The following is a 55,558-nucleotide window of genomic DNA, read 5'->3' as shown; positions in this document are numbered from 1 at the left end:
GGGCGCCCTCCGGAATGGCGTTGTAGGTGTTGACCCACATGCGCCCGGTCTCAATCCCGCGGGAGACCCGGATGGCCCGGTTGATGTCCCGGGTCCATACGGCGCCGCCCAGGCCGTAGTCGCTGTCGTTGGCCATGGCGATCACCTCGTCCTCGTCATGGAACTTGATGATACAGGCCACAGGCCCGAAGATCTCCTCCCGGGCCACCCGCATCTGGTTGGTCACGTTGGTGAGCAGAGTGGGCTTCATGAAGCAGCCCTTGGCCAGCTCGCCTTCCACGGCGCGCTCGCCGCCGCAGGCCACCGTGGCGCCCTCGTCCCGGCCGATTGCGATATACTTGAGAATCTTTTTGATCTGGCTTTCGTTGATCTGGGCGCCCATCTGGGTCTCACGGTCCCAGGGCAGGCCCACCTTGACGGCGTTGAAGCGCTTGACGGCCTCCTCCGCAAAGCGGTCATAGATGGTGTCCTGCACGAACACACGGGAGCCTGCGCAGCACACCTGACCCTGGTTGAACAGGATGCCCAGCTGCAGGCCGTCCATGGCCATATCCCACTTGCAGTCATCAAAGTAGATGTTGGCGCTTTTGCCGCCCAGCTCCAGGGTGGAGGGGATGAGCCGCTCGGCGGCGGCGCAGGCCACACAGCCGCCCACCTCGGTGGAGCCGGTGAAGGCCAGCTTGCGGAAGCCGGGATGATCCAGGATATACTGGCCTGCCTTGGAGCCGGAGCCAGTGATGACGTTGAATACGCCCGCAGGAATAACGCTCTGGGTCAGACGGGCCAGCTCCAGCACAGACAGGGAGGTGTCGCTGGAGGGCTTAAACACGGTGCAGCAGCCGGCGGCCAGCACGGGGGCCAGCTTCCAGGCGGCCATCAGGAAGGGGAAGTTCCAGGGGACAATCTGGCCCACCACACCGATGGGCTCCCGGAGGATCAGGCTCAGGGTGTTGTTGTCCAGCATCGTGGCGGAGCCCTCCTCCGCCATAATGCACCCGGCGAAGTAGCGGAAGTGGCGCGCGGAATAGGGGATGTCAATGGCCAGGGTCTCCCGGATGGGCTTGCCGTTGTCCAGGGATTCCACCATGGCCAGGTGCTCGGCATTGGCTTCAATGATATCGGCCACCTGATTCAAAATAGCGGCCCGCTCATTAACCGTAACGTTTTTCCAGCTCTGAAAAGCCTCCCAGGCGGCGGTGACGGCGGCGTCCACATCCGCCTGGGTGGCCGCGGCGCAGGTGGAGAGCACTTCCCCATTGGCGGGGCAACGGGTCTGAAAGGTGGCGCCGTCGCTGGCGTCTACCCACTTGCCGTTGATATAAAGCTGATAGCGGTCGAGAACAGTTTTCTCCATGGTAATACCTCCCTTATATATTGTGAAAATGGTAACAATATCGCTCTATTTTGCCTGAAATACACTTTAATCATACTCAATTGTTCGAAAAAAACAATGGGCAGAAAGACGAAAAAGAGAAGAAGGAAGTGTGCATGTTGACCATAAAAAGAAACGATAAATTGAAAACCTTTCGGTTCATTTAAACCGAAAGGTTTGAAGCTGAGGAGGTTACAGGGTTTCGATGCGGGTGCACAGTCGCTCCAGTAGGGGGCGGGCGTGACTGACAATCAGCAGGCCCAGGTTCCGCCGTTTCGCCTCGGCCAGAAGAAATTCCCAGAGCTGTGCCTGGCCAATCAGATCCAGCATGGCGGTGATCTCATCGCAGAGCAGATAGCGCAGACCGGGTTGGAGGGCGCGGGCGATGCAGAAGCGCTGCAGCTCGCCGCCGGAGAGCTCGGCCGGGTAGCGCTTAAGCCAGTCCTGCTCAATGTGCAGGGCGCGCAGCAGCTCCGGGTCCGCCGGGCCGGCCTCCCTCAGGGTATCCCCCAGGGGGAGAAGCGGGTCCACTGCAGCCGCCGGGTCCTGCCAGATCAGCTGCACCGGACAGAACCCGCGGTAGGTGCCCAGGGGCCTGCCGTCCAGCAGAACCTGCCCCCCGGCGGCACGCTCGTAGCCGGACATAAGCTTGCATAATGTTGTTTTGCCCCGGCCGCTGGAAGCGGTCAGGCCCACTCGTTCCCCGGGGGCAATGGAGAGGCTCACCGACCGGAGCACAGGCACATGCCCGCCGCGGGGGTAGTGAAAGGAGAGGCGTTGGGCCTCCAGACTCATACCGCAGTTCCTCCCTTTGGATACAGACAGCGCACCATTCCGCCCTGAAAGGGCCGCCAGGGGACGGCCCCCCCGCACTCTGGCCGGGCGTCGGGACAGCGGGGGGCAAAGGCGCAGCCCGGTGGCTGCGCGCCGGGGTAGGGCTGGCCGCCGGGAATGGATTGAAAGCCGTTTTGGGGCAGAGCATGCCACAGGGCGCGGGTATAGGGGTGGCGAAGGCGTTCCAGGCGGGCGAAATCCGCGGCGGCGGCCTCCTCCACCGTCTCCCCGGCGTAAAAGACCGCCACCCGGTCGGCGATGGTGAGGGCCAGCTCCAGATCGTGGGTGATGAGAAGCACGCCTGCCCCGCCGTCGGCAATCTCCCGGAAGTGGCCCAAGATGCGCCCGGCAGCCCGGGCGTCCAGGCCGGGGGTGGGCTCGTCCGCGATGACCAGGCGGGGGGACTCCGCCACGGCGGTGGAGATGAGCACCCGCCGGGCCATGCCGCCGGAAAGCTCAAAGGGGTAGAGGTCCTCAGTCTCCGGGCCCAGGCCGTAGCGGGCCAGCACCCCAAGGCTTCGGGACCGGGCAGCCTTGTCCCGGCGGCCCTTCCGGATCTGCGGCCCCACTTTCATCAGCGGGTCCAGATAGCCGGCGTTCTGAGGCACTAGGACGATCTCATGTCCCCGCAGCGCCTCCATGCGCCGGGGCGTGAGGGGTGCGCCCCGGTAGCGCAGCTGCCCTTCCAGATGGGCGTTGTAGGGGAGAATGCCTAAAATAGCGTGGGCCAGCAGGCTCTTGCCCGAGCCGCTGGACCCCACTACCGCCGCCACCTGCCCCGGCGCGATGGTCAGGGACAGGTCCCGGATGACGGGGAGCCGGCGCTGGTGCACGCCCCGGTCGTACTGGGTAAAGGAGATGGACAGGCGGGACACCTCCAGAATAGGTTCCATTTTGCTCCCTCCTTTATTCATGCAGGCTGGCCGGGTCCAGCAGCTGGCGCAGCCGCTCCCCCACCAGGGCGAAAAGCAGGACCATCAGCACCAGGGCAAAGCCGGGAAAGACCGCCAGCCACCACTTCCCAGTGGTGAGATAGCGCATGCTCTCGGACAGGATCACCCCGATGGCGGGCTGCTCCGGCGGCAGTCCGAAGCCCAGAAAGGTGATGCTGGCCTCGTGGAGAATGGCGTGGGGGAATTGGAGGATCAGCCCGATGAGAAACTGGGGCAGCAGGTGGGGGAACAGGTGAGTCCTGGCGATGCGCAGCCGGGAGACCCCCAGCCGTCCCGCCGAGCACACATAGGGGGCCTGCTGCAGCTGGAGCACCTCCCCGCGGATGACCCGGGCCAGGCTGGGCCAGTGGCTCAGGGCCACCCCGGCCACCACCCCGGCAAAGCCCCGGCCGAAGGCCAGGGAGATCAGCAGGACCAGCAGAATATGGGGTATCCCCATCACCAGGTCGATGCACCAGGAGATGACTGCGTCCGCCCACCGGCCCAGCACGGCGGCGGCCACGCCCAGGACCAGCGCTGCGGCCGCGCTCACCGCCGCGGTGAGCGCGCCGATGCGGATGCTCAGGGACAGCCCGGCCAGGGTGCGGGCGAGCATATCCCGCCCCATCCAGTCGGTGCCGAAGGGATGGCGGAGGCAGGGGGCCAGGTTCTTTTGGGAGAAGTCGGTCACCATGGCCCGGTCGGACAGCAGCAGCCCCACCAGGGCTGCCGCGAACAGCCCTCCGGCGGCGAAGAGGAGCAGCAGACGGGTGTCCTGCCGGCGGTTGCGGCGGCGCTTCATGTGCAGGCCACCCCTCTCCGTATGCGCGGGTCCACAATGCCGTAGAGCAGGTCGGCAATCAAATTGCCCCCAAAGACAATGGCCGCGCTGATTACCGTGATGCCCAGCAGCAGGGGCAGGTCGCCGCCCAGTCCGGCGGTCACGGCGGCCTGTCCCAGGCCGGGATAGGAGAACACCTGCTCCACCAGCACCGAGCCGCCGAAGATCTCGCTGATGGAGGCGAACTGTAGCGTCAGGGCGGGCAGCGCCACATTGCGCAGCCCGTGGCGCCAGATGATGGAGCCCTTGGGCTCCCCACGCGCCCGGGCGAAGAGCACATAGTCGGAGGTCATGATGTCGGCCATCTTCTCACGGGTGTGCAGGGCGATGTTGGCCATTCCGGTAATGCTCAGGGTCAGGGCGGGGAGCGCCGCGTGGCGCAGCCGGTCGGCCAGGGTGACACTGGCCGCGTCCGCCCCGATGGGGATGGACAGGCCGATGGGCAGCACCCCCAGCCACACGGCGAAGATCACAAGCAGCAGCAGTGCCAGCCAGAAGGCGGGAGTGCTGGAAATAGTGAGGCAGCAGCCCCGGATGATCCGGTCCGGCAGCCGGCCCCGGTTGGCCCCGGCCGTTACCCCCAAAACCAGGCCCAGGATGCCGGAAAAGATCCAGGCAAAGACCATCAGCCACAGGGAATTGGCCAGCCGCTCCCCCAGAACCTGGCGCACCGGCGCCCGGTAGAGCAGGGAGGTGCCCATGTCGCCCCGGAGAAAGTCGCCCAGCCAGCCCAGATACCGCTGGACCGGGGGCGTGTGCACCCCCCAGTACTCCTCCAGCCTGGCAACCTGCTCCGGGCTCATGGAGCCCAGGGCCGCCTGACCTACGTTGGTCTGCAGCGGATCCAGCGGGGAGGCAGACATGAGTAGAAAGGCGGCCAGACTCACACCCAGCAGCAGCAGAACCATGCGCAGCAGCTTTTTGCCCGCGAAACCCAGGCGGTGCCTCATGGAATCACTTCCTTATCTCTTGGTGGGATACGCCCGGCGGGCGGGGGCCTATTGCCAGCTCCACTGGTCCACATTGTTGACGATGGACCACCCGTGCCCGTGGGGGTGCACCTTCTGTTCGGCCACCTGAAGGCCGTCCCGCACCCAGTAGAGGTGGCTGACATTCACCAGCCACACCCAGGGTACGTCGCCCTGCTGGGTGACGCCGGTCTCGCCGTCCCACTGGGCTTTCTGCCACAGCTCATAGGAGGCCTGCAGGTCGCTGCTGGCCAGGGCTTCGTCCATATAGGCGTCCACGGCGAGGTTGGAATAGGGGGAGTACTGGGCGGAGCCCGTGTCCCCGATGGTGTGGTACAGATTATAGAGCTCCATGGGCGTGTGCGCCCCCCAGCCCCAGATCAGCGGCTCGGACAGGGCGCGGTCGTAGGCGGTGTCCCAGCCCACGCCCTCAATGGTACAGGCGATACCCAGCTCGCCCAGCTGGTTGGCGAAATCCGCGGCCAGGGCCTGGCGTACCGAGTCACTGCTGGGATAGAGCAGGTTCAGCTGGGCCTTCACACCGTTTCGCTCCCGCACGCCGTCGGCGCCCAACGTCCAGCCCGCCTGGTCCAGCAGGGCGGCGGCCCCCTCCGGGTCGTACTCCACTTCAGAGGCGGGATTGTACCAGGGCAGCTTGTCGCACACGCTGTAGGCGGGGGTGCCGTAGCCGTTGAGCACATGGTCGATCATCTCCTGTCGATCCACGCCGATATTGACGGCCCGGCGCACCAGCACGTCGCAGGTGAAATCATTGCCCGCGGCAGGGCCCTCTACCCCGTCATAGCCCTGGACGGGGACGGCGGGGAGGTTGAAGCCCCGGTTGTCCACACTTTCGCAGGCGAGGAGGGAATAGCCTGTCGGAGACTGGTCGGAGTAGGTGGCGGAGGTATAGGCCAGATCCGCCTGGCCCGCCTGGACCGCCAGATAGGCCGCGTCCTCCTCCATAAAAAGGATGGTCACCTTTTTCATTTTGGGAGCCTGTCCGTAGTAGTCGGGGTTGGCCTCCAGAATGACCTGCTGGCCCCGGTCCCACTGCCTGAGCACATAGCGGCCGGACCCCACGGGGGCGGAGCCGTAGGTGGCGCTGTCGTAGCAGTGCTCGGGCAGGATGCCCACAATGGCCATGGTGTAGGGCCAGATGGAATAGGGGCGGAGCATGTGGAAGCGCACTGTGGTTTTATCCACCGCCTCCGCACGGTCCAGCATGGTGAAATCGTTTACAGAGCTGGACTCCTTTACTGTATTATAAGTAAAGGCCACGTCGGCGGCGGTGAGAGGCTCCCCGTCGGTAAAATGCACGTCGTCCCGGATGGTCACGGTCCAGGTCAGGCCGTCCGGACTGGCCTCACAGCTTGTGGCCAGGTCATAGCCGATGGTCAGGTCGGTGTTGGTAATGGTGAGGGTGCTCTGGATCAAGGGCTCATGCACGTGCTCCCCCGCGCCCCAGCCGTAGGCGGGGTCGAAGCCGAACTCCGGCTCCGAGGTAATGCCCATGGCGACTACCACCTGATCCTTGGCGGAGGAGGGGGCGTCTGTGGAAGGTGCGGGGGAAGGGGCGTCTGTGCCGCAGCCGGAGAGCAGCCCCAGGCTCAGCGCGGCGGCGAGGAGCAGACAGGACAGTCGTTTCATTTCAGCAGCCTCCTTTGCTTAATTGCCGGCCAGACGGCGGAGCACTTCCTCCAACACACTTTGGTAGGGCAGGCCGTTGGCCCGGGCCAGGGCGGCCACATCGTCATATTCCGGCTTGGTGTGGGAAATGCCGAAACCCTCCGCCCGCTTGATCCGGAGAGGACCCCATGGGGTGTCCACGCTCCGGAGGACGGGGGTCAGGAAATACTTGCCGCAGCGGCGGACACGCACCCCGTTGGTGGCAGTCAGGGCAAGAATGTGGCGGGCCAGCCGGTCCTCCTGTCCGGGGCTGCACAGCACCGTGAGGACCTGGCCGGGGCGGCCCTTTTTCATGGTGCCCGGAACGGCGTACACATCCAGGGCGCCCAGCTCCAGCAGGCGGGCGCAGGCGAAGGACAGGGCCTCAGCGGTCATATCGTCGATGTTGCACACCAGCTCCACGATTTCTCCGTTGGGCCCGCCGGAGGAGGGGGCCTCCTCCCCCAGAAAGGCCCGAACGCAGTTGGCTTGCTCAAACGCCTTGCTCCCAACGCCATAGCCCACCTGCTCCACCGTCAGCGTGGGCATGGGACCGAAGGCCTCGGAGAAATGGGCCAGCAGGGCCGCGCCGGTAGGGGTACAAAGCTCCCCCTGTACCGCGCCGCCGTAGGTGGGGATACCGGTGAGCAGCGCCGCCGTGGCGGGGGCGGGGACAGGCACTACCCCGTGGGCGCAGCGCACGCTGCCGCTGCCCACATGGATGGGAGAGGCCACAATCCGGTCGGGCCGGAGCATGTGGAGGGCCAGACACACCCCCGTCACATCGGCCACCGCGTCCAGAGCGCCCACCTCATGGTAGTGTACGTCCCCCACGGGGCAGCCGTGGGCCCGGGCCTCCGCCTGGGCGATGGAGTCGTACACCGCCCGGGCGTGGAGGCACACCATGGTGGGCAGCGGCAGGCGGTCGATGAGGGAGGCGATGGAATCGGGGGTGGCGTGGTGGTGATGGCTGTGGCCGTGGTCATGGCCGTGGGCGCAGGGGGTGTCCTGCTCCTCCTCCGCGCCGTGGATTTTTACATGCATGTGGGTGCCCATGATGCCGCAGGTGGCCCGGTGCTCCGGCTCCAGATGGACCCCGGGCAGGCCCAGGCCGTTCATGGCGTCCAGAAACTTCTGCTTTCCGGCGTGGTCCAGCAGTTCGTACAGGGCGGACAGGAGCATGTCCCCGGCCGCCCCCATACGGCATTCAAGATAAAGCGTTTTCATGGCTCTTCCAACCCCTCCATTTGATTGATCCGGCTGGCCAGATAGCCGGCCCCGAAGCCGTTGTCGATGTTTACCACGCTGCACCCGCTGGCGCAGGAGTTGAGCATGGCCAACAGGGCGGACAGCCCACCGAAGCTGGCCCCATAGCCCACGCTGGTGGGCACGGCTATCACCGGGCAGTCCACCAGGCCGCCCACCACGGAGGCCAGCGCCCCCTCCATGCCCGCCACGGCGACCACGCACCGGGCGGACATGAGTACGTCCAGGCGGCTGAGCAGCCGGTGCAGCCCGGCCACCCCCACGTCGTACAGCCGGGTGACCCGGTTGCCCAGGACCTCGGCGGTCAGGGCAGCCTCCTCCGCCACGGCCATGTCGCTGGTGCCGCCGGAGGCCACCACAATATGCCCAAGGGCGGGGCGCTCCCCGGGAAAGGCGATCCCCAGGCGGGCAATGGGGTGGTAGTCCAGGGGGAGGGAGGCCCCCACAAATTCAGCGGCTTCCCGGTCCACACGGGTGACGAGGATGTTGCGGCACCCACGCTCCCCCATAGCGGCGGCAATGCCGCGGATCTGCTCCGGGGACTTGCCCGCCCCGTAGATGACCTCGGCCGCCCCCTGGCGGACACCCCGGTGGAGGTCCACCTTGGCGTAGCCCAGATCCGCAAAGGGCTGGGTTTTGAGCTCCAGCAGCGCGTCCTCCGGCGGGGTGCGCCCGTCGGCCACGGCGCGCAGCAGGTTGAGAATCTCGTGCTTGTTGTCCATGGCTTGTCCTCCTCAGTCCGAGCCCTTCCGGGGCTCTAAATCCAACAGTACGGCGTCAAAGAGCGGGGAGAGCGCGGCCGTGACCTCCGCACGCCGCGCCAGCAGCCCTGGGGTCTGCTCCTCCGGGATCTGGATGCGCGCCGCCCCGCCGTAGAGGCGTACTCGAAAATCGGTCAGGCCCAGGGCAAACAGGGCGTCCTCCGCCCGCTCCACCCTGGAGAGAGCCTCCGCCGTCAGGGCCGTGCCCGCTGGTACCCGGGTGGCCAGGCAGGCGTAGGCCGGCTTGTCCCAGGTGAAGAGTCCAGCCTCCCTTGACCACTGCCGAACCTGGGCCTTGGTCACGCCGCACTCCCGCAGGGGGGAGCGCACCTCCAGCTCTGCCAGGGCGCGCATGCCGGGGCGGTCCCCCGCGTCGTCCGAGGCGTTGGTGCCGTCCAGCAGTAGGCTGTACCCGTCGTCCAGGGCGGCCTGCCGCAGGCGGGAAAAAAGCGCCCGCTTGCAGTGGTAGCAGCGGTCGGGCGGGTTGGTACGCACTGCATCATCAGCCAGCACGTCGGCCTCCAGCACGGTCAGCGGAACGCCCAGCTGCTCCGCCAGGCGTTTGGCGTCGGCCTGTTCAAAGGCGGGCTGGAAAACCGTGTGGACGTAATAGGCGCGCACGTCACATCCATACTGCCTGGCGGCCCAGAGCAGATAGGCCGAGTCCGCCCCCCCGGAAAAGGCGAGCGCGGCCTTTGGATGGGCGGTAAAAAAGGCTTGGAGCGTCATAAAAGAGTCCCCTCTCACAAAAAAGCAGGCATACCGGTCCGGTATGCCTGCAGACATATGCCCAGCCTCCGCGGCCGGGAGATTCCTAGTGAAAAAATACACGCTGGGAACAGGGCCTTCTGGCCCTCAATCGGCTTCCTGCCGATACTAATGATACCAGATCTCGGAACGGGCTGTCAAGCAGAACGGACCGGGGTGGCAAGGGTGACCGCGTTGTTGGACAAGGTGGGGTCGGCCGTGGGAGAGGCCAAGGCGGCGGCGCATACCAGGGGAGCGTGGGCGTCCCCAGCGAGCAGGCCGGTCAGGCACACCTGACAGCTCTGACCCGGTTCGAGGGGGCCCAGCGGGAGCGGCCCGTTCCAGGGGCGCGAGGACTCCGCCGGTCCGGGGGCAAAGGACGCCTGCTCCAGCGCATCGGGGAGGCGGCAGGTGAGCATCACAGCCTCCGCCCGGTCCGGTCCGGCGTTATGGACCGAAAACCAATAGCGTACCGGCTGACCGGAGCAGGCCGGGCTGGGGTGGACCGACACGGCCAGAACTAAATCCGCAGAGCGGACAGGGAAATCTGTCATAAAAAGGCCTCCTTTTCCAGGAATATTCCGCCCCATCCTATGCGGGGAAAGGGAGAGCGGGAACCGGAAAAGACCCGGAGGCCGAGCGGTTAGGCGCCGTTTCGACCGGCAATATGGGCCTTGAGGCAGGCAAAGGTCTCGTCGCTGATGTCGTGCTCAATCCGGCAGGCGTCCCTGGCCGCCGTCTCAGGGGAGACGCCCAGCTGAATTAGCCACTGGGTAAAGAGCTGATGGCGCTCATAAATGCGCTCGGCAATGGCCAGACCGGAGGGAGTCAGCTCGATCAGGCCCGCCGGATCCGTGGTGATATAGCCGTCCCCACGCAGCAGACTCATGGCCCGGCTGATGCTGGGCTTGGAGAAGTCCATGCGGCGGGCGATGTCAATGGAGCGGACGGCTCCCTTTTCCTCTTTAAGCATCAAAATGGTCTCCAGATAGTTTTCAGCGGATTCATGGATTTCCATAGAGCTACCTCACAGCACGTTTTTCCCATTGTAGCACATCAGAAACGACCGCACAAGGGCGGGTGCCGGCGATCTGAACCGGTATTTGACCTTTCGGGCAAAATCGGGTACAATCAAGGTGAAATCCAATGTTCGGTCTGCAAAAAGGGGGGGAGTCCGTTGCTTGGGCAGATTTTCAATCCGGAGAATCCATTTTTCAGAGCCTTGGGCAAGTGTACCGACGTGGTACTGCTCAGCCTGCTGTGGCTGGTTTGCTGCCTGCCGCTGTTTACCATCGGGCCGGCCACCGCGGCCTTGTACCGGGTGACCGTGCGCTGTGTACGGGGCGGGCAGAACGGGCCCTATGCCATGTTCTGGGAGACCTTCAAGCAAAACTTTAAGGTGGGGGCGCTGGCCTCTCTGGCGGTGCTGGCCGCCGGGGCGGTGCTGATTGCCGTCTGGAGAGCACTGTATATTATGGGAGTGGGGGCAGCGGACAGCTTTGCGGGGGTCGTGTATTATGCGTTCCTGATTGTGCTGGTGGTGCTGCTGGGGGTATTCAGCTACCCATTCCCCGTGCTCTCCCGCTTTACCTTCCGCGTAGGCGGGCTGCTGAGCAATTCGGTCAAGCTGGCCGTGGCTCATCTCCCGACCACACTGTTGCTGGGCATTCTGCTGACGGCGGCAGGGCTGCTGTGCTTCTGGTTTTTTCTGGCGGTCTTTGCCCTGCCGGTGCTGACCGCCCTGCTCCAGTCCCTCCTGCTGGAGCGTATTTTCCGGCCCTATGAGCAGGCTCAGAGGGAATAAGGTGTTCCAAAAGGCCCGCCCGGCACATTGCGCCGGGCGGGCCTTTTGGTTTACAGCAGTGCCGGGATCCAATCTGCCAGGGCCTTGGCCAGTGCGGCGTGTCCCCGGCGGGTCAGGTGCATAAAGTCAATCTCATTAAATTCGCACCCCAGCTCATTGGCGTCCAGGAAGTGGCAGCCGGCGGCCTGGGCCACGGCCCGGAATTCGACGGGCACCCGGCGGGATTTCTCCACACAGTTGGGGCCCATGGTACCCATCTCGTCGGCCACCGGGGAGGTGAGCACCCCCTGCCCGATGATGGGCGGGGCAATGATCAGAATGTTGGGCCTGCCGCCCGGGCCCCAGCAGTCCACGCTCTGGGCCCGCTGGACCAGGCGGCGCATGCCAAGACCGATGGCAAAGGCGTTCATGCCGAAGCGCTCCTTGGTGTCATTGGTGCCCAGCATGATGATCAGAAGGCTCACTGGCTCATGACTCTTGAGACAGGGATAGATGTAGTCCAGGGCGGAGAGATGCTCGTACAGCGGGTCGTCAAAGACCGTGGTGCGGCCGGACAGGCCCTCCTCCACCACCAGGTACTCTTCCCCCAGGGCCTTTTGCAGCAGACAGGTCCAGCGCTCCTCCTCGTTGAAGCGGGCTAGTTCCGGATTGGCACAGTCGGCGGGGTCGGCACAGTAGCCGTGGGTGTTGGAGTCGCCCAGGCAGACGATATGCTTCTTCATGGCGGCGCCCCCGTCACTTCCGCTCCGGCAGGGAGGCGGCGGCCACGCTCTGCCCCACCCGGCGGGACTTCTCGTCGGGCAGCGTGGGGGAGATGCGCCCGGCGACCTCCGGGTACTCGTCGGCCAACACCTTTTTGCAGGTCTCCAGCACGATGTCGCCGCCCCGGCCGGACATGACCCGGCCCAGCAGCAGCACATGCTTGAACCCATAGAAGTGGTGATACAGGGCCAGGGCATGGCCCAGATATACGCCGATGGAGCGGTAGATGGCCTCGGCAGGGGAGCCCTGGAGGTCCATCAGCTTCTGGACCTCCTTGAGCTTTTCTGCCGGGGAAAGGTCCGGGGAGAGGTTGATGCCGGCGGCGGGGGCCAGCTTGATGACCGCGTCCTGAGAGAAATACTTCACGCCGCAGCCGATGTCGCCGCTCCACTCGTCACGCATGGCGGCGGGGGAGGCGTCCACCGGGACAAAGGCCAGCTCGTTGAGCCATCCGGTGATGCGCCCCTCCGGGTCCACATAGCCCACGGCCTCGCTGGTGCCCATGGCGATGCCCAGCACGTTGTTCTCCCCCAGGTTCATGGCGCCCGCCAGGGCGGACACATCGCCATCGTTGCATACGGCGTAGGGCACATCACCGAAGGTGTCGCGGATGGCGCGGATGTAGATGTCCTTCACCTTGGCGTCAAACTGGTCCTTGGGCACCTGGAGGAAGAGGGAGGCGTTCATGGTGCGGTTGTTGATATACACGCCGGCGGAGGACACGCCCACCGCGTCCACCCGGGGCATATGTTCCGCAGCGGATTTGAGGGCGGCCACAATGCCGTCATAGTGGTAGTCCGGGTCGGAATTGATCTTGGGGAACCAGACAACCTCCTCGGAGAACACCGGCTCGCCGTCAATGACAGCGGAAACCTTACGGTCAGATCCGCCTGCGTCAAAGCCGATGCGGCAGCCGTCCAGGTGGCGGCCGATGGCCTTGGGGTCGCCCTTCTCCTGAGGGACCTGATCGCAGGAAACCACCTCAAAGGGGTGCTCAAATACGTTGGCCATATAATCAAAATCAAAGTCCTGCTGGCCTCCGGCACAGTAGATCTGCTGCATGGCTACGCAGATCTCCGGATCCCCGCTGATGTACACCTTAAAGCCGCCGTAAAGCCACAGCATGGTTTTGATGATGCGCTCCACGTAGTAGCGGTCGGCGGCGGCCATGGCGGGAGTGCCGTGAATGCGGGTGCGGTAGACGGCCACCTGACCGGCAGCGCGCTCCACCGCGATGTCCAGCGGCTTTTCCGCATCTTTGAGGAAAGCGGTATAGAATTTGCCCAGTGGAAGGAATCCCGGATCCAGCTCGGGGGTATGCAGGACAGGGACTTCAATACCGAGATGTTTCATGACAACGTCCTCCTTGTGTGATATGACGGTGATTCTCTGTTTATAGGCTATCAGTTTTTCTGAATCTGTCAAGCAAATTTTCGAAAAAATGAAAATAATTTTCCACTAACTCTTGACGCGGGCAGACACGGGCAGGTATGATGGGGGCAAATAAGGGGTCGACCCCGAGGAAAGGCGGAAGATATAAATGGATACTGCGAAGCTGCGCAGCCATCAGAAATGGATACAAGAGGAGCTGGAGCGATGTGTTTCGTTCTGGCTGAGGAATGGGATGGACCCCCAATACGGCGGTGTTTACACCTGTCTGGACCGGAAGGGGGAGATCTACTCCACGGATAAGAGCGTGTGGATGCAGGGACGCTGCGGCTGGATCTTCGCCTATCTGTGCCATGTGTACGGAGTGAAGGAGGAGTGGCTGGCCGCCTCCAGGAGCTGTCTGGAGTTCATGGAAAAATACTGCATCAACCACGCCGCCGGAGGACGTATGTATTTTACCGTTACCGAGGACGGCAAACCCCTACGCCAGCGCCGTTATTATTACTCCGAGGCTTTTTACGCCAGCGCAAACGCCGAGTATTACGGTATCACTGGGGACAAAGTATGTTTGGAGCGAGCGCGGCGTGCCTATAATATGTATTGGGATCTGGCCCACGGCGCCCCCGACCCGGTGGGCATGCCCCCCAAGACCATCCCCGAGACCCGCTCCGGCCGGACCTTTGGCCTGCCCATGATTATTCTGAACGTCATCAGCATCCTGCTGCGGGTGGACCCGGAGCACAGGGCGGAATATGAGCAGCGAGCCCAGGAGTGCGTGGATGAGATTTTTCGCTATCACGTCAAGCCCGACCTGAAGTGCCTGCTGGAGAACGTGGATGTGGACGGGACGCCCCGCCTGTACTATACCGAGGGCCGCGTTGTCAACCCGGGCCACGATATCGAGGGGGTGTGGTTCCTGCTAGAACATGCCCGCCGCACCGGCGACCAGGCTCTGATCGGCAAGGCCGCCCAGATCTTCGACTGGGCCATTGAGGCCGGCTGGGACAAGGAGTACGGCGGCCTGCTCTACTTTGTGGACTGCCTGGGCAAGCCCCCCGAGGCCTACGAGCACGACATGAAGCTCTGGTGGCCCCACAACGAGATCCTCATCGCCTCCCTGATGCTCTACCGGGATACGGGAGAGGAAAAATACCTAGACTGGTACGAACGAACGGCCGACTACTGTAAGAAGCACTTTTCCGACCCGGAGTACGGAGAGTGGTACGGCTATCTGCGCCGCGACGGTCTGCCCACGCAGCCCAGCACGAAGGGATCTACCTTTAAGGGCCCCTTCCATCTGCCCCGCTGCCTGATCCTGTGCGATCAGATTTTTGACCAGCTTCTGGCGAAAGGGCAGGGCTGAGCGATGCCGCTGGGAAACGTATTCGCAAAGATCAACCACGAATATTATCAGCTGACCAGCGCGGAGAAAAAGGTGGCGGATTACGTGGTGATCCACCAGAGAAAGACACAGTTCATGTCCATCACTGAGCTGGCGGAGGAGTCCGGCGTGGCGGAGGCCACGGTCTCCCGCTTTTGCCGCCGTCTGGGCTACAAAGGGTATAACGCCTTTAAGCTGGCGGTGGCGGACTCCACCGCCAACCGGGCGGCGTCCAACCCACTGGCAGGCGAGGTTCTGCCGGAGGACAGCGTGGCTGACATGTGCCAAAAGGTCTACACCGCGGATGCAGACGCATTGCGGGAGACAATGGAGCTGGTGCAGCCGGATCAGATTACCCGGGCGGCCAACCTGCTGGCCGCGGCAAACAAAGTGCTGTGTATGGGCCAGGGAGGCTCCATGATCTTGGCGCAGGAGGCGGCGCATCTCTTCTCCACTGCCACGCCCAAGTTTTTTGCCGTGTGGGATTCCCATATACAGGCCATCAACGCCTCGCAGATGGCGCCTGGAGACGTGGCGCTCTATTTCTCCTATTCCGGCTCCACCCGGGAGCTGCTGGAATGCGCCAAGATGATCCGGGAACGGGGGGCAAGCACCATCCTGATTACCCGCTTCCCCAAGTCCCCCGGCGCGGCGTATGCGGATGTGGTGCTCCAGTGCGGCGCTCAGGAGGGGCCGCTCCAGCTGGGTTCCATAGCGGCCCGCATCGCCCAGCTTTATTTGGTAGACGTGCTCTTCAGCGAGGTGTGCCGCAGAGATATTGGCGGCTGCCGCCAGCGCCGGGAGCAGGTGGCGGACGCTCTGGCCGAAAAGCATCTGGGCTGAATTGACAAAGCAACTGGAAAAAAATGTTGAAAATTTTTTGCAGTCTAAAAAAAATGGAAAATTTCTTTCAAAAGTATATTGACAAAAAGAAAGGCCGACTGTACAATCTATACAACAAGATTCCCAAAAATGGAATCGTATTTTATCAAAAATGAGGAGGACGACAGAATGAAGAAGCGTATTCTTGCAATGCTGCTGGCCGTAGGCATGATTCTGGGCCTGGCTGCCTGCTCCAACGGCACCCAGGGCAGTGGCAACACCCCTGCGGGCAACTCCGGCACGCCCGCGCCTACCGGAAATCAGTCCGGTGAGGTTACTGAGATCACCCTGTGGACCTATCCTATTGGAAACTGGGGCAAGGAAGCAGAAGTCAACAAGCTGACCGAGGCATTCAAGGCCGAGACCGGTATTTCCGTCAAGGTGGAGTATCTGGCCTATGCGGACGGCGATGACAAGGTCAACTCCGCGATCACGGCTAAGGGTGCTCCCGACCTGATTATGGAGGGCCCCGAGCGCCTGGTGGCCAACTGGGGTGCCAATGGCTACATGGTCGATCTGAGCGATATGCTGGACGACACTGATAAGGCAGAGATCAACGCCGTGAACCCCGGCACGCTTGCGGCCTGCACCACTGCCGACGGCAAGGTCTATGAGTATCCTCTGGTTATGACCGCCCACTGCATGGCGATCAACCTGGATGCCTTTAAAGAGGCCGGTGCCGACCAGTACCTGGACCTGGAGAATCACACCTGGACGACCGAGAACTTTATCAAGGCGGTCGAGGCCCTATATGCCCATTACGGTGAGACCGTAGGCGCCGTATACTGCGCCGGACAGGGCGGAGACCAGGGCACCCGCGCCCTGGTCAATAACCTCTACGGCGGTACCTTTACCGATGCTGGGCATACCACCTATACCTGGGATGATCCCAAGAACATCCAGGCGCTGGAGCTGCTCAAGGGCATGGACGGCATCGACTTTGACGCCTCCCTTCAGGGCGGCGACGAGATTAAGCTGTTCTACCAAGGTATTCTGAAGATGGCATTCTGTTGGAATATTGCCCAGCAGCTCGATCCCAACGCTGCGGGCACGGGCTCCGGCAAGACCATCAACGGCGAAGAGATTGTATTCATGAGCTTCCCCTCTGAAACCGGCGAGTCCGCGCTCCAGGGCGGCATCTGGGGCTTCGGCGTGTTTGACAACGGCGATCCCGCCAAAATTGAGGCTGCCAAGAAGTTCATCAAGTACATGGCTGACTCCGAGCATGCGGTTGATGCTGTGAAGACCGCCAACTACTTCCCCGTCCGCTCGGCTGCTGAGGGCACGGATCTGAGCACTATCTGGGCTGATAACGAGATCATGGACCAGTATCAGGTTCTGATGCCTTATCTGGGCGACTACTATCAGGTGACCACTGGCTGGGCCGGTGCGCGTACCGAGTGGTGGAATATGCTCCAGGAAGTGGGCCGCGGAGATGACATCGCCACTGCGGTGGCCAACCATGCCGCTGCCGCCAACGAGGCCGCTGCAAATGCATCTGCTGGCTGATCCTTACGAACTGAGCGTATTTGACATTTAACGGGTTTACACGCCCCTCCCTCGCATTGGGCGGGGGAGGGGCGTGTGCCTGTTTTCTGCTGCGGAGGTATGCACGACAGGTTCGGCTCCATCCCCGCAGCCGGACCTGTGATGCGTATCCCCAAACCACATCTTTTCCAAATGAGAGGGGCGTGTTTTTCTTGGCGAGACAGAGCCAGCCCGCCATGAGCCGGGCGCTGCAGCGGCGGGAGAATGTTTCCGGCTATCTGTTTATGCTGCCCAGTCTGATTTTCTTTGCTGGGTTTGTGATTATCCCTATGTTTATCTGTATCTTCCTCAGCCTGACCGACGCCAATATGCATGGCAGCAGCATGTTCGGCAATTTTATCGGCTTTGCCAATTTTGTAAAGCTGTTCAGCGACAAGACGTTTCTGAGGGCCCTGTGGAATACATTCCTCATTGTGGTGGTCAGCGTGCCCACGGTCTGTATTTTCTCGCTGTGGGTATCCTCCGCCATCTATAAGATGCATGGTGCAGCCCGCTCCTTTTTCCGAATTGTCTTTTACCTGCCCGTGGTGACCGGCTCTGTGGCGGTTACCGTGGTGTGGAAATGGATGTACGATAACTACACGGGAATCTTCAACTATGTGCTCAAGGGCGTCGGGCTCATTGACAAGAACATTAACTGGCTGGGTGACGAGCGCTTTGCGCTCTGGTGCATTATCCTGATCCTGTTTACCACCTCAGTGGGACAGCCCATTGTACTCTATGTCTCCGCCCTAGGCAACGTGGATCAGTCCCTGGTGGAGGCCGCCCAGGTGGACGGAGCTAACAACTTCCAGGTGTTCTGGAAGATCAAGTGGCCTCAGATTATGCCCACCACCCTGTATATTCTGGTGATTACCACCATCAATTCTTTCCAGTGCTTCGCCCTGATTCAGCTGCTGACCTCCGGCGGCTCGGGCACGAATACGGTGATGTATTATATCTACTTTACCGCCTTCAAACTGACTGAGCAGGCTGGCCACTTTGGGTACGCCAACGCCATGGGTGTGATTCTTGCTCTGGCAATTGCCGCCCTGTCTGCCCTTCAGTTCAGGCTGGCAAAAGAAAAGTAAGGGGGGCGAGTATATGAAATCTGGTGTGGAGCGTGTAAGCGCCTATAAAGTCATTTCCATAATCGTATTGATCGTCCTGGCTGTGTTGTTTCTATTCCCGCTGTACTGGATTGTTACCGGCGCGCTCAAGACGAGCGCTGACATTCTCGCGCCCCGGCCGGTCTGGTTCCCTACGGAGTGGACGCTGGATAACTTTACCCGGCTGTTTGATCGGCGCAGTGCCACGCTGTTTGACCTGTATATCCCCTTCAGCAGCCTCTTCTCCTCGAACGGGGAGCCTATTCTTCTTCTGTCCGGTCCTGTGGTCCCTGCGGCCTTCCGCTGGTTGTTGAACACTGTATTCATGGCAGTGGTGGCCATGCTTTTGACCTGCATTACGGCTGCCATGGCCGGCTATGCCTTGGCGAAGAAACGCTTCCGCGGCCGGGCCATTGTGTTTGGCCTGATTGTATGCGCCATGGCTCTGCCGAAGCAGGTGATCCTCATCCCCCTGTTGAAAGAGATGGCGCTCCTGAATCTGTATGACAAGATCTGGGCGGTTATTTTTCCCACGGTCGGCTGGCCCTTCGGCGTGTTCCTCATGAAGCAATTTTCGGAGAGCATTCCCAGCGAGATCCTGGAGGCGGCCCGTATTGATGGGGCCAGTGAGTTCAAGACCTTTACCACTGTGGTCCTTCCCATAATTAAGCCGGGTATTGGGGCGCTAGCAATTTTTACCTTTATTAATTCGTGGAACGACTACTTTATGCAGTTGGTTATGCTGAGCAGCAACAGCAACTACACGATTTCTCTGGGCATCGCCACACTGCAGGCGGAGACCTCCATTGATATGGGTATCCTGATGGCTGGCGCGGCCCTGGCCGCCGCGCCCATCATCATTGTGTTCCTGATTTTCCAGAAGTATTTCACCCAGGGAATTACCATGGGCGCCGTCAAGGGCTGAGCGGCCAAAAGACGGATCTCTATGGTCCGGCCCGCGTGTTTCCGGGCCGGACCCCAAACAAGACCTCAATGGAGTGATAAAAATGAGAGACATGAAAAAGTATCAGGGTGTCATACCCGCCTTCTATGCCTGCTATGACGACCAGGGCACCATCTCACCGGAGCGGGTGCGTTCGCTGACCGAGTACTTGATCGGGAAAGGCATCCAGGGCCTGTATGTGGGCGGCTCCTCCGGCGAGTGCATCTACCAGAGCGTGGCGGAGCGCAAGCTGGTCCTGGAGCATGTGATGTCCGCAGCCAAGGGCAGGATTACCGTTATTGCCCATGTGGCCTGCAACAACACCGCAGATTCTCAGGAGCTGGCCGCCCACGCGGAGCGCCTGGGGGTGGATGCCATCGCCGCTATCCCGCCGATCTACTTCCACCTGCCCAACTACGGCATTGCCCAGTACTGGAACGACATCTCTGCCGCCGCGCCCAACACTGATTTCATCATCTACAATATCCCCCAACTCGCGGGCGTGGCGCTGACCCCGTCTCTGCTGGAGGAGATGAAGAAAAATCCCCGGGTGGTGGCGGTAAAGAACTCCTCCATGCCCACCCAGGACATTCAGATGTGGTCTGATGCCGGCGTGCCCGCCTTCAATGGCCCTGACGAGCAGTTTGTCTCCGGCCTGGCTATGGGCGCTATCGGCGGGATCGGCGGCACCTACGCCGTTATGCCGGAGCTTTACATGAAGATCTATGAGTTGTATCATAAGGGGGAGGTGGCATTGGCTCGGGAGATCCAGAACGAATGCTGCCGCATTATCTATGCGATGTGCGCGGCGCATGGCAATCTGTATGCTGTGATGAAAGCTATTCTGGCGAAAAAGGGCGTGTTCTGCGGCACGGTCCGCAAGCCCCTGCCCGATCTGGCCGCCGGGGACCTCACGATTGTGGATGCCTGTGCAGCTCAGATTGACGCCGCCATCGCGAAGTATTGCTAGGGGAGGCAAAAAAACAATGAGGATTTATCAAGCGGAAGACTATAAGGCGATGAGCCGCCGGGCGGCCAACATCATTTCGGCCCAGGTGATCTACAAGCCGGACTGTGTGCTGGGCTTGGCCACCGGAGGGACCCCTGTGGGTATTTACCAGCAGCTGGTGCAGTGGTTTAAAAAGGGAGACCTGAGCTTTGCCGAGACCAAGTCCGTCAACCTGGACGAGTATGTGGGTCTGTCCCCTCACCACGAGCAGAGCTACCGCTATTTTATGCAGAGTAATCTCTTTGACCACATTGACATCAAGCCGGAGAACACCCATGTGCTCAATGGTCTGGCCAAAGACGCGGCGGAGGAATGCGCGGCCTACAACAGGCTCATCCGCGGCCTGGGCGGCATTGATCTGCAGCTGCTGGGCATGGGGCACAACGGCCATATCGCGTTTAACGAGCCTGGAGACGACTTCGGTCTGGAGACCCATGTGGTGAACCTGACGGAGAGCACTATTGCGGCCAACGCCCGATTCTTTGCCTCCGCTGACGAGGTGCCCCGCCATGCCCTGAGCATGGGCATCAAGAATATTATGAACGCCCGCCGTATTCTGATTGTAGTCAGCGGCGAGGAAAAGGCCGACATCGTCTGCCAGGCCTTTACCGGCCATGTGACGAAAGAGGTGCCCGCATCCATCCTACAGCTGCATCCGGACGTCACCCTGGTGGGCGACAAAGCGGCCCTTCATAAGCTGGTGGAAGCTGGGGTGTCGGTATGCGGATAACAGGCGGGCAGATTTTTGATGTGGAGCAGGGCTTTACCCGCCGGGACCTGTGCACAGACGGGGCGCAGATCTCGTCTGCCAGCTCGGACGGCAGGAGCTATGACGCCTCCGGCTGCTACGTGATCCCCGGGCTGACCGACCTGCATTTTCATGGCTGTGTGGGCGAGGACTTTTCCGACGCCACGCCGGAAGGCCTGCAGGCCATGGCGGATTACGAGCTCAGCCGAGGAATCACCCAGATCTGCCCCGCCGGCATGACCCTGTCGGAGGAGCAGCTGACGCTGATTTGCCGGAACACTGCCGCGCACCGGGAGAAAAAGGCCGGCGGCGCGGAGGTGGTAGGGTTGAATCTGGAGGGCCCGTTCCTGAGCAGGGCCAAAAAGGGCGCGCAGAACGCGGCCTACCTCCACGACCCGGACCTGGCGATGCTCCGACGGCTACAGCAGGCGGCGCAGGGCATGGTCAAACTGGTGACCGTGGCCCCGGAGCAGCTGGGCGCCATGGAGTTTATTCGGGCCGCGGCCGCGGATGGCATCACGGTTTCGGTGGGCCATACAACAGCGGATTATGAGACCGCCTCCGCCGCCTTCGCCTCCGGCGCCCGGCAGGCCACCCATCTGTTCAACGCCATGCCGCCCTTTACCCACCGCGCCCCGGGCGTGGTGGGCGCGGCCTTTGACCAGCCGGAGGTTCGGGTGGAGCTGATTTCTGACGGTGTGCACATTCATCCCAGTGTCGTTCGCGCGGTGTTCCGCCTCTTTGGCGCCCGTCGGGTTATCCTGATCTCGGACTCCCTCCGGGCTGCCGGTATGCCGGACGGCACGTATCCCTTCGGGGGCCAGATGATTGAGGTGCATGGAAACCGGGCGACCATACTGGGCGAGCCGGACACCCTGGCCGGCTCGGTCAGCGATCTGATGGCCTGCATGAAGCGTGCGGTCTCCTTCGGCGTCCCGCTGGCGGACGCGGTGACCGCCGCCGCGGTAAACCCCGCCCAGGCCATCGGCATCTATGACCGGATGGGCAGCCTGGAGACGGGTAAGCTGGCCAACGCGGCGGTGCTGGACCAGAATCTGGAGCTGAAGGCCGTCCTGTTCCACGGCGAGATTGTACACGGCGTTTGATCCCCGAATAATAACGGCGCCCGCCCCTACTCCATCCCTATAGGGGCGGGAGAGCCTGAAAAAGGAGGAAAAAATCCGCCGGGCCGGCGGTGCGGCAGTGTGGAGACCTGCCGTAAGGCGCTTCGGGTTCTGCTCCCGCTGCGCGAGGAAGCTGATTGCGGAGGCACGGCTTCTGCGGCCTGCGTCTATGGCAACTGTTACGCTCAAAGGCGTCAAGAAAATTTACGATAACAAAGTTACTGCAGTCCACGATTTCAACCTGGAAATTGCAGATAAGGAATTTATCGTGTTGGTTGGTCCCTCCGGCTGCGGTAAGTCCACCACTCTGCGTATGGTGGCGGGCCTGGAGGATATCTCCGAGGGAGACCTGTTCATCGGCGACAAGCGCATGAACGACGTGGAGCCCAAGGACCGGGATATCGCCATGGTATTCCAGAGCTACGCCCTGTATCCTCACATGACGGTGTATGAAAATATGGCCTTCGCCCTGAAGCTGCGCAAGTTGCCCAAGGACGAGATTGACCGGAAGGTACGGGAGGCGGCTGAGATTCTGGACATCACCCAGTATCTAGAGCGCAGGCCCAAGGCGCTCTCCGGCGGGCAGCGGCAGCGCGTGGCCATTGGCCGCGCGATTGTCCGTGACCCCAAGGTGTTCCTGATGGACGAACCTCTGTCCAACCTGGATGCCAAGCTACGTAATCAGATGCGTGCGGAGATCATCAAGCTGCGCCAGCGCATCAACACCACCTTCATTTACGTCACCCACGACCAGACCGAGGCCATGACCCTGGGCGACCGCATCGTCATTATGAAGGACGGCTTCATCCAGCAGATCGGCACTCCCCAGGAGGTGTTTAACCACCCCGCCAACCTCTTTGTGGCAGGCTTCATCGGCTCCCCCCAGATGAACTTCTTTGACGCAGAGCTCACCAAGAGCGGAAGTGCATACAGCCTGAAGGTGGCTGGCGCGGTGATGGCTCTGGATGGGGAGACTCAGGAGAAGCTCGCCAGCTGCGGCGTGGAAAGCTGCAAGGTAATCGCCGGCGTGCGTCCGGAGCACATCACCTTTGCCCCGGATTCGGCGGAGCATACCCTCACGGGCAGCGTGGACGTGTCCGAGATGATGGGCAGCGAGCTGCACCTGCATGCCAATGTGGAGGGTAAGGACGTGGTCCTGCGCGTGCCCACCACCGAGCTGCCTTCGGAGCACCGGGGCGGCATTCCCTACGGGACCCAGGTCCACTTCACGTTCCGCCCGGACTTGATCCACTTGTTTAACCCGGAGAATGAACAGAATTTGATCTGATTGCATGCAGAAGGAGCGCCGGCCTGCTGAGGCCGGCGCTCCTTTTTTGGCGGGTTATTCCTGCGACTGGGGCGGCGCGCCCCGACCCTTCCAGAGGGCCAGAGACATGGCGCCCAGGGCGGGGAGGATCAGAAGCAGGTACATGGGACCGCTGCCCACGCAGTCCACAAGACGGCCGCAGACCAGATTGCTCAGGGAAAAGCCGATGTCAATGCCGATGTAGTAGGTGCTGCTGCCCAGGCTGCGCCGCTCCGGAGGGGCCAGCTGGACGCTGCGGGCCTGAGTCACGGGAAGCAGGGTGCCGTAGCCCACGCCGAAGACCGCCCCCGCCAGCAGTAGGGTGGTCTGACTGCGCCCCAGACCCAGCAGCAGCATGGTGGCAATGCAAAGGCAGCCGCTGAAGAGGGCGGTGGCGGCCAGGCTGCGCCGGTCGGTCAGGCGGCTGCACAGGGAGCGGGCCAGGAACATGGTCAGGGTGCTCACGGTAAAGAACATCCCCGCGCCGGGGATCTGATAGGCCTCCGCGTGGACCACCAGAAAGGCGGAAATGGCGCTGTTCAGGGTGGAAAAGAGCATGCCCACCCCGGCGGGGAGGAGGGAGCGGCGCTCCACAATGCTCCAGAGGGAGAGCCGGGGGCGGCCTGAAGCCCGGGGCCGTGGCCGGGCGGCGTTTTCCGGAAGCGTAAAGGTCAGGGCCAGCGCAGCCAGCCGCAGCAGCAGGGAGACCGCCAACATAACCGGATAGCCCCAGCGCTCCTGAATGGCCAGGGCCATGGCGGGGCCCGCCATCTGTCCAATCACGGTGGTCAGGCCAAAGTAGCCGATCCCCGCGCCGATCTGGTCGGCGGGCAGGGTGTCGGCCGCCAGGGCCATGGCGATAGTGGTGGTGATGCTGTACCCCACCCCCTGCAATGCCCGCAGGACCAGCAGGAGCCAAATATGCTTTACGAAGATCAGCCCCAATCCGGCCACAGCCAGCAGGACCGAGGAGAAGAGAAACAGCTTCTTGCGGGAGAAACGGTCACCCAGCACGCCGGAAAAGGGGCGGGTACCGAAGGAGGCCACAAAATAGAGACCAGAGACGATCCCGGCCACGCTGGTGGCGGCGCCCAGGGTTTTGGCATATGGGACAATGGTAGTATTGAGCATGTACAGGGATAGCCAGGAGACGATATTAAGCAGACAGATCAGGAGAAAGTTCCGGTTTTTCCACATGTGGGGGCACACTTCCTTGCGCAGAGTTAGAAAGATTAATGCTATTATAGCAATCCGGTCCGCCCTTGTCCAGAACAGAGCGGGCATGCTCCCTGGACTTGCCGCCCCTTTTATGCTACCATAGGACAAAAGAAAGCCGTGGAGAGGAGAGAGCCGTATGGAGCAGCTGAACCTGAAGCTGGCCCTGGCCGCCCTGGAGGTCTGTGATTCCATCGCCATTACCGACGCCTCCGGCGTATATGTTTATGTCAACCAAAATTGGATGCGCACCATGAGCCCGGGGTCGGAATCGCCCCTGGGGAAACACCCCTGGGATCTGGTGCCAGACAGCCGGGTGGCGGAGGTGCTCAAAAATCGACGGCCTTTGGTGGGGTATCAGATCCGGGCCAAGCGGCAGGAGGGGCTGGTCTCCTATTTCCCGCTGTTGGAGGATGGAGCGCTGCTGGGTGTGCTCATCTGGGGACAGTTTGCTAATACGGAGTACGCCCGGCGCTTTTCCCAGGTGTCCAGCCAGCTGGCCAGGGAGCTGAGCAGCGCCAAAGAGCGGCTGCGCACCCTCTCGGCCGCCAGCTATAACCTCTCCGGCATTGTGGGGGAGAGCGAGGCCATGGAGCGACTGCGGGAGGACATTATTTCGGCAGCTCGCACCTCCTCCACCGTGCTCATCGAGGGGGAGACGGGGGTGGGTAAGGAGCTGGTGGCCCAGGCGGTCCACGACTGCAGCCCGCGTCGGGCTCAGCGATTTGTGCGCATCAATTGCTCGGCCATTCCCGCGGAACTGGCGGAGTCGGAATTTTTTGGCTATGAGGAGGGGGCCTTTACCGGCGCGCGCCGGGGCGGACGGAAGGGCAAGTTTGAGCTGGCCAGCGGCGGCAGCCTCTTTTTGGATGAGATCAACCAGCTGCCCCTGTCCATGCAGCCAAAGCTGCTCCGTGTGCTCCAGGAGCGGGAGATCGAGCGGGTGGGCGGCAGCACGGTCATCCCCGTGGACGCACGCATCATTGCGGCCGCCAATGTCCACCTTCGCCGCCAGGTGGAAGAGGGGCGGTTCCGCAGCGACCTCTATTACCGGCTGAACGTGGTGCGGATCCGGATACCGCCCCTGCGGGAGCGGAAGGAGGACATCCCGGTCCTGGCCCGGAATTTTCTGATGAAGCTCAACTATCAGCTGGGAACAGACATCAGCTCCATCAGCGGGGAGGTGCTCCGCCGCATGATGGCCTACCACTGGCCGGGCAATGTCCGGGAGCTGCACAACGCGCTGGAGCGGGCCATGAATCGCTGCCGGGGAGACACCCTGCAGCCGGAGGACTTTGAGTATGCGCCCGGCAGCGCTGCACCCCGTCCGGGCACCGCGCCCGCGGTCGGCGGCTCCCTCACCCATTTAAAGGACGAGCTGGAATACGAAGCCCTGCGGACCGCCATGCTCCAGGCCGGAGGCAATAAAACCAAGGCGGCCCGGCTTATGGGTATCTCCCGCAACGCCCTGTATAAAAAACTGAAAAAGTTTGAACAGCCCGGGACACGGTAGCAGGCTGTACCCGCCGGAGCCATGCTCCGGCGGGTATTTCTTTTGCAAGTGCAAACGAGATGTCAACTATTTGCGCACCAAAAGGAGCGAACGATTGACAAAAAGGGGGCGGTGATAGGAAAGAGAAATTCCTGAATGCCTTGCAAATCGAGCGATTCTGAACTTGGCATGCCGCTTGCTTTCCTCATGGATGGAAAAAGGAAACCGATCATCAAGGAGGAAACGCGATGAAACAGTTTGAAGAGCTCAGAGGGATGCTCCACATGGCGGAGCAGGCGCCGCGGCTGGGGGTCGTTGCCGCCCAGGACAGGCATACTCTGGAGGCAGTGGCGGCCGCCGCAGGAGAGGGGATCGTCACCCCGGTGCTCTACGGCAGAGGCCGGGAGATCGCGCCCCTGTGGGAACAACTTGCGCCCGCGCTGCCGCTGCCGGAGCTGGTGGAGACACAGACGGTGGAGCAGTGCATTTCCGCCGCGCTCTCCGGGGTGCGCGACGGGACGCTGGCCTGTATTATGAAGGGAGCGCTGGAGACCGGGACCCTGATGAAAGCGGTGGTCCACCGGGAGCACGGCATCCGCCGCAGCCCGGTGCTCTCCCTGATCGCGATGATACAGTCGCCCAGCTACCACAAACTCTTTGCCATCAGCGATGTGGGCTTGAACACTTACCCGGATCTGGAGCAGAAGCGGGCCATTCTGGAGAACGCGGTAGCGCTCTTCCACGCCCTGGGCACCCCCAATCCCAAGGTGGCGGTGCTGGCGGCCCTGGAAAAGGTAAATACTAAGATGCCGGAGACCGTGGATGCCGCCGCCCTTAAGGAGCTGAACCGGCGGGGAGAGGTGGGCGGCTGCACGGTGGAGGGGCCCATCTCCTACGACCTGTGCATGGACCGGGAGGCCGCCGCGATCAAAGGGTATCAGAGCCCGGTGGCGGGGGACCCGGACATTCTCATCGTACCGGACATCAACGCGGGAAATGTGCTGGCCAAGAGCCTGACCTGCTCCGGCGGTGCCAGAACCTGCGGTACGGTCACCGGTGCCCAGGTGCCCATCGTGCTTACCTCCCGCTCGGCCACGGCAGAGGATAAGTTCTATTCCATCCTGCTCTCCGCCGTAGCGGGACAGCGGACCGGAAAGGAGGCGTGAGGTATGGAAGAGAAGATCCTGGCCATCAATCCCGGCTCCACCTCCACCAAGCTGGCCCTGTTTGAGGGAGAGAGACTGGTTTTCAAGGAGAACGTGGTCCACGACGAGGCCGCACTGGCCCGGTATCCCAGGGCGGCCGACCAGCTGGAGCTCCGCTTGGAGACCATACGGCGGATCCTGGCGGAGCGGCAGGTGGACCTGCGGGGCTTCGCCGCCTTTGTAGGCCGGGGCGGCGGCCTGACGCCCTGCCCCGGCGGAGTATATGAGGTGGACGAGAAGCTGATCTCCGACGCGCTCGGCGGAAAAAATACCGACCATCCGGCCTGCCTGGGCTGCGCCATTGCCGACGGCTTTGCCAGGCAGTACGGAGGAAAGGCCTATATTGTGGATCCGCCTGATACCGACGAGTTCCAGGAGGTCGCCCGGATCACCGGAATCAAGGGGATCTACCGGATGAGCCATACCCATGCGCTAAACCAGAAGGAGACCGCCCGGCGGGCGGCGGCGGAGCTGGGCCTGGACTACCGCAGCGCCAACCTGATCGTGGCCCATCTGGGCGGCGGCGTCTCCGTGGCCGCCCATTGCCGCGGCAGGATGGTGGACGCCAATGACAACATCAACGGTGACGGGCCCATGGCCCCGACCCGGGCCGGGGCGCTCCCGGTGAAGGATGTCATGGACCTGTGCTGCTCGGGGACAAGGAGCCCGGAGGCGCTCTACCGGCTGATGGCCAAGGAGGGGGGCTTCCTCAGCCATCTGGGCACCTCAGAGGCCACGCAGGTGGCTGAGCGGGCCAAAGGGGGAGACGCATATGCCCGCCTGGTGTACGAGGCCTTCCAGTACCAGGTGGGAAAACGGATCGGCGCCATGGCGGCCGTGATGAAGGGCAGGGTGGACGCCATCGTCCTCACCGGGGGCATCGCCTACGACCAGGTGCTGACGGAACACCTGCGGGAGATGGTGGGCTTCCTGGCCCCAGTGCTGGTGCGCCCGGGAGAGCTGGAGCTGGAGGCCCTGGCTGCAGGCGCCCTTCGGGTGCTGCGGGGAGAGGAGGCGCCCCGGCACTACACTGGTCAGCCGGTTTTTTCCGGTTTTCCCACGTAATATACACAGCAAAACAGGCCCGCGTCCCATTGGGACGCGGGCCTGTTTTGCCGATTATGTCTCGCCCGTAAGGAGGGTGAACAGTTCCTCCGGCGTGGCGGCAATGGCGCTGGCGCCATGCTCCAATAAAAACGCCCGGCTGCGGAAGCCCCAGCTGACCGAGATGCAAGGCACGCCGGCGTTTTGGGCGGTAGCGATGTCCACATCGGAATCCCCGATATACACCGCACGGCCCCCGGGCACCCCCAGCTCCTCCAGGGCGCGGAATACCGTGTCCGGCGCGGGCTTGCGGGCCACGCCCTGGGACTCGCCGATGGCCACGGGGATGCGGTCTGCAAAGTAGGTCTGGCACAGCCCCTTGACCGCGCTGTCAAACTTGTTGGAGACTACGGCCCGACGGATTCCATGCGCCTCCAGCGCGTCCAAAAGGGCCAAAACACCGGGATAGGGCGCGGTCTTATTCTCCATATTCAGCAGGTAGTGGGCCCGAAAATCGGCCAGACAGCGGGCCTCCAGCTCGGGCGGGGTATCCTCCGGAACCGCCCGGGAGATCAGCTGGGCCACGCCGTTGCCCACGAAACAGCGCACCTCTTCCAGGGTCCGTCGGGGCAGTCCGTGGAGGGAAAGGGCGTAGTTGGTGCTGTCAGCCAGGTCCTGCAGCGTGTTGAGAAGAGTACCGTCCAGATCAAAAATTGCAGCTTCATATGCGGGCATACTATGTTCCTCCCCGATGTCGTTCCTGTTTTGGCATTATAGCACAGAGCCGCCGGTTTGAACACTGTCGGAATGACGGAATTAGAGGGAGAAAAGAAGAAAGACTCTGGCCAGAAGAAAGCCTAGTCCACCGCAGCAGGGAAAGGTGAGCAGCCAGGCTGTCCCCACGGAGCGCACCACCGTCCGGTCGACCCAACCGCCGTCCTCCCGGCCTGCGCCCAGAATGGCGGCCGTCTTGGCGTGGGTGGTACTCACGGGCAGGCCCAGCAGGGTACACAGCAGCAGTACGCAGCCCCCACCCAAATCGGCGGCAAAGCCGGAGCGTGGGGAGAGGGCGGTCATATCACGGCCCACCGTCTCGATGATCCGCCGCCCACCGATTCGGGTGCCCAGCGCCATCACTCCGGCGCACAGCAGCGCCGGCCAGAGGGGGACTGCAAAGCGGCCTGGGCCGCCCCCGGCCAGAGCGGTCCCCAGCAGAAAGATGCCGATGAATTTCTGGCCGTCCTGAGCGCCGTGGAGAAAAGCCATGGCCGCCGACCCGGCGATCTGTGCCCGGCGGAAGGAGCGCCTGCGGCCCCGCCTGGACAGCAGGCGGGACCAGCCGGCCCCGCACAGCCAGCCCAGGAGGACGGACAGCAGCAGGCCCAGCAGCACTCGCACCCAGGCGCCTGCATTCAGGTTGGCGGCCCCGCCGGGCATTGCCAGGGCCGCCCCGGTCACGCCGGCCACCAGGGCGTGGCTCTCGCTGGTGGGCACGCCGAAGCGCCAGGCCAGCACAGCCCATAGCACGATGGCGCACAGCGCCGCGCACAGGGCGGAGAGGGCCTGCCGCCCGCTGCCGCCGAACCCGGCGATGGAATAGAGGGTCTCGGCCACTGCGGGGCTTACGCCGGTCATGACCAGGGTCCCCAGCAGATTGCACCCGGCGGCCAGCCACGCCGCCCGCCGGAAGGTGAGTCCTCCCGTAGACACCACGGTGGCGATGGCGTTGGGCGCGTCGGTCCAGCCGTTGACCAGCACCACGGCCAGGGTAAGCAGCACCGTCAGGGCCAGCACCGGGTCCTGGGCGGCGCAGGAGAGAAAGGAACAGAAGGACTCAGACAAAAGAACACCCCCCGTCCCATGTGTACGGGACAGGGGGTGAAAATATGTGACGGACCCTAGTACAGGCCGATACTGCTCAGAATCTGCATCACATCCCCGGCGCGCTCGCTCCACGCGGCCGCCGCGCCGTACTCCCGGCGGCGGGCCCGGACCCAGTCGCCCCGCTCCGCCAGGGCGCGGCGGCACAGCCGGGCGAACTCCTCCGGGGTATGGGCGCTGTATACCACGTCGGGAAAATGCTCTACCTGATCGGGATAGAGCATGGAGACGATGGGCTTGCCGGAGGAGAGGTACTCATACATCCGGCGGGGAATGACCTGGTAGCCGGCGTCCTGACGGAGCAGGTTCAGGCACACGTCAAAACGGCCCAGATAGTCGGGGATCTCCACCGGCAGGCGGGGCCCCAGAAAGGTCACGTTGGGCAGCTCCTCCAGGGCGGACAGGCGGGCGCCGCGCTCCGCCTGCCCCACAAAGACCAGCTGGGCCTCCGGCAGGGCCAGGGCGCAGGAGAGGGCGGGGGAGAGCTCCAGATCCCGGTGAATGGTGCCCACATACCCCAGCATGGGGCCGGTCCAGCCGCACAGCTCCGGGGGACACTCCAGCCCGGGACGGGTAAACATGGGATAGCTGACCCCGTTGGGCAGAAGAGCGATGTTGTCATTGCAGGGGGAGAGGTGGTCGATGAGCTCCGGCGAGGCGGCGAAGATCACATCCGCGGCCAGAGCCAGGTCGCTCTCCCAGCGGATGGGCAGCTCGGACCAGTCCCGGCAGCAGTCATAGACAATGCCGCGGCAGGGCAGCTCATCCAGCAGGTGCACCGCCTGGGGGGTGTCACACCAGAGGACCGGCTCCCGGAAGCGATGGCGCTCCAGCAGGGCGCGGATATACTTGACCAGGCGGCGCTGCCCCAGGCGGAACAGGCGGGGATGGCGCTCCTCCACATCCGGAATGGGCGGGAGAGTATAGACCGTCAGGCCGGGCCGCACCCGGCGGCCGGGCCGCTGATAGCCGGGGCCCGATGGCTCGAAAAAGAGAATTTGTACGTCACGCAGACGGGTGAGCAGCTGCTGGGTGCGGGTGGGCACCGCCATCCAGGGCATGGAGGAAAGACAGATCAATTGGCGCAAGGGGGGATTCACCTCGTTTGTCAGACTTGCAGCAGGCGCGCCGCCGCCTCGGAATTGCGGCGCTCCACCTGGCGCAGCCGGTCCACGCCTCCGGAGAGGAACTGCGTATCTCCGATCCGGGCACAGGCGGCGTCAATGTGGGCACATAAAAGCGCAGGAGTAACCCGGCCCAGATCGGTGTACAGGTCCTGCCCAATATAGGAGAGGAAGGAGCTGATCTTCTGGTCGTATACCACGCCCACCAAGGGAACCCCCTGTCCGGCGGCAAAGACCAGGGCGTGCAGCCGCATGGAGACCACGGCCTGCATCCGGGCAAACAGGCCGATGGTGTGCTCGGAACTGCCGGTCTGCTCCAGAATATAGTGGGGAGCCTTCATCAGCCGGGCGGCCTGCCGGGCCGCGCCCACGTCCAGACGGCGCTCAATGGGGAGAAACACGGGGGTGAGGCCATATTTCTCCCATGCGTAGTCCGCCGCAGCCGCGAATACCGCGGCCTTCTCCTCAAAGCCCGGCCACGGGCGGAGGGTGAAGCCGATGTATTTGCCCCGGGGGTCCAGCCCCTGGCTCTCCAGCAGACCGTCTACCACTTGCTCCGACGCGGCGGGCAGAATCACCGTGGGGTCGGCGGAGAGAAGAATCTCCGGGGCGGTGACCCCCATATCGTCCAGTTCCGTCTTGGAGTGGGTGTCCCGCAGGGTGATGATGTCCACGCTTTTCTGAAGCACCCTGGCAGCCCGGCGGCGGTTGGACGGGGTATGGATGGGGCCGATGCCGCAGCCGTACATCATCACCCGGTTGCCCAGCCGCTTGGCGGCGGAGATGGTAAAAAGGTAGAACCACAGGGAGCGGTGGCTGGTCACATCCTGCATCAGGGAGCCGCCGCCGTTGATGTACAGACGGGTCCTGCACATGCGGGTGAGAAAGCGCGGGAAGGCAAACGTATAGATGGAATTGACCCGGTAGGTCCTGCGTGTGTCGTCCGGATTGCGGGAGAGCACCCAGATGGGCAGGTCGGGGTCGATCTGCCGCAGCTCGGTGACAATGGCCTCCAGAATGGCGTCGTCTCCCGCATTGCCCCGGCCGTAAGCGCCGCAGACTAGGGCTCCGTCCCGCCGACCGGTGCTGCGCGCCTGCCGGCGGAGAATGGTCTCGTAAATGCTCAGCTGGCGGCGCAGGGTACTCTCCAGGGAGAAGTCGGCCCGGGCCTTTTCGTATAGTCGCTCTCCCAAGTGGCGGCGCAGCTCTGCGTCCCCGGCCAGGGCGGCCAGGTGGCCGGCCAAAGCGTCCGCATCCCCGGCCTCAAAGAGAAGGCCCGTGACCCCGTGCTCAATGAGGTAGGGCACCCCGCCCACCCGGCTGGCCACGGTGGGCAGATGGGCGCGGGCACCCTCGGTCAGGGAGTAGGGAAACGTCTCGGACAGGGAGGTGAGGGTGTTCACATCAATGGCGTTGTAGAAGCTGTCGGTGTCGCTGACCCACCCGGCAAAGCACACCTGGCGTTCCACCCCCAGCTCCCGGGCCAGAGCCTTGAGCCGGTCGCTCTCCTCGCCGTCTCCCGCAATGAGCAGGCGCAGGTTGGGGTGATCGGTCCAGGCCTTGGCAAAGCCGCGCACCAGAGTGGCGATGTCCTTGACCGGGTTGAGCCGGGCGGCAATCCCCACCACCACGCTCTCTCCGTCCGCGTCCAGCCCCACGCTGCGCAGATAGTCCGCCCGGGAGAGGGCTGCGGGCCGGGGGGTGAAATCCAAACCGTTGTAGATGGTAAAAATCCGGTCCGGGTCAAAGCCACGGGAAATCAGCAGGTCGGTCATGGCGTCGGATACGCCGATACGGTAGTCCAGCCTCCGCAGGGCGCGGGCGTTGATGGTGCCGTAGGTAAGCCGGGAAAGGGGGCGGCCCAGATAGTCCAGTTTCCAGTCGGAGTGCACGGTGGTTACTACGGGCAGGCCAGTGGAGCGGCGCAGAAGCGCGCCCATCATATTGCCCCGGGCGCCGTGACAATGGATGATTTGATAGCCGCCCTCCCGAATCATGCGCTTCAGGGTCCGATAGGTGTGCAGCAGGTTGCGCCCGGGCAGCACCTGTGTGGGGATGCCCAGCTCACGGGCCTCCTGGGCGAAAGGGCCTTCCATAAAACACACCATTGTCACATCAATGGTGCGGGAGAGATTCTGAAGCAGGGAGTGGACATGGGTTTTGGCACCGCCGCTGTCGCCGCCGGAGATAAGGTGGATAACCTTCATGGGAAGTCCCTCCAAAAAAGACTTGTAGAACCATAGGATACTATGGTACAATAACGTTGTTTCACGGATGCGGAGTATAGGGGGCACGCATTACGTGCAAAAGGCAAAATTCGATTGGTTCTATTGTACCAGTGATTATGTCAATTTACAACCTCGGAGGCAGCAAAAGATGATCGATGAAAAAGGAAGACTTTTTGGAAAAATTAATATTGTAGACCTGCTGGTGATCCTGGTGATCGTGATCGCGGCCGTCTTTGTGGGCGTGAAGTTCCTGGGTGGCGGAAGCTCCGGAGGTATCGGCGCGGCCAAGACCAAGGTGGTCTATACCGTGCTGGTGGAAAATGTGCAGCCCGAGGTCTATGAAAATATCAAGGCCTGCGTGGATGCGGGCGACGCAACCCTGATGGCCTCCGGCGAGCTGCTTGACGGCAAGGTGACCGCCGTGACCTCGGCCCCCCATGAGGAGAACATCAGTGTCAGCAGCAGCGGTGATTCGGTGATCATCCCGGTGGGGAAGGGACATCTGGACCTGACCTTTACCATTGAGTGCAATGTGATCAATCCCATCACCACGGAGATCGGCACCCAAGAGGTGCGCATTGGTAAGACCCATATTGTCAAAACCGATAAATTTGAACTGGCCAACGGCACCATCCTCAGCTGCCAGTGGGGTGAGGACGCGGCCTGAATTGCACTTGTGAGAAGCGATAGGGGGCGGCGGATTTCCCGCCGCCCCTCCTGTTTTAGGAGTTTATGATGTTGGAATGGTTCCTTGCGGCGGATGGAGCCGTATTGCTGTGGATACAGGAAAACCTGCGCAGCGCTCTGCTCACGCCCTTGTTTTCGCTGTATACGCAGTTGGGCAATGGGGGAATGCTGTGGATTGTGCTCTCCCTTCTGATGCTGTGTCATAAAAGGACGCGAAAGGCGGGCTGGCTCTCCCTCCTGGCGATGCTGCTGGGGCTGCTGTGTACCAATGTGATCCTCAAGCACCTGGTGGGCCGGGCGCGCCCGTGGACCGTACTGACCGGGCTGACGGCGCTGGTGGTGGAGCGGGACCCCAATTCCTTTCCCTCCGGGCACACCTGCGCAGCCTTCGCCTCGGCGGGGGCGTGGTGCCGAACCCTGCCCTGCCGCTGGATGAAGGTGCTGGGCGTGGCGCTGGCGGCGCTGATGGGCTTCTCCCGCCTCTATGTGGGAGTCCATTACCCCAGCGATGTGATCGCCGGCTGCGCAGTAGGACTGATCTGCAGCCAGGCGGTATGGTTACTCTGGAAATGGGCAGCAGCCAGACGGTCGGCGGAAGATACGGCCTGAGCATTTGAGACAACCCCCTCCGGGCAGGCCCGAAGGGGGTTGTTTATGCGGCGTAAGCCGCTGATATACAGAAGGAGCCTGCCGTGCACTGCGCCGTGACCTGACCATCGGACAGGGCAAGCACAAGACGGGCTTCTTCTCCGGCAGGACCCAGACGAGAGAGCGTGTCCGGTGGGGCAAAGGACTCCAGAGGAAAATAGACGGATAAGCTCAGAGCTTCCGGTGTTTCTATGCAGGCCTGAAGAAGCAGATCGCCGGAGCACAGATAAAGTTCCCGCTTTCCAGCCGCCAGGGCCTGTGCCGCAGCGCAGACCAGCGGCCAGGAGTCCGTCTGGCTGGTAAGTGGAATTGCACGGAGAATCAGCGCCTCTGGAGTATCCACGAGACAGGGGAATAACGCGCCGGGCGCCTCGAGGGGCTGCACGCCGCCCATACAGAGGGAAGCACGCTTCAGAGAAAGCATGTCACCGCCAGGGGCCAGACACGGAATGTCTACGATCAACACGGTTGGATGCTCCCGGTCCCAACCAACACTGCAGCCCAAGCCCTCTGCGGCTGCCCTGACCGGAAGATAGAGGACCTCTCCCTCCCGGCAAGCGGCGGGCAGAGCAGCCGAAACACCGTCGCGAGTGACAATAATGGTTTTGTCAGCAGCGCGGTATTCGGCCTCGGCGTCCAAAAGGCCGATCAGATCCTGGCAGGGGAGGTAGGCCCTTCTGTCCTTCAGAACGAGACGCACGTCCACAACAGTGCCGTTTAACTGCAGAGAAGGGGGCGCCAGAGCCAGAGCGGGAGCGGAAAGGCCCAGGAATATGTTCAGGAGAAGGAACAGCCCAAGACATCTCTTTTTCATCAAAACACACTCCCATGGAAAAGGTCACTTTTTATACCATTATAAGCCCTATTCCGACCTTTGACAACGACAAGTCCGGTTACAAAAAGGTGGGCGCATCCATTCGGATGCGCCCACCTCAACAGTTTGGAGAAAATGGATTACTTCAGCTCCACCTTGGCGCCGACTTCCTCCAGCTTCTTCTTCAGCTCCTCGGCCTCGTCCTTGGCCACATGCTGCGCCCCAGGATACGGTATACGGCTTACGCCGTAGGGAAAAGGGGCAGACTGGAGCAAGGCCCGCCGCCGCGCTCCCATTGTACCACCTGGTCAAGGGTAAAGGCTGCGCCCGCTTTGCGCCCTTGACTGGCGGTGGTCCTGCTGGGTGCCCGGCGACGGGCGGAAAGGAGGGCTGGAGATGATCTCAGCCGGAATCAGCAAGGGGACAAGGAAGTACGTCTACGCGCGGGAGGGCTACCGCTGCGCCCTTTGTGACAGCACAAAGTACATCCAGGTCCATCACTGCGTAAAGCGCTCTGAGGGGGGCACAGACAGCGTAGAGAACCTAATATGCCTGTGCGCGGACTGCCACGCCATGGCCCACGGCATGAACCTTAACGACTGGCAGGACGTGACCCGGGAGGACATAGAGCAGGCCGTAGTGGAGTACCTGGCGGACTACTACGCCCCGGACTGGAATCCGTGGAGGGCCGGGCCGCGATGATGCGGCCCCGGTCTGAACATCACCGTTTGGGGATGGCACCGTTCGGGGACCCCGCCCCCACTCCGGGGGGCACCCCGTCCGGTTGTGCCTCGTGCCTCGGCACGTCGGCGGAATGCTCGGCCCCGTCGGCCCCTCCGGGCGGCGCTGCGGGGCCCTGGCGCGCCCCTTCGTTGCCGCCCTGCGGGCTTCGGCCCGCCCGCTGCGCGGTCGCCGCTGTGCTCGCTAGGGCTCGCTCCGCTGGCCTCGGGCTGTCGCCGCCTGGCCTCGCCCGTCGCCCGGCTTCGCGCGCCCCCCGCTGTCCCGGCTCCTGGCCCTTGCGGGCCGCGCCGGGTGCGGCCCATGGCGCTTGGGGTCGGCCTGCGCGCCGCTGCGGGCTTCGTGACTCGCCCTTGGGCTGCTGCGGCCTCCCCGCTGCGCGCCCTGGGCCTCAGCGGGGCCCCCTGCGCTGCGCCCTTCGGGCCCCGCTGCGCGGGTCCGGGCTCCTCCCGCCGGGCGGGGCTGGGGCGGCGCTGCCGCCCCTGTTCGCCTCCGCCCCGCCCGGCGCGCGTGCGGTTCAGGAAAACGAAACCTATTGCGCCGCAAGGGATTCCGGGCCTGGGGCCTTATGACATACCGACAAGAAAGGGGTTAATATGACAGATTTTGAACGCAAGCTGGCCCGCTACAAGCGCGGCCTGGAGGCCATGAGCGCGGAAGAAAGGGAGGCTGTGGCCGTTGCCTTGGAGGGGGCGCTACGGCCTGCTGGAAAGGACTGGATGGGCCTGGTAACGAACATCGTAGCGGCGCGGGGGCGGGCAATGGCCCGGCAGGACAGCGACAAGAGGACGGACGCAAAGCGGCGTGTACTGGTGGGTGCGCACGTGCCGAGGGGCTTGGCCGAGCGGGTAAAGGCGGCTGCGGCTGCAAAGGGGGTATCACAATACCGGTTTCTGGTTGACGGAATAGAACGTATGTGCGATGATGAAAAGGCTGGTGTTGGCAGAGAGGGGGGAGCGTGAGGGAACGGAAACCCCCGAGCGGAAAGCCGCTCGGGGGTTAAATCTGGGAAATTCTTACTTCAGCTCCACCTTGGCGCCGACTTCCTCCAGCTTCTTCTTCAGCTCCTCGGCCTCGTCCTTGGAGACACCCTCCTTGACAGCCTTGGGAGCGGCCTCGACCAGGCCCTTGGCCTCGGCCAGGCCCAGACCGGTGATCTCGCGGACCGCCTTGATGACCTTAATCTTCTCGGCGCCGACCTCGGCCAGCACCACGTCGAACTCGGTCTTCTCCTCAGCAGCGGGAGCGGCAGCGCCGCCGGCGGCGGGAGCGGCCATGGCAGCGGCGGAAACGCCGAACTCCTCCTCCAGGGCGTGAACGAGCTCGGAGAGCTCCAGAACGGTCAGGCCCTTAACCTCTTCGATGAGGGCAGTAATCTTCTCAGAAGCCATAATATGTTACCTCCTAAAATTGTTGTCTTTCAGTCAAATGTGCGGGCGGCACTGCGCCCGGCGGGATGGGAACTTACTCGGCGGCGGGAGCCTCGGCCTCCACGAAGCCGCCCTTCTCCTCGGCGATGGCCTTCAGGACAATAGCCAGGCTGGTGATGGGGGCCAGCATGGTGCCCAGGACCTGCGCCTGCAGAACCTCCTTGGAAGGCAGCTCGGCCAAGGCCATGATCTCGTCCAGGGAGAGCACCTTGCCGTCCATAAAGCCGGCCTTAATGGTGAACTTAACGCCGTTGAATTGCTTGGCAAACTTGTTGATGACGCGCATGGGAGCGATGGGATCGCCGTGAGACAGGGCCATAGAAGTGGTGCCGTTGAGAACGGGGTCGATCTCCTCCAGGCCGCAGTTGTTGACGGCAAAGCGGGCCAGGGTGTTCTTCACCACGGCGTAGTCGAGCTCGTTCTTGCGGCACTCGGCGCGCAGAGCGGTATCCTCGGCCACGGTGATGCCCTTGTAGTCCACAAGCACGCCGCTGCTGGCGGTCTTGATCTTCTCGGTCAGCTCAGCCACGATAGCCTGCTTCTCACTGAGAACCTTTGCGTTAGGCATGATAGATTCACCTCCAGAAAAATGAAATGCTGTTTCGCATCCAAAGACGCAAAACAGCACAGGAAAACCCATATACTGCATTCTCGGCGGGACTTACAGATGCCCGCTGTCTTTGAATACGAATGGTATTATATCAATTTGGACAGGCAATGTCAAGAAGGACCTGCACAAAATTGATGTTTTTTGCAGAGGAATGGGAGGACACCCCCAAAAAACCCCGCAGAATTCTGCCGCTGGCGGCAGTTTGGTATCCAGGGGGGAGACTTAGCCCCCCTGGACGACACTTTTAGTCGCGCTGTGGTTTGGGCGCATGGCCGAGGCGCTAAGTACGCCCTGCGCCGAAAATGCCGCTCAGGGCCTGCGGCCCTTCACCTGTTTTTCGGTCTGCGGGCTGGCTTAGCGCCTCTATGCGCCTAAGCTCCGCGCTTTTGATTACATCAGCTTGGCGCCGTTGACCTTGACGCCGGGGCCCATGGTGGAGGCCACAACGCAGGAACGGATATACTGGCCCTTGGCGGCGGAGGGCTTGGCCTTGACAATGGCGCCCATCAGAGCGTTGAAGTTCTCGGTGAGCTTCTCAGCGCCGAAGGAGACCTTACCGATGGGGCAGTGGATGATGTTGGTCTTGTCCAGACGGTACTCCACCTTACCGGCCTTGATCTCGGTGACGGCCTTGGCCACATCGGGAGTGACGGTGCCGGCCTTGGGGGAGGGCATCAGGCCCTTGGGGCCGAGAACCTTACCCAGACGGCCTACCACGCCCATCATGTCGGGAGAGGCCACGACCACGTCGTAGTCAAACCAGTTTTCCTTCTGAATCTTCTCCACCAGGTCCATCTCGCCCACAAAGTCCGCGCCGGCGGCCTTGGCGGCCTCGGCCTTGTCGCCCTTGGCGAAGACCAGCACCCGCTGGGTCTTACCGGTGCCATGGGGCAGCACGATGGCGCCGCGGACCTGCTGGTCGGCGTGACGGGAGTCCACGCCCAGCTTCACATGCAGCTCAACGGTCTCGTCAAACTTGGCGGCAGCGGTCTTGACCACCAGGTCCATGGCCTCGGTGGTATCGTACAGGTTGGCGCGGTCAATCTGTTTGGACGCGTCCTGATATTTCTTTCCTCTAAACATTCCTGATTCCCTCCTTACTCACCGACCACAATGCCCATGGAACGGGCGGTGCCGGCGATCATGCTCATGGCGGCCTCAATGCTGCCGGCATTCAGGTCGGGCATCTTGAGCTCGGCGATCTTGCGCACATCTTCCTTGCTGATGGTGGCCACCTTGTTCTTGTTGGGCACGCCGGAGGCCGTCTCGATGTTGCAGGCCTTCTTAATCAGCACGGCGGCGGGGGGAGTCTTGGTAATAAAGGTAAAGGAACGGTCGGCGTAGACGGTGATCACTACGGGGATGATCATGCCAGCCTCGTTCTTGGTGCGCTCATTGAATTCCTTGGTGAAAGCGGCGATGTTCACGCCGTGCTGACCAAGGGCGGGGCCGACGGGGGGAGCGGGAGTCGCCTTGCCCGCCGGAATCTGCAGTTTTACGAAACCAGTTACTTTCTGTGCCATTTGAAACAGCACCTCCTACGATAAATGTGGTTGGAACGGCGTAAAAACGCCTCCCACGTGCGGGGGAAAATCAGCCCTCTACAGGCTCGATCTGGTCGAGCTCCAGCTCGACAGGGGTCTCACGGCCGAACATGGAGACCACTACACGGACCTTGCTGCGGTCCAGATCGATCTCCTCCACAGTGCCCAGGAAGGACTCCAGGGCGCCGTCGGTAATCTTGACATTGTCGCCCACCTGATAGCCCACCACGACCTCGCGCTTTTCCACGCCGAGGGAGGCAATTTCATCCTCCGTGAGGGGGATGGCCTTGTTGCCGGAGCCCACAAAGCCGGTGACGCCGCGGACATTGCGCACCAGGTGCCATGTCTCGTCCGTCATCACCATCTTCACCAGCACATAGCCGGGGAACACCTTGCGCTCCACAGTCTTGGGGCCGTTGTCGGTAATTTCGGTCACCGTCTCCATGGGGATGCTGACCTCGTGGATCAGATCACGCAGGCCGCGGTTCTCCACGGCCTTCTCAATGGAAGCGGCCACGGTGTTTTCATAACCGGAATAGGTATGCGCTACATACCACTTCGCGTTATCAGACATGTCGCCGCACCCTTAACCCTTACCGAACAGGGCAAGCAGAGCGCTGATCACGCCGCCGGCCAGTGCGTCGAACACCCAGATGCAGATGCCGACCACGATGCAGCAGACAATGACGACCACGGTGTTGTTGACGGTCTGCTTGCCAGTGGGCCATACGACCTTCTTCAGCTCGGCCTTCATATCCTTGAACCATTTGCCGATGCGGGCGAATACGCTGGGCTTGGACTTCTTGGCGTCCTTTTTGCTCTTGGCAGCCTTGTCCTCCTTGGAGGTCTGCTGGAGCTTCTCGTTTTCAGACATTCAGTTTAACCCTTCTTTCTCCTGAGGCGTTTGCAGCGCTCATTACTTGGTTTCATTGTGAACCGTGTGCTTTCTGCAGAAGGGGCAGTACTTGTTCATCTCCAGACGGTCAGGGGAATTCTTCTTGTTCTTGGTGGTGTTGTAGTTCCTCTGCTTGCACTCGGAGCAGCGGAGCGTGATTTTCACCCGGGAACCAACCTTTGCCATGTGTTCGGCACCTCCTTCATTTGTTGACCGCAGGCATAAAAAATGCCGGATGCGGCCTGAGCCGAATCCAGCAACGCACAGGCGCGGTTTCACGCGCCTTACTGTCGTCACGGTGCGGATTCGGCAAGCTTGCCTCCCTATGTCTCACATTGGAGGAAGGGTTTTGTGCGTCATCACACCGTAAAAATGCGCACAAAAAAAGAGCCCTTTTTCATAGGTGATGGTAGTTTATCATAGTGGAAAATAAATGTCAATCTATTTTTGGTCATATGGGGGACAAAAACAGGGCGGGAAGAAGAATTTCCCGCCCTGTTTCTCCATGAGTTATTATACAGACAGTTCCCACTGAGAGACATAAGAGGTGGTAGCGTCCAGAGTCAGAGTAGCTACCAATCGCAGGGTGCTGTAATCGTCACTGTGGTCAAAGTCAGCGTCCATTTTGATGTCAGCCTCGTCGTCGGTAATGATGTTGCCCACTCGGACTTCTGTGACATCGGTGGAGGGGAAGTAGCACTCAATGGTGCCATAACCATAAGAGCCGTATGCCGTTTTCCAGGCATTCCACTTCTCGCCCTCGGAGGTCCAAGTGGCCACCGGTGTGTCACCTTGGTAAAGCTCTATCTTCATGCCAAGGCTGTCGGCCATACCGACGATAGTGGTGGTGTTGATGGATGCGGAAGCACACAGCCAGTGGCCGGCAGGGCTGCTGTACTCGTCCCAGCCGGTTCCGCTGTCACCAGCGTAAATCTGAACGGAAAAATCAGGGCTGTTATAGACGGTAGTTTTCTCACCGCGCTTAACCGCACCCACAATAGTGCCTTCGATGGCAGCGCCTTCCTCCACGGTCAAGGTGCTGCCGGAGGCAATGGTAAGAGTTTTGCCTTCGGTAACCGTCAGGGTGGTTCCTGCCTTGACGGTTGCGTCGCTGCTGCGGTTCATATCACCCGTGATATAGTAGCGGGCAGTAGCAGCGGCACCTTCTAGATACAGGTTATCTCCGCTGGAAACAGCCTTACAGAATACCTCATTGCCGTTTGTCCAGTCCTCGCGGCAGTAGTCGCCTTTACAATTGGTGAAGCGATTGCCGGTAATAATGGCGAGGTCCTGTTCGTCTGTCATGGCGGCCGGAACGCTGGCGCCCTTGCCTGTGAAGGCTTTATTTATACCGCCGGAAATAATGATAGCGCCGGATACGTAGCCGCTATCGGTTGTCTGATAACCCTCAAAATGATTATCTGTGATCGTATAATCAACATTTGTATCGGTGGGCCAGATAGACAGGCCATTTGAAATCCCGCCGGAGCCATTCGTCAAATTAAAGGTACAGTTAGTAATGGTTAAGGTCTTACAAGCGGCATTGATCGCGTTGCGAGCCTCAGTATTTTCACCGGCGGCGTCGCCTTTATTTTTTATGACGAGCTGCTCAAAGACGGCACCATCCGCAATCACGGTGAAATTACCGTAAATGGCGGCGGTCCCATTGCCTTGGATGGTAATCGCATTTTCTACCTTATAAGTGGTATATTGATCGGAGGAGCCTACATCCGCGACCACCTTCACGGTTCCATTTTCGCCAGCGGCGGTGATGGCGTCGGCCAGATCAGCATAGCTGTTTTCACCCACAACAGCCACCGCACCGCTTACCAAGCGAATCAACCCGGTCAGGTCCAACCTAGTCTGATAGGCAGTATAGCCGGGGCGGGCGACGGTGATATCAATGTAATCACTGCTTTCAGTAACAGCCCAGGTAAATTCCAGAGAACCGTCGCTGGCTACAGTAAACTCCTTGGTTAGGTTATCTACTGTGGTAACCGTATCACCCTCACGCATACCGGAAAGCTTGAAGACAAAGTAATGGTTGCCGCCGTCTGTCCACAGCGGGCTCTCTACATAGCACAGGGTACCGGTGACAGCGCCTCCGGACAGGCTGACCTCGTTGCCCAGGTTAGCATTCGTCTTATCATAAGCGCCCGTTATGGCGTTATCCACTGTGATAGACACCCCGGAGACGGCCGGTGTGCCGGAGCCCCCGGAAGCGCTTCCAGAGCCGGCGGATGCCTTGGTGACGACCGCCTCGCCGCCGGATACGGTTTTGCCGTTTTCCGTAACACCCGTGGTGCCCTCGGCCACGGTGAGCTGGGTGCCGTCGGTGTTGACCTTGGTGTTGTCGCCGGAGACAAAGGCGGTTTCCACCTTGCCGCTGCCGGAAATGGTCACATTGTCCGCCTGGGCAATCAGCGCGGTCACGCAGCCCCCTTTGTTGACGGTCAGGGAAGCGCCCCGCGCTCCGGGGGCGAGGAGGACCTGATCCACTGCTTCGGAGACAGTGATTGAGGCGTTGGGAGCGGCGATCAGAACAATGCCGCCTCCGGCGGCCTGGACATAGGCGCCGGACTCGTTGGCATAGACGGAGATGGCCCGGTCCAGAATTGCCGCCATAGAGGCGCGGTTGATGCTGCTCTCCGGCAGAATGGATCCGGAGTCAGTGCCGGTAAGAATCCCGGCATCCACCATGGCGGAGACCAGTCCGGCGGCCTAGGCGGCCACCTGTTCCCCGTCCGGGAAGGCGGAGAGGCTGGACTGCTCCGCGGGGGCGATGCCCAGTGCCCGGGCGGTCATGACCGAGGCCTCTTGGCGAGTGACGGGGGCGGCGGCGCTGCAGCCGACACCGTCGCCCTGCACGATGCCGGCGGCAGTGCACTTGAGAATTGCGGCGGCATACCACTCATCGCCGTTCAGGTCAGCGTAGGGATTTTCCGCCTCTTCCTCCAGTCCCAGGAGATTGGCGAAAATGGTAGCCAGCTCGCCGCGGGTCAGCGGGGCGTCCGGGCGGAATGCGCCGGCGTCGCCCTGCACCACGCCGTAGCCGCTCCAGCGCTCAATGGAGGACTCGGCCCAGTGATCCGCAGTGTCCGAGTAGCGCGGGGACTCCTCCGCCGAGGCGGGCAGAACCGCCAGGGACAGGAGAAGCGCCAGGGATAGGAATGTACTGATGATTCGCTTCATGTTCCAACTTCCTTTCTGTTTTCTCACGGTGAGGCCGGGGGGTGGGCGTCCCCCCGGCACGGCGTACCGTGAGGAAAAACAAAAAGCGCCGTGCGGGTATGGCTTATGCCCGCACAGCGCAAAAAATCAGTACACAAAACAAACCATTTTGCCTTTGCCCCTTGTAAAAAACAGAGGGTTACGGTTATAATGGCATGGTGGTACGGAATCTCCGTTGTGTGGGTGGGCTTGCACCCGCGCAGGCCGGCAGATGCTGCAACATCTGCCGGCTGCCGCACTATTTTGTTTTCCTCGCCTTGAGTATACGTTATCTTGGTAAAAAAAGCAAGGGGGAAGATCACAATATGATGAAGGAAGGGGAGCGAGGGACGTGCGCGTCATGGCCATTGATTACGGAGACGCCCGCACCGGCGTAGCCGTCTCCGATCCGACCGGTCTGCTGGCGGGATTCACGTGCGTCATCCACAGCCGTAAGAGAGAACAGGCGGCACAGGAGATCAAGCGCCTGACTGCCGAGCACGGTGTGGGCGAGCTGGTGATGGGCTTTCCGCGGAATATGGACGGAACAGAGGGCCCGCGGGCGGAGGTCTGCCGGGAATTCGCCGCCCTGCTGGAGCAGACCACCGGCCTGACGCCGGTTCTGTGGGATGAAAGACGCACCACCATCGAGGCCCACGGGATTCTTCACACCTCCGGAAAACGGATGAAAGACCACCGGAAGCAGGTGGACGCCGTGGCCGCGTCTCTGATCTTGGAGGGGTATCTTACCCGAAGGAAGCTGCACAGTCCTGAGGCAGCGGGACCGGAGGGAAAATGATAAGGAGAAATTTTTATGTCAAGCCAGAAGATTGTATTGAATGTCACCTATCACATGAAGCCCGGCATGCGGGAAAAATTTGTGGAGCTGGTCCGGGAACAGGGGGTCCTAGCGGGCGTCCGCGCCGAGCGGGGCTGCCTCCAGTATGAGTACTTTGCCGCCCTGGAGGACCCGGACAAGCTCTTCCTTCTGGAGTGCTGGGAGGATGAGGCGTGCCTGGACGCCCACGCCCACTCGGAGAATATGGAGCGGCTCAAGCAGCTGAAGGAGCAGTGCGCGCTGGATACCCAGATCAGGCGCTACTGAGACGGCTCCGGGGATTTCCGGAACAGCTCGGTCACGCCGATATAGAGGAGAAAGGCGCCGAACAGCCGGTGGAGCAGGGTTACGTCCAGAGCTGTGGCCGCCCAGGCGGCCACGGCGGTGCACACCAGGCCGGACCCAATGGCGGGCAGAAGCACGGAGCGGTCGATATAGCCGTTTTTCACATGAGTGGGCAGGGCGGTGGCCGCCGTGGGCAGAAAATAGAGCAGGTTGATGCCCTGGGCCAGATCCTGGGGTACACCGGCGAACGCGGTCATGTAGATAAGCAGCAGGGTTCCGCCGCCGATCCCAAAGCCGGAGAGCACGCCGGTGGCCGCTCCGGCCAGAAAGGCGATCCACCAGCCCATCAGAAAAACAGCGCCTTTACGCCGCCGTAGAGAATGAGCAGGGCGAACGCCCGACGCAGCCAGTCCATCCTCAGGCGTTTAAAGAGCTTTCCGCCTGCAAAACCGCCTGCCAGCCCGCCCAGCAGATAGGGAAGCGCGGTCCCAAAGTCCAGCCCGCCCCGGAAGAAATAAATGGCGGAGGAGAGGACGCACAGGGGCAGAATCACGGCCACGGAGGTGGCAAAGGCCTTCCGCTGGCTCAAACCGCACCGCCGGGTGAGCAGGGGCACCAAGAGCATCCCGCCCCCGCCGCCGAAGAATCCGTTGGCCAGCCCGGCCGCTCCGCCTGCCAGAATCGGTGAAAGCCATTTTCGCATTTTGGACATAAAAACACCCTCCATTCGGACGTTAGTGTTCCAATGGAGGGCGTTTTTTATGCGTCAAAAGAGGGAAAGCGGCGGCCGGGTCACCGGTCCGCGTCATGTAGCCCGGTCAGCGCCATCACTACCTCCCCGGCCAGCATCATCCCGGCCACCGGCGGGACCCAGGCCACGCTGCCGGGAACGCTGCGGCGGCCGGGGGGAGGGGCCTCCGGCTGGGCGGGGGTGCAGGGCTCCTCCGGGGACCAGAGGACCCGGTGGTGCACGATGCCCCTGGCCCGCAGTTCCTTGCGGACCACCCTGGCCAGGGGGCAGCCCTCTGTTTTGGACAGGTCGGAAATGCGGAACCGGGAGGGGTCCAGCTTGTTGCCGGTCCCCAGGGAGGAGAGGATGGGAATTCCCCGGGTGAGGGCGGTCTCAATCAGATCCAGCTTGCAGGACACCAGGTCGATGGCGTCCACGATGTAGTCGTACTTCGCCTGGAAAAACGCCTCCCGGCGGCCGGCCTCGTACTTCTGGTCCAGCTGGGTGACCCGGCAGTCCGGATTGATATCCAGAATACGGTCGGCCATGGCGGCGGTTTTGCGCTGCCCCAGCGTGGAGTGCAGTGCGATGGCCTGCCGGTTGAGGTTGGTCAGGCCCACCTCGTCACAGTCCACCAGGGTCAGCGCGCCCACACCGGAGCGGGCCAGAGCCTCGGCGCACCAGCTGCCCACGCCGCCCAGGCCGAATACCGCCACATGGCTGTCCGCCAGGCGGGCCATAGCTGCGGGCCCCAGGAGCATTTCCGTGCGCAGAAAAGGGGATTCCATGTTCACAGGCTCCTTTCTCAATCAATCGAAACGAACCGCCGCGCTGCCATCAGGCGGCGCGGCGGCCTTTTTGGGAAATCAAACGGGATCAGCTGCCCACCTTGGACATACCCTCGCCCACAGTGGCCTCATAGGAGGAGGTGAGCTCCTCCAGCCAGGAGGAGAGGTCCGCGTTCTTCAGGGCGCTGATGGCGGTAGAGTGCCAGTAAGGCGCCTCTGTACCGTTAAAGTAGACCAGGCGGTAGCCGGTGCTCTCCTCCAGAATCGTGGTATCGCCCGCCTTGCGGGAGGAGTCGAACAGCCACGCATTGAGCGCTTCGCTCTTCTGCCCCTCCTGGACATAGGTGTACTGGCTGGCCGTGGCGTCGCCGGAGGTGAGGGCCGCAAAGCTCTCGGCCGTGGCATCGCCGCTCTGCCACTGGGCCAGCAGGGCGTCGGCGGCGGTCTTGGCGGCGTCCAGGGAGGATTGGGACGGGGTCTTGGACTCGTCCACATCGGCAGTGGACTCGTCGTCAGCCTGATCCAGCGCGGCGGAGACCAGAAGGTCGCTGTAGTTCACTGTGGCGTCCTCCACCAGATAGCGGTTCAGGAACAGAACCACATAGTAGCCGGAGGTGGACGCGACAGCGGTTACGTCGCCGGCCTTGCGGCTGTCATCCTGCAGCCACTCGCCATAGGCGTAGGAGGCCAGCGTGCCGCCGATGGTGCCGGAGCTCAGGGAGTAGTCGGGGTCGTTGGTGTAGCTGTCCTTGCTGCTCTCGCTGACATAGTCCGGGGCCAGGTCGATAAGGGCCTGCTCGGCATCGTCCGCGGCCTGGATGGCGGCGACCGCCTCGTCAGCCTTAGCCTTGGCCGCATCCATGGCGGCCTGCTTTTCCTCGTCGGTGGCGGTGACCGTATTGCCCTCTTCATCGGTGATGGGGTTGCCGTCCTCATCCGTGGGATTGGCGGCGGAACCGTCAATATAGAAGGAGCGGAAATCATAGCTGTCCAGGCTGGCGGCGTTTTCCTGGTAATACTCCTGCAGGGCCGCGTCGTCATAGCTCAGGCCGGACACATAGTGATCCTGATAGTCGGAGGCCAGAGCGTAGTTGGTCAGGTTGCGGATAAAGGCCTTCTCGGACATGGCGTAAGCCCGGGCCAGGAAGGTGGAGCGGTTCATGCCGTTCTGGGCCGCGGAGTTGTCGATGGACTTCAGCGTCTGGTCGATGAGGGCCTGTCCATCGGCGGAGAGGGTGTATCCCTCGGCGTTGGCCGCGTCGCACAGGGCGGTCACCTGCTTGAGGTTCTCCAGCGCGGTGTCCTGGAAATACTGCTGCCAGGTCTTGCCGCTCTCTTCGTCCTGGATCTGCTCGGACAGCGGCTGGCTCAGGTCAAAGGGCATGGACATGCCGAACATGGCATACTGGGAATAGAGGCTGTACGCCTGATTCACCGCGGTCTGATAGTAGTAGTTCATATCCTCGCTGCTGAACTCCTGCCCGTTAATCACGGCGGCAGGGCTCTTCTTCTCGAACACGCCGGAGTGCCACACCAGCAGTATGACCACCAGCACAGCCACGATGATGCCGATCACCGTGTAAAGGATAGTCTTGCGCTTGGCGGCCTGCTGCTCTTGCTGCTCTTTCCGCTGCTTCTGGGTAAGCGCCGCATCGGGGGTGCTCTGGCGCTGTTTCTTTTCTCTGGATGCGCTCATTGATGGCTCAGTCCTCTCGTAATTGTTGCTGCCTTAACCATTAGGAAGCTTGATAGACATTGTGACATTATACAGGAAAACACCCTGCCTTGCAAGTCCAAAAAAGGGGGGTGAAGGAGCGAAAGCGCGCTTTTTACACTTTGTTCACCAATTGTGCCCGTTCATAAAGAAAACCCCACGAAACAGCTGTTTCGTGGGGAAGCCCCGCTCTGGCCGTGTGAGCCCGATTTAAAACCTGCACGCAATGGCAGGTGGGTCGCCTCCATGACGCTTCTCCGCTTCCAACGTCCAGCCGCCTTAAGGACGGCGGGGAGGCCTGCGATCCACGTCATGAGTGGGGCGTCCCTTTTAAGAAATGTGGGTTTAAATAAGGCCCATCACGCACCGAGCAGGAAAAATTACATGCGTGCTTCGCGTTAGGCGATCTGGTACGGCTGAAACCTTTCGGAAGCCGTCAGGGAACCAATTACCCCTCTTCCTCGTCAAACAGTTCGTCCATGAACTGCTGGTAGACCAGCTCCAGCTCCTCCTCACTGTCCAGGGTGGAGAGCTGCTCCTCGCCGTCTACCTCCACCACTTTCAAAATAATCAGGCCATACTCCTCGTCCAGGTCCACATCCTCGACCGAGCCGTCCTCCTCCCCCTCCACAGCGGGGAAAAAGGACATATAGGTCTGGCCGTTATATTCCAATGTGGCCAGGTGCTCCAGTTCAAATTCGGTGCCGTCTTCGTCGGTGATGGTAATAAAATCGGGGCCGAACTCTTCACTCATGCCGATCACCACGCCTTTCTTTCTGATCTTTATTTCGTCCTTATTGTACCCCGCAGACGGTAAAAAAGCAAGTGGGGGACGTGCCAAATTTATTGCCAAAAGCCTTAAGATGCAAAAAATGGAAAAATATAGGGTGGACAAGAGCGGGGAAAATGGTATAATACCAGAATAGACTGCTCCAGGCAGTCTTACTGCACACAGAAAACCGGGACCCCAAAGTTGGAGGTGCTATTTTGGCGTCAAACAGAACGACAAACCATTCCAATGGTGACCGCGGCCGCCCGTCCGGAGGGCTCCGCACAGCCGCCGCAGTTGGTAAGGTTATTGGAACCATCGCCCTGATCGTGGTGATTACTGCGGTGCTGCTGGCGTGCTTCGCGGCGGTCTACATTAAAAATGTCATCCTGCCCCAGGCCCATCTGGAGGCCAATTTTGACATGGACCTGACCAGTACCATCTACTATATGGACTCTGCCACCGGAGAATATGTGGAACACCTCTCCCTTCACGGAGGGGAGAACCGCGTGCTGGTGGATTTCGAGGATATTCCGGACGATCTGGTCAACGCTACGATTGCCATTGAGGACGAGACCTTCTTGACCCACAGCGGCGTGAACTGGAAGCGTACGCTGTACGGCGTTTTCCTGATGTTTACGGGAAAGGATATCCAGGGCGGCTCCACCATTACCCAGCAGCTGATTAAAAATTTTACACAGTATGACGATGTAACGGTCAAGCGCAAGATTCTGGAGATCTTCCGCGCCCTGGATTTTGACGCTACCTACTCCAAGGAACAGATCATGGAGTGGTACCTCAACTACATTTACCTGGGCGAGGGCTGCAACGGTGTGGCCACCGCGGCCCGGAATTATTTTGACAAGGATCTGTCGGAGCTGACCCTGGCTGAGTGCGCCAGTCTCATCAGTATCACCAACAACCCCTCCCGCTATAATCCCTATCGCTCTTTGGAGTCGAACCAGTACCGCGCCAAGCTGGTGTTGGGGAAAATGCTGGAGCTGGGCTCCATCGACCAGACGCGATATGACGAGGCGATCTACGAGGTGGAGCACCTGAGCGAGCACCTGGCCCGGGGCGAGAACGAGGAGCGGGCCTCGGTGATCTACAACTGGTACGATGAACAGCTGATCACCGACGTGATCCGGGACCTGAAGACGCAATATGGCTATTCGGACACATTGGCCAGCGATCTGGTCACCTCGGGCGGCCTGAAGATCTACGCCTGTGTGGACCCGGAGATTCAGGCCATCGTGGAGTCGGTCTATAACGACCAGGCAAGCATGCCTCTGGTCTCCGCCAATGGGCAAAACATCCAGTCGGCCATTGTCATTGTGGACCCGGAGGGCAATATTGTGGGGCTGGCGGGCGCGCTGGGGGAAAAGAGCGCCAATCGGGTTTGGAACTACGCCAGCGACTCCATCCGTCAGCCTGGCTCCTCGATCAAGATGCTCTCCACCTATGCCCCGGCGCTGGAGATGGGACTGATCACGCCTGCCACCGTGGTGGACGACTATCCGACCCAGGTCTACAGCGGCAAAGCATGGCCCAGCAACTCCTACGGTTATTATAAGGGCCTGACCGATGTGGGATGGGCGGTGCAGCTCTCCTCCAACCCGGTGGCCGTGCGGGTGCTTCAGCAGGTGACGCCCGAGGCGTCCTATGATTTTATGACCAATAAATTTCACATTACCACACTGGAAGAGGGAAAGGAGATCAACGGATCCTATAAAAGCGATCTGGGTGAATCCCAGCTGGCTCTGGGCGGTCTGACCCATGGTGTAAATGTGCTGGAGATGGCGGCCGCCTACTCGGTATTCCCGCGGGAGGGCATGTACCTCGCTCCGCGGACCTACAGCAAGGTGACCATAGATCAGAACGGGCAGGAGACTGTGCTCCTGGACAACACCGCCCGTGAGGGGGAGCCCATTCTGAAGGAGACCACTGCCTGGTATGTCAATGACATGCTCAAGGATGTAGTAACATCGGGTACCGGTACGGACGCCCGGTTTTCCGGCATGACGATCGCGGGCAAGACTGGTTCCACCACCTCCAACAATGACCGCTGGTTCGTAGGCTATACCCCCTATTACACGGCTGCGGTCTGGACGGGATACGACACCCCGGAGCGCATCCGGACCAGCGGCTACAACCCGGCCGCCGTTCTGTGGAACAAGGTCATGAGTCAGGTGCACCAGGGCCTGGAGAACAAAGACTTCAACCAGCCGGCGGGACTGACCACGATCCGCTATTGCATGGATAGCGGGCTGTTGCCCACCGACGCCTGTGAACACGATCCCCGGGGCAGCCGGGTGGCGACCGCCTATGTGTTTCAGGGCCAGGGTCCTGTAGAGAGCTGTAACCTGCACACAGATGTGGAGGTCTGTACGGACAGCCCCATTCAAAATGCCAACGGGGAGAACATTGCGGGCTTGTACCACAAGGCGGGCCCCTACTGTCCCCGTGAGGCCATTGAAGCGCTGTCCATTGAGCCGACGATTCAAACCATCGCCGTGCTGGACTTCCAGCGGGAGAGCGTGGGCGGCGCGACGGCGCGGGACGGAAGCTATCTGCTCAGCTTCCTGGAGGCCCAGGGCGAGTGCGATGTGCACACCGAGGAAATTACGGTTCCGGTGGAATACGATCCCTCCACATTTGATATCACAGACCCGTCTACGTGGCCGCCTGTGAACGATGAGCGCTACGCGGACTTTGACCCGGAGAACCCGGCTACCTGGCCCAACGGTGGCGTGGTCCCGCCTGAGCCGACTGTGACGCCCGACCCGGGCGGCGGGGAGGAGCCGGTTGCCACCCCATCCCCCACGCCCACTCCGGAGGGGCCATTGGATCCGAGTACGGAGCCCTATATTCCGGCAAATCGATAAGCAGGATATGTGATTTAAAAGAAAAACGGGGCCCCGGCCATGGCCGGGGCCCCGTTTTTACGGCTGTATCACGCCTGTCTGCCTCCGGAATGGGGCAGCAGCCCGCTGTCCCACAGCCGCTTGAGCAGCACGGCCAGCAGAGGGAAAAGAATCATTCCCAATACCCCCAGGGCCTGAAAACCGACGTACATAGCGGCCAGGGCCGCTAAAGGCGGCAGACCGACGCGGCTGCCCACCAGCTTGGGCTCCAGCAGGTTGCGCACCAGAGTGATGGCCCCATAGAGGATGAACAGGCCGATGGCCAGCGGGAGCTGGCCGCTGATCAGGGAGCAGAGCCCCCAGGGGAGCAGCACCGTACCGGTGCCAAACACAGGCAGGGCGTCCACCAGGGCGATCAGCGCGGCCAGAAGCAGCGCCAAATCTACCCGCAGGATCAGCAGCCCTGCCGTCAGCTCGCCAAAGGTGATAAGCATCAGTAGGCCCTGGGCTTTCAGCCATCCGCCCAAGGCGCCGCGCAGGCTGGTACCGGCGGTCTCCATGGGCCCGTGCCAGCGCTGGGGGATCCAGGCGGCAATTTGCCTCATCAGGGTGGGACGGGAGGCACTGATCATTCCGGTGGCCAGGGCGGAGGTGAAGAGAAAGAGCGACACGCCGGGCAGGGCGCGTACTGCTCCGCTGACCAACCCGGCTAGCCAGTCATAGAGCCGGTTGGGCAGGGAAATGCCCTGTTCCAGCAGCCCGTCCAGCATTTCCTGGGCAAATTGCTGAAACTGCACGGGCAGGGAGATGAGAAAGCGGTAGGCGTATCCCTCGGCCTGGCTGGCAAGGGAGGGGAGACCGGCCAGCAGCGTTGGAAGGCGGCCCAGCATCAAGGCCAGTTCATAACCCAGACGCCAGACCAGCAGCCCGACCACAGTACAAGCCAGCCCCCAGAGCACCACGGTGCACAGGCAGGCGGCCCCCCAGCGGGGCAGGTGCAGCCGGTTCATGCAGAGCTTGACCGGCCGCTCCAGCAGGGCGGCCAGCAGAAAGGCCAGCAGAAAGGGGGCTAGCCAGGGCAGCAGAAAGCGCAGCACCAGCCAAAATCCGGCCAGAGCCAAGGCCGCGTATAGGATATAGAGTAAAAAACGCAGGTGCTTGTTTTCCGGCAAAAACACACCTCCAAGGGAAAATATGTACAATTTGACGGAAATCCGGGGAATGGGAATGGGAAATTCGGGCTTGTTTGGTGGACATTTGCCCTTGCACCAAGGACATGGAATGTGCTACAATAGATCACACAGAAAAACAAATGACTCTGTAAGAAGGACATGAGGGGAGTGGGACTGAGATGGGGAAGACACCGAACTATTTCATTGTAGAGGCCGGCGCGCTGCCGGAGGTGTTTCTCAAGGTGGCGCAGGCCAAACAGATGCTGGAGACGGGCGAAGCCACAACCGTGAATCTGGCCACCCGCCAGGTTGGGATCAGCCGCAGCGCATTCTATAAATATAAGGATGCGGTCCGCCCCTTCAACGACATGCTGCACGGGCGCATCGTCACCTTTCAGATCATGCTGAAGGATGAGCCGGGGGTATTGTCCTCGGTCCTGAATATCTTTGCCCAGACCGGCGGAAATATTCTTACCATCAATCAGACCATTCCCACCGGAGGCTGCGCGGCTGTGACAATCGGCGCGGAGACCTCGGCTCTGGCGGTTTCGATGGAGGAACTGCTGGCCCGGGCGCTGAAGGTGGAAGGCGTGCTGCGCTGTGAGATTTTAGCGGGATAAGCGCTCCCGTTTTCCGGATGCAATTGAGGAGGCAAGAGACAATGGCTAAGGTAGCTGTAATGGGATTTGGTGTCGTCGGTTCCGGCGTGTGCGAGGTGCTGGTGAACAATCAGGAGCACATTGCCAAAAAGACGGGCGAGCGTCTTGATCTGAAATATATCCTGGATGTGCGTGACCTGTCCGACAGTCCCTACGCGGACCGTGTGGTCCACGATTTTTCTATCATTGAGAATGACCCGGAGGTGGATATCGTCGTTGAGACCATCGGCGGCGTTCAGATCTCCAAGGAATTTACCCAGCGGGCGCTGAAGGCGGGCAAGAGCGTGGTTACCTCCAATAAAGCGCTGGTCGCCGAGCATGGCTTTGAGCTTCTGAAGGTGGCCGAAGCCAACGGCGTGAGCTACCTCTTCGAGGCCAGCGTCGGGGGCGGCGTGCCCATCCTGCGTCCGCTCCACCGCTGCCTGGCGGCCAACGAGATTCAGGAGATCGGCGGCATTCTGAACGGCACCACCAATTATATCCTCACCCGCATGATCCGAGGCGGCCTGTCCTTTGACGAGGCGCTGAAGGAGGCCCAGGGCAAGGGCTACGCCGAGGCGGACCCCTCCGCTGATGTGAACGGCCCGGACGCCTGCCGCAAGCTGTGTATCCTGGCAGCCATGGCCTTTGGCCGCCGGGTCATGCCCGAGCAGGTGCCCACGGAGGGGATCACCGGCGTGACCCTGGCCGATGTGGCGTACGCCGCCTCCTGTGGGAAGAAGGTCAAGTTCCTGGGCCGTGCCGTCCGGCTGCCGGACGACGCCGTATGCGCCTATGTGGCGCCCCACCTGGTGGATGAGGAAAATCCTCTGGCCGTGGTGGAGGACGTATTCAACGGGATTACGGTCAAGGGCGACGCGGTGGGTGATCTGATGTTTTACGGCCACGGCGCAGGCCGTCTGGCAACTGCCTCCGCTGTGGTGGGCGACATCATTGATGTGGTGAAGCACCGCCAGCGCGGCGAGCGGGCGGCGTGGAGCCTGGGGGACGACGGGGATATGGTGCTCCGCCCGGACGCCCTGGAGAGCGTCTGGTACGTGCGGCTGAACGCGGCCCGTCCGGCCGTGGAGCAGGCCTTCGGGGACATTCAGTTTCTCAGCCGTCCCGACGCGCCGGAAGGCGAGTGCGCGTTCCTGAGCGGCCCCATGCGCCGCAGCGGGCTGGAGCAGAAAGTGAAGGGACTGGACGTGTGCTCTGTGTTCCGTGTTCTATAAGCAGGCCAGCGGATATACCCTCCTGAAACCATACAAAAAACCGGATCGGTCTCCGATCCGGTTTTTTGTCGTCTGTTTCAAAGCAACGCCACCACCCGATACATCATCAGAAAGTGGAATACAGAGCCTAGCACAATGAACACGTGGAAGATTTCGTGGCACCCAAAGCGGGGATTGTTCCGGCCGGGCCATTTGGCGGCATAGAGCACACCGCCTGCGGTATAGAGCATGCCTCCGCCCAGCAGCCAGAAAAAACCCTCGGCGGGAAGCGAGTGGAGCAGCGGCTGAAAGGCGAATACGCCCAGCCAGCCCATGGCGATATAGATGACCACGGAGAGCCAGCGGGGGGCGGAGATCCAGGCCACGCTGAGAATCAGCCCGGCCAGC

Annotated in this window: 58 protein-coding genes and 1 other RNA gene (2 of these 59 cut by a window edge); 22 read left to right on the top strand and 37 right to left on the bottom strand. The window is 61.8% G+C overall.

All coding sequences use genetic code 11. The features are described from left to right. The 11 genes from H9Q75_RS04415 to H9Q75_RS04365 all read right to left on the bottom strand — a co-directional run. Positions 1–1,354, bottom strand: partial view of an aldehyde dehydrogenase family protein gene (locus H9Q75_RS04415; protein ID WP_186564903.1) — the 5' portion only. It extends 131 nt beyond the left edge of the window; only the first 1,354 of its 1,485 coding nucleotides appear in the window; the start codon lies at positions 1,352–1,354; the stop codon falls past the left edge of the window. A gap of 210 nt (positions 1,355–1,564) precedes the next feature. Continuing rightward, positions 1,565–2,167, bottom strand: a complete 603-nt coding sequence (locus H9Q75_RS04410) for an ABC transporter ATP-binding protein (RefSeq protein WP_186564902.1) — start codon at positions 2,165–2,167, stop codon at positions 1,565–1,567. Further along, positions 2,164–3,099, bottom strand: coding sequence for an ABC transporter ATP-binding protein (locus tag H9Q75_RS04405; protein WP_186564901.1), 936 nt, complete (start codon positions 3,097–3,099; stop codon positions 2,164–2,166). Before H9Q75_RS04405 ends, H9Q75_RS04410 begins: the two co-directional genes overlap by 4 nt. Positions 3,100–3,112: 13 nt before the next feature. Beyond that, positions 3,113–3,940 carry an ABC transporter permease gene (locus H9Q75_RS04400; protein ID WP_186564900.1) on the bottom strand — a complete coding sequence of 276 codons (828 nt, stop codon included), beginning with the start codon at positions 3,938–3,940 and terminating at the stop codon, positions 3,113–3,115. Beyond that, the gene (locus H9Q75_RS04395; protein ID WP_186564899.1) at positions 3,937–4,929 is read right to left on the bottom strand and encodes an ABC transporter permease; all 993 of its coding nucleotides are present in this window, start codon (positions 4,927–4,929) and stop codon (positions 3,937–3,939) included. Before H9Q75_RS04395 ends, H9Q75_RS04400 begins: the two co-directional genes overlap by 4 nt. A gap of 48 nt (positions 4,930–4,977) precedes the next feature. Beyond that, complete coding sequence (locus H9Q75_RS04390; protein ID WP_186564898.1) at positions 4,978–6,597, bottom strand: ABC transporter substrate-binding protein; 1,620 nt, start codon at positions 6,595–6,597, stop codon at positions 4,978–4,980. An 18-nt stretch (positions 6,598–6,615) separates the two neighbouring features. Further along, the gene (gene larC, locus H9Q75_RS04385) at positions 6,616–7,842 is read right to left on the bottom strand and encodes a nickel pincer cofactor biosynthesis protein LarC (RefSeq protein WP_186564897.1); all 1,227 of its coding nucleotides are present in this window, start codon (positions 7,840–7,842) and stop codon (positions 6,616–6,618) included. After that, the gene (larB, locus tag H9Q75_RS04380) at positions 7,839–8,603 is read right to left on the bottom strand and encodes a nickel pincer cofactor biosynthesis protein LarB (RefSeq protein ID WP_186564896.1); all 765 of its coding nucleotides are present in this window, start codon (positions 8,601–8,603) and stop codon (positions 7,839–7,841) included. The genes larC and larB overlap by 4 nt, the downstream gene beginning before the upstream one ends. 12 nt (positions 8,604–8,615) lie before the next feature. Next, positions 8,616–9,371: an ATP-dependent sacrificial sulfur transferase LarE gene (larE, locus tag H9Q75_RS04375; protein WP_186564895.1), complete on the bottom strand. Its 756-nt coding sequence runs from the start codon at positions 9,369–9,371 to the stop codon at positions 8,616–8,618. A gap of 176 nt (positions 9,372–9,547) precedes the next feature. Then, positions 9,548–9,943 (bottom strand): DUF11 domain-containing protein, encoded by a 396-nt coding sequence (locus tag H9Q75_RS04370; protein WP_186564894.1) that lies wholly within the window; start codon positions 9,941–9,943, stop codon positions 9,548–9,550. 89 nt (positions 9,944–10,032) lie between these two features. Continuing rightward, the gene (locus H9Q75_RS04365; RefSeq protein WP_186564893.1) at positions 10,033–10,407 is read right to left on the bottom strand and encodes a metal-dependent transcriptional regulator; all 375 of its coding nucleotides are present in this window, start codon (positions 10,405–10,407) and stop codon (positions 10,033–10,035) included. A 159-nt stretch (positions 10,408–10,566) separates the two neighbouring features. Here H9Q75_RS04365 and H9Q75_RS04360 point away from each other — a divergent pair, with 159 nt between their 5' ends. Further along, positions 10,567–11,193, top strand: a complete 627-nt coding sequence (locus tag H9Q75_RS04360) for a DUF624 domain-containing protein (RefSeq protein WP_186564892.1) — start codon at positions 10,567–10,569, stop codon at positions 11,191–11,193. 50 nt (positions 11,194–11,243) lie between these two features. Here H9Q75_RS04360 and H9Q75_RS04355 read toward each other — a convergent pair whose 3' ends face one another. Together H9Q75_RS04355 and H9Q75_RS04350 are read right to left on the bottom strand one after the other, a co-directional pair. After that, positions 11,244–11,915: a GDSL-type esterase/lipase family protein gene (locus H9Q75_RS04355; RefSeq protein WP_186564891.1), complete on the bottom strand. Its 672-nt coding sequence runs from the start codon at positions 11,913–11,915 to the stop codon at positions 11,244–11,246. Between the two features lie 13 nt (positions 11,916–11,928). Continuing rightward, the gene (locus H9Q75_RS04350) at positions 11,929–13,308 is read right to left on the bottom strand and encodes an ROK family protein (RefSeq protein ID WP_186564890.1); all 1,380 of its coding nucleotides are present in this window, start codon (positions 13,306–13,308) and stop codon (positions 11,929–11,931) included. A 187-nt stretch (positions 13,309–13,495) separates the two neighbouring features. Between H9Q75_RS04350 and H9Q75_RS04345 the strand changes: the two genes are divergently transcribed. The 9 genes from H9Q75_RS04345 (at position 13,496) to H9Q75_RS04305 (ending at position 23,355) form a co-directional block, all read left to right on the top strand. Beyond that, positions 13,496–14,707, top strand: a complete 1,212-nt coding sequence (locus H9Q75_RS04345) for an AGE family epimerase/isomerase (RefSeq protein ID WP_186564889.1) — start codon at positions 13,496–13,498, stop codon at positions 14,705–14,707. A 3-nt stretch (positions 14,708–14,710) separates the two neighbouring features. Then, entirely contained in the window at positions 14,711–15,568 is an 858-nt protein-coding gene (locus H9Q75_RS04340) for a MurR/RpiR family transcriptional regulator (protein ID WP_186564888.1), read from the top strand. 168 nt (positions 15,569–15,736) lie between these two features. Then, positions 15,737–17,116 carry an ABC transporter substrate-binding protein gene (locus H9Q75_RS04335; protein WP_186564887.1) on the top strand — a complete coding sequence of 460 codons (1,380 nt, stop codon included), beginning with the start codon at positions 15,737–15,739 and terminating at the stop codon, positions 17,114–17,116. Positions 17,117–17,331: 215 nt separating this feature from the next. Then, positions 17,332–18,225: a carbohydrate ABC transporter permease gene (locus H9Q75_RS04330; RefSeq protein ID WP_186565036.1), complete on the top strand. Its 894-nt coding sequence runs from the start codon at positions 17,332–17,334 to the stop codon at positions 18,223–18,225. Between the two features lie 13 nt (positions 18,226–18,238). After that, positions 18,239–19,168: a carbohydrate ABC transporter permease gene (locus tag H9Q75_RS04325; RefSeq protein WP_186564886.1), complete on the top strand. Its 930-nt coding sequence runs from the start codon at positions 18,239–18,241 to the stop codon at positions 19,166–19,168. Between the two features lie 82 nt (positions 19,169–19,250). Beyond that, positions 19,251–20,156, top strand: a complete 906-nt coding sequence (locus H9Q75_RS04320) for a dihydrodipicolinate synthase family protein (RefSeq protein ID WP_186564885.1) — start codon at positions 19,251–19,253, stop codon at positions 20,154–20,156. A 16-nt stretch (positions 20,157–20,172) separates the two neighbouring features. Next, on the top strand, positions 20,173–20,925 hold the full coding sequence (gene nagB / locus H9Q75_RS04315; RefSeq protein WP_186564884.1) for a glucosamine-6-phosphate deaminase: 753 nt from the start codon (positions 20,173–20,175) through the stop codon (positions 20,923–20,925). Beyond that, positions 20,916–22,049 carry an N-acetylglucosamine-6-phosphate deacetylase gene (nagA, locus tag H9Q75_RS04310; protein ID WP_186564883.1) on the top strand — a complete coding sequence of 378 codons (1,134 nt, stop codon included), beginning with the start codon at positions 20,916–20,918 and terminating at the stop codon, positions 22,047–22,049. Before nagB ends, nagA begins: the two co-directional genes overlap by 10 nt. Before the next feature lie 187 nt (positions 22,050–22,236). Continuing rightward, positions 22,237–23,355, top strand: a complete 1,119-nt coding sequence (locus H9Q75_RS04305) for an ABC transporter ATP-binding protein (protein WP_186564882.1) — start codon at positions 22,237–22,239, stop codon at positions 23,353–23,355. A gap of 54 nt (positions 23,356–23,409) precedes the next feature. Here the strand turns inward: H9Q75_RS04305 and H9Q75_RS04300 are convergent, their stop codons facing one another. Continuing rightward, complete coding sequence (locus H9Q75_RS04300) at positions 23,410–24,570, bottom strand: MFS transporter (protein WP_186564881.1); 1,161 nt, start codon at positions 24,568–24,570, stop codon at positions 23,410–23,412. Between the two features lie 157 nt (positions 24,571–24,727). On the opposite strand from H9Q75_RS04300, the gene H9Q75_RS04295 reads away from it, so the two are divergent. The 3 genes from H9Q75_RS04295 to buk all read left to right on the top strand — a co-directional run bounded on the left by H9Q75_RS04295 (position 24,728) and on the right by buk (position 28,350). Further along, the gene (locus H9Q75_RS04295; RefSeq protein WP_186564880.1) at positions 24,728–26,101 is read left to right on the top strand and encodes a sigma-54 interaction domain-containing protein; all 1,374 of its coding nucleotides are present in this window, start codon (positions 24,728–24,730) and stop codon (positions 26,099–26,101) included. 227 nt (positions 26,102–26,328) lie between these two features. Beyond that, entirely contained in the window at positions 26,329–27,246 is a 918-nt protein-coding gene (locus tag H9Q75_RS04290; RefSeq protein WP_186564879.1) for a phosphate acyltransferase, read from the top strand. 3 nt (positions 27,247–27,249) lie between these two features. Beyond that, entirely contained in the window at positions 27,250–28,350 is a 1,101-nt protein-coding gene (gene buk / locus H9Q75_RS04285; RefSeq protein WP_186564878.1) for a butyrate kinase, read from the top strand. A gap of 54 nt (positions 28,351–28,404) precedes the next feature. Here buk and H9Q75_RS04280 read toward each other — a convergent pair whose 3' ends face one another. From H9Q75_RS04280 to csaB, 4 genes are all read right to left on the bottom strand, one after another. After that, positions 28,405–29,064: an HAD family hydrolase gene (locus H9Q75_RS04280; protein WP_186564877.1), complete on the bottom strand. Its 660-nt coding sequence runs from the start codon at positions 29,062–29,064 to the stop codon at positions 28,405–28,407. Between the two features lie 81 nt (positions 29,065–29,145). Then, on the bottom strand, positions 29,146–30,171 hold the full coding sequence (locus tag H9Q75_RS04275) for an inorganic phosphate transporter (protein ID WP_186564876.1): 1,026 nt from the start codon (positions 30,169–30,171) through the stop codon (positions 29,146–29,148). 56 nt (positions 30,172–30,227) lie between these two features. Beyond that, entirely contained in the window at positions 30,228–31,298 is a 1,071-nt protein-coding gene (locus H9Q75_RS04270; RefSeq protein ID WP_243200665.1) for a glycosyltransferase family protein, read from the bottom strand. Positions 31,299–31,318: 20 nt separating this feature from the next. Beyond that, positions 31,319–33,541 (bottom strand): polysaccharide pyruvyl transferase CsaB, encoded by a 2,223-nt coding sequence (gene csaB, locus H9Q75_RS04265; RefSeq protein WP_186564875.1) that lies wholly within the window; start codon positions 33,539–33,541, stop codon positions 31,319–31,321. A 169-nt stretch (positions 33,542–33,710) separates the two neighbouring features. Between csaB and H9Q75_RS04260 the strand changes: the two genes are divergently transcribed. After that, positions 33,711–34,229: a DUF4330 domain-containing protein gene (locus H9Q75_RS04260; RefSeq protein ID WP_186564874.1), complete on the top strand. Its 519-nt coding sequence runs from the start codon at positions 33,711–33,713 to the stop codon at positions 34,227–34,229. Positions 34,230–34,294: 65 nt separating this feature from the next. Further along, on the top strand, positions 34,295–34,858 hold the full coding sequence (locus tag H9Q75_RS04255) for a phosphatase PAP2 family protein (protein WP_243200664.1): 564 nt from the start codon (positions 34,295–34,297) through the stop codon (positions 34,856–34,858). 43 nt (positions 34,859–34,901) lie between these two features. Here the strand turns inward: H9Q75_RS04255 and H9Q75_RS04250 are convergent, their stop codons facing one another. Next, positions 34,902–35,711, bottom strand: a complete 810-nt coding sequence (locus tag H9Q75_RS04250) for a hypothetical protein (RefSeq protein WP_186564873.1) — start codon at positions 35,709–35,711, stop codon at positions 34,902–34,904. A 140-nt stretch (positions 35,712–35,851) separates the two neighbouring features. After that, positions 35,852–36,007: a ribosomal protein L7/L12 gene (locus tag H9Q75_RS12620; RefSeq protein ID WP_243200663.1), complete on the bottom strand. Its 156-nt coding sequence runs from the start codon at positions 36,005–36,007 to the stop codon at positions 35,852–35,854. 100 nt (positions 36,008–36,107) lie between these two features. Between H9Q75_RS12620 and H9Q75_RS04240 the strand changes: the two genes are divergently transcribed. Together H9Q75_RS04240 and H9Q75_RS04235 are read left to right on the top strand one after the other, a co-directional pair. Next, positions 36,108–36,413, top strand: a complete 306-nt coding sequence (locus H9Q75_RS04240) for an HNH endonuclease (protein ID WP_186564872.1) — start codon at positions 36,108–36,110, stop codon at positions 36,411–36,413. Between the two features lie 632 nt (positions 36,414–37,045). Next, complete coding sequence (locus tag H9Q75_RS04235; protein WP_186564871.1) at positions 37,046–37,411, top strand: hypothetical protein; 366 nt, start codon at positions 37,046–37,048, stop codon at positions 37,409–37,411. Between the two features lie 54 nt (positions 37,412–37,465). Here H9Q75_RS04235 and rplL read toward each other — a convergent pair whose 3' ends face one another. The 9 genes from rplL to H9Q75_RS04190 form a co-directional block, all read right to left on the bottom strand. Then, on the bottom strand, positions 37,466–37,840 hold the full coding sequence (gene rplL / locus H9Q75_RS04230; protein ID WP_186564870.1) for a 50S ribosomal protein L7/L12: 375 nt from the start codon (positions 37,838–37,840) through the stop codon (positions 37,466–37,468). A 73-nt stretch (positions 37,841–37,913) separates the two neighbouring features. After that, entirely contained in the window at positions 37,914–38,447 is a 534-nt protein-coding gene (gene rplJ, locus H9Q75_RS04225) for a 50S ribosomal protein L10 (protein WP_186564869.1), read from the bottom strand. 432 nt (positions 38,448–38,879) lie between these two features. Further along, entirely contained in the window at positions 38,880–39,572 is a 693-nt protein-coding gene (rplA, locus tag H9Q75_RS04220; RefSeq protein ID WP_186564868.1) for a 50S ribosomal protein L1, read from the bottom strand. A gap of 14 nt (positions 39,573–39,586) precedes the next feature. Then, positions 39,587–40,012 (bottom strand): 50S ribosomal protein L11, encoded by a 426-nt coding sequence (rplK, locus tag H9Q75_RS04215; protein ID WP_186564867.1) that lies wholly within the window; start codon positions 40,010–40,012, stop codon positions 39,587–39,589. Positions 40,013–40,082: 70 nt separating this feature from the next. Continuing rightward, a complete protein-coding gene (nusG, locus tag H9Q75_RS04210) occupies positions 40,083–40,607 on the bottom strand; it encodes a transcription termination/antitermination protein NusG (protein ID WP_186564866.1) in 525 nt (174 codons plus the stop codon). Between the two features lie 12 nt (positions 40,608–40,619). Next, entirely contained in the window at positions 40,620–40,907 is a 288-nt protein-coding gene (gene secE, locus H9Q75_RS04205; protein WP_186564865.1) for a preprotein translocase subunit SecE, read from the bottom strand. Positions 40,908–40,949: 42 nt separating this feature from the next. Further along, complete coding sequence (gene rpmG / locus H9Q75_RS04200; protein ID WP_186564864.1) at positions 40,950–41,114, bottom strand: 50S ribosomal protein L33; 165 nt, start codon at positions 41,112–41,114, stop codon at positions 40,950–40,952. 327 nt (positions 41,115–41,441) lie between these two features. Further along, on the bottom strand, positions 41,442–43,628 hold the full coding sequence (locus tag H9Q75_RS04195) for a right-handed parallel beta-helix repeat-containing protein (protein ID WP_186564863.1): 2,187 nt from the start codon (positions 43,626–43,628) through the stop codon (positions 41,442–41,444). Positions 43,629–43,649: 21 nt separating this feature from the next. After that, positions 43,650–44,120 (bottom strand): S-layer homology domain-containing protein, encoded by a 471-nt coding sequence (locus tag H9Q75_RS04190; RefSeq protein WP_186564862.1) that lies wholly within the window; start codon positions 44,118–44,120, stop codon positions 43,650–43,652. Between the two features lie 370 nt (positions 44,121–44,490). Between H9Q75_RS04190 and ruvX the strand changes: the two genes are divergently transcribed. After that, the gene (ruvX, locus tag H9Q75_RS04185; RefSeq protein WP_186564861.1) at positions 44,491–44,937 is read left to right on the top strand and encodes a Holliday junction resolvase RuvX; all 447 of its coding nucleotides are present in this window, start codon (positions 44,491–44,493) and stop codon (positions 44,935–44,937) included. Positions 44,938–44,952: 15 nt separating this feature from the next. Then, a complete protein-coding gene (locus H9Q75_RS04180) occupies positions 44,953–45,243 on the top strand; it encodes a putative quinol monooxygenase (RefSeq protein ID WP_186564860.1) in 291 nt (96 codons plus the stop codon). Here the strand turns inward: H9Q75_RS04180 and H9Q75_RS04175 are convergent. The 6 genes from H9Q75_RS04175 to H9Q75_RS04150 form a co-directional block, all read right to left on the bottom strand. Further along, positions 45,237–45,608, bottom strand: a complete 372-nt coding sequence (locus H9Q75_RS04175; RefSeq protein WP_243200662.1) for a sulfite exporter TauE/SafE family protein — start codon at positions 45,606–45,608, stop codon at positions 45,237–45,239. The genes H9Q75_RS04180 and H9Q75_RS04175 overlap by 7 nt on opposite strands. Beyond that, positions 45,608–45,973, bottom strand: coding sequence for a sulfite exporter TauE/SafE family protein (locus tag H9Q75_RS04170; RefSeq protein WP_186564859.1), 366 nt, complete (start codon positions 45,971–45,973; stop codon positions 45,608–45,610). The genes H9Q75_RS04175 and H9Q75_RS04170 overlap by 1 nt, the downstream gene beginning before the upstream one ends. Before the next feature lie 80 nt (positions 45,974–46,053). Next, a complete protein-coding gene (locus H9Q75_RS04165) occupies positions 46,054–46,779 on the bottom strand; it encodes a tRNA threonylcarbamoyladenosine dehydratase (RefSeq protein WP_186564858.1) in 726 nt (241 codons plus the stop codon). Positions 46,780–46,867: 88 nt separating this feature from the next. Beyond that, positions 46,868–48,475, bottom strand: a complete 1,608-nt coding sequence (locus H9Q75_RS04160) for a peptidylprolyl isomerase (protein ID WP_186564857.1) — start codon at positions 48,473–48,475, stop codon at positions 46,868–46,870. Between the two features lie 197 nt (positions 48,476–48,672). Beyond that, a non-coding RNA gene (ssrS, locus tag H9Q75_RS04155) (6S RNA) lies at positions 48,673–48,873 on the bottom strand. 68 nt (positions 48,874–48,941) lie between these two features. Continuing rightward, on the bottom strand, positions 48,942–49,247 hold the full coding sequence (locus tag H9Q75_RS04150; protein WP_207720738.1) for a DUF1292 domain-containing protein: 306 nt from the start codon (positions 49,245–49,247) through the stop codon (positions 48,942–48,944). A gap of 233 nt (positions 49,248–49,480) precedes the next feature. Here H9Q75_RS04150 and H9Q75_RS04145 point away from each other — a divergent pair, with 233 nt between their 5' ends. Beyond that, positions 49,481–52,147 carry a transglycosylase domain-containing protein gene (locus H9Q75_RS04145; protein WP_186564855.1) on the top strand — a complete coding sequence of 889 codons (2,667 nt, stop codon included), beginning with the start codon at positions 49,481–49,483 and terminating at the stop codon, positions 52,145–52,147. A 68-nt stretch (positions 52,148–52,215) separates the two neighbouring features. On the opposite strand, the gene ytvI is transcribed toward H9Q75_RS04145, so the two are convergent. Next, positions 52,216–53,298, bottom strand: a complete 1,083-nt coding sequence (gene ytvI, locus H9Q75_RS04140; RefSeq protein ID WP_186564854.1) for a sporulation integral membrane protein YtvI — start codon at positions 53,296–53,298, stop codon at positions 52,216–52,218. Positions 53,299–53,477: 179 nt separating this feature from the next. On the opposite strand from ytvI, the gene H9Q75_RS04135 reads away from it, so the two are divergent. Together H9Q75_RS04135 and H9Q75_RS04130 are read left to right on the top strand one after the other, a co-directional pair. Then, on the top strand, positions 53,478–53,918 hold the full coding sequence (locus H9Q75_RS04135) for an ACT domain-containing protein (protein ID WP_186564853.1): 441 nt from the start codon (positions 53,478–53,480) through the stop codon (positions 53,916–53,918). Between the two features lie 41 nt (positions 53,919–53,959). Next, positions 53,960–55,171, top strand: coding sequence for a homoserine dehydrogenase (locus H9Q75_RS04130; RefSeq protein WP_186564852.1), 1,212 nt, complete (start codon positions 53,960–53,962; stop codon positions 55,169–55,171). Between the two features lie 77 nt (positions 55,172–55,248). On the opposite strand, the gene trhA is transcribed toward H9Q75_RS04130, so the two are convergent. Beyond that, positions 55,249–55,558 carry the 3' end of a PAQR family membrane homeostasis protein TrhA gene (trhA, locus tag H9Q75_RS04125; RefSeq protein WP_341480897.1) on the bottom strand. It continues 443 nt past the right edge of the window, so the window shows 310 of its 753 coding nt (coding positions 444–753); its start codon lies beyond the right edge, outside the window — the gene reads right to left on this strand; its stop codon occupies positions 55,249–55,251.

It is taken from the genome of Lawsonibacter celer, from assembly GCF_014281125.1.
In the GTDB taxonomy this organism is placed as follows: Bacteria; Bacillota; Clostridia; order Oscillospirales; family Oscillospiraceae; genus Lawsonibacter_B; species Lawsonibacter_B celer.
This window is presented reverse-complemented; position numbering and strand designations above follow the sequence as displayed.

Coding starts and splice junctions, on each gene's coding strand:
- H9Q75_RS04410 (WP_186564902.1), bottom strand. CDS start 2,167: ATGAGTCTGGAGGCCCAACGCCTCTCCTTTCACTACCCCCGCGGCGGG.
- H9Q75_RS04405 (WP_186564901.1), bottom strand. CDS start 3,099: ATGGAACCTATTCTGGAGGTGTCCCGCCTGTCCATCTCCTTTACCCAG.
- H9Q75_RS04400 (WP_186564900.1), bottom strand. CDS start 3,940: ATGAAGCGCCGCCGCAACCGCCGGCAGGACACCCGTCTGCTGCTCCTC.
- H9Q75_RS04395 (WP_186564899.1), bottom strand. CDS start 4,929: ATGAGGCACCGCCTGGGTTTCGCGGGCAAAAAGCTGCTGCGCATGGTT.
- H9Q75_RS04390 (WP_186564898.1), bottom strand. CDS start 6,597: ATGAAACGACTGTCCTGTCTGCTCCTCGCCGCCGCGCTGAGCCTGGGG.
- larC (WP_186564897.1), bottom strand. CDS start 7,842: ATGAAAACGCTTTATCTTGAATGCCGTATGGGGGCGGCCGGGGACATG.
- larB (WP_186564896.1), bottom strand. CDS start 8,603: ATGGACAACAAGCACGAGATTCTCAACCTGCTGCGCGCCGTGGCCGAC.
- larE (WP_186564895.1), bottom strand. CDS start 9,371: ATGACGCTCCAAGCCTTTTTTACCGCCCATCCAAAGGCCGCGCTCGCC.
- H9Q75_RS04370 (WP_186564894.1), bottom strand. CDS start 9,943: ATGACAGATTTCCCTGTCCGCTCTGCGGATTTAGTTCTGGCCGTGTCG.
- H9Q75_RS04365 (WP_186564893.1), bottom strand. CDS start 10,407: ATGGAAATCCATGAATCCGCTGAAAACTATCTGGAGACCATTTTGATG.
- H9Q75_RS04355 (WP_186564891.1), bottom strand. CDS start 11,915: ATGAAGAAGCATATCGTCTGCCTGGGCGACTCCAACACCCACGGCTAC.
- H9Q75_RS04350 (WP_186564890.1), bottom strand. CDS start 13,308: ATGAAACATCTCGGTATTGAAGTCCCTGTCCTGCATACCCCCGAGCTG.
- H9Q75_RS04345 (WP_186564889.1), top strand. CDS start 13,496: ATGGATACTGCGAAGCTGCGCAGCCATCAGAAATGGATACAAGAGGAG.
- H9Q75_RS04340 (WP_186564888.1), top strand. CDS start 14,711: ATGCCGCTGGGAAACGTATTCGCAAAGATCAACCACGAATATTATCAG.
- H9Q75_RS04335 (WP_186564887.1), top strand. CDS start 15,737: ATGAAGAAGCGTATTCTTGCAATGCTGCTGGCCGTAGGCATGATTCTG.
- H9Q75_RS04330 (WP_186565036.1), top strand. CDS start 17,332: ATGAGCCGGGCGCTGCAGCGGCGGGAGAATGTTTCCGGCTATCTGTTT.
- H9Q75_RS04325 (WP_186564886.1), top strand. CDS start 18,239: ATGAAATCTGGTGTGGAGCGTGTAAGCGCCTATAAAGTCATTTCCATA.
- H9Q75_RS04320 (WP_186564885.1), top strand. CDS start 19,251: ATGAGAGACATGAAAAAGTATCAGGGTGTCATACCCGCCTTCTATGCC.
- nagB (WP_186564884.1), top strand. CDS start 20,173: ATGAGGATTTATCAAGCGGAAGACTATAAGGCGATGAGCCGCCGGGCG.
- nagA (WP_186564883.1), top strand. CDS start 20,916: ATGCGGATAACAGGCGGGCAGATTTTTGATGTGGAGCAGGGCTTTACC.
- H9Q75_RS04305 (WP_186564882.1), top strand. CDS start 22,237: ATGGCAACTGTTACGCTCAAAGGCGTCAAGAAAATTTACGATAACAAA.
- H9Q75_RS04300 (WP_186564881.1), bottom strand. CDS start 24,570: ATGTGGAAAAACCGGAACTTTCTCCTGATCTGTCTGCTTAATATCGTC.
- H9Q75_RS04295 (WP_186564880.1), top strand. CDS start 24,728: ATGGAGCAGCTGAACCTGAAGCTGGCCCTGGCCGCCCTGGAGGTCTGT.
- H9Q75_RS04290 (WP_186564879.1), top strand. CDS start 26,329: ATGAAACAGTTTGAAGAGCTCAGAGGGATGCTCCACATGGCGGAGCAG.
- buk (WP_186564878.1), top strand. CDS start 27,250: ATGGAAGAGAAGATCCTGGCCATCAATCCCGGCTCCACCTCCACCAAG.
- H9Q75_RS04280 (WP_186564877.1), bottom strand. CDS start 29,064: ATGCCCGCATATGAAGCTGCAATTTTTGATCTGGACGGTACTCTTCTC.
- csaB (WP_186564875.1), bottom strand. CDS start 33,541: ATGAAGGTTATCCACCTTATCTCCGGCGGCGACAGCGGCGGTGCCAAA.
- H9Q75_RS04260 (WP_186564874.1), top strand. CDS start 33,711: ATGATCGATGAAAAAGGAAGACTTTTTGGAAAAATTAATATTGTAGAC.
- H9Q75_RS04255 (WP_243200664.1), top strand. CDS start 34,295: ATGATGTTGGAATGGTTCCTTGCGGCGGATGGAGCCGTATTGCTGTGG.
- H9Q75_RS04250 (WP_186564873.1), bottom strand. CDS start 35,711: ATGAAAAAGAGATGTCTTGGGCTGTTCCTTCTCCTGAACATATTCCTG.
- H9Q75_RS12620 (WP_243200663.1), bottom strand. CDS start 36,007: ATGGGAGCGCGGCGGCGGGCCTTGCTCCAGTCTGCCCCTTTTCCCTAC.
- H9Q75_RS04240 (WP_186564872.1), top strand. CDS start 36,108: ATGATCTCAGCCGGAATCAGCAAGGGGACAAGGAAGTACGTCTACGCG.
- H9Q75_RS04235 (WP_186564871.1), top strand. CDS start 37,046: ATGACAGATTTTGAACGCAAGCTGGCCCGCTACAAGCGCGGCCTGGAG.
- rplL (WP_186564870.1), bottom strand. CDS start 37,840: ATGGCTTCTGAGAAGATTACTGCCCTCATCGAAGAGGTTAAGGGCCTG.
- rplJ (WP_186564869.1), bottom strand. CDS start 38,447: ATGCCTAACGCAAAGGTTCTCAGTGAGAAGCAGGCTATCGTGGCTGAG.
- rplA (WP_186564868.1), bottom strand. CDS start 39,572: ATGTTTAGAGGAAAGAAATATCAGGACGCGTCCAAACAGATTGACCGC.
- rplK (WP_186564867.1), bottom strand. CDS start 40,012: ATGGCACAGAAAGTAACTGGTTTCGTAAAACTGCAGATTCCGGCGGGC.
- nusG (WP_186564866.1), bottom strand. CDS start 40,607: ATGTCTGATAACGCGAAGTGGTATGTAGCGCATACCTATTCCGGTTAT.
- secE (WP_186564865.1), bottom strand. CDS start 40,907: ATGTCTGAAAACGAGAAGCTCCAGCAGACCTCCAAGGAGGACAAGGCT.
- rpmG (WP_186564864.1), bottom strand. CDS start 41,114: ATGGCAAAGGTTGGTTCCCGGGTGAAAATCACGCTCCGCTGCTCCGAG.
- H9Q75_RS04195 (WP_186564863.1), bottom strand. CDS start 43,628: ATGGTGGATGCCGGGATTCTTACCGGCACTGACTCCGGATCCATTCTG.
- H9Q75_RS04190 (WP_186564862.1), bottom strand. CDS start 44,120: ATGAAGCGAATCATCAGTACATTCCTATCCCTGGCGCTTCTCCTGTCC.
- H9Q75_RS04180 (WP_186564860.1), top strand. CDS start 44,953: ATGTCAAGCCAGAAGATTGTATTGAATGTCACCTATCACATGAAGCCC.
- H9Q75_RS04175 (WP_243200662.1), bottom strand. CDS start 45,608: ATGGGCTGGTGGATCGCCTTTCTGGCCGGAGCGGCCACCGGCGTGCTC.
- H9Q75_RS04170 (WP_186564859.1), bottom strand. CDS start 45,973: ATGTCCAAAATGCGAAAATGGCTTTCACCGATTCTGGCAGGCGGAGCG.
- H9Q75_RS04165 (WP_186564858.1), bottom strand. CDS start 46,779: ATGGAATCCCCTTTTCTGCGCACGGAAATGCTCCTGGGGCCCGCAGCT.
- H9Q75_RS04160 (WP_186564857.1), bottom strand. CDS start 48,475: ATGAGCGCATCCAGAGAAAAGAAACAGCGCCAGAGCACCCCCGATGCG.
- H9Q75_RS04150 (WP_207720738.1), bottom strand. CDS start 49,247: ATGAGTGAAGAGTTCGGCCCCGATTTTATTACCATCACCGACGAAGAC.
- H9Q75_RS04135 (WP_186564853.1), top strand. CDS start 53,478: ATGGGGAAGACACCGAACTATTTCATTGTAGAGGCCGGCGCGCTGCCG.
- H9Q75_RS04130 (WP_186564852.1), top strand. CDS start 53,960: ATGGCTAAGGTAGCTGTAATGGGATTTGGTGTCGTCGGTTCCGGCGTG.